Here is a 57,671-nt window from a genome sequence, read left to right as displayed (position 1 = left end):
TCCGTCGTGATGGTGAAGTCGTACCAGCCGTTCTGGTACGCCACCGCGTTGAAGTAGTCCTCGGTGGAGCCGCCCGCCGGCACGGTGTAGGTCCAGGGGCCGTCGAACCGGTAGTTGTTCGAGGTGATGGTGAACTTCACAGCGGACGAGGACGAGTTGGTCAGCTTGAACCAGATCGCCTGCTTGCCGGTACCGCTATCCACGGCGTAGCGCGCCGCCGCCTCGACGGACTTGCCCGCCTTGGTGGCGTCGCCGGTGAATCGCCGCAGGAAGCGGTTCGGCCCGGCCATGCTGATGTCGTACTTCCCGGCCCCGTACCCCGTGCCGATGTTGAAGTAGTCGGACGCCGTCCCGCCCGCGTCGACGGTGTACTGCCACGGCTCGGTGGAGCGGTATGCGTTGGGGTGGATGGAGAGGTGCGCGGCACTCTTCGCCGCGGTGCCCTGGTTGGCCATGGAGAACCAGGCCAGGATCTTGCCGCCGCTCCCGAACTCCAGCCGGTCGAGATTGCCGTTCGGCTGGTAGGGCAGGGCGCGGGCCGGACGCGTACCGGCCTCCTGCGTGGGCAGGGCGTTGTTCGTGGGGACCGGGTTGGGCAGTGGTCCGCAGGTGCTCTGGCCGATGACTTTCGCCGTGCCGGGCAGGGACGGCACTCCGTACACCGGATGGGCGAAGTCGAATACGCCGGTGAGGTCGCCGGTCACCTTGCGGCGCCAGGCGCTGATGTTGGGGCAGGCGGCCGGCTTGCCGATGGCGGAGGTCCACGTCTCCAGGAAGCGCAGTACCGAAGTGTGGTCGAAGACCTCGGAGCTGACCCAGCCGCCGCGGGTCCAGGGCGACATCACCAGCATGGGCACGCGGAAGCCCAGTCCGTACGGGACGCCGTTCAGGAACTCGCCCGCTGTCCCGGCGGGCGGCGCCGGCGGCGGGACGTGGTCGAAGAAGCCGTCGTTCTCGTCGTAGTTGAGGAAGAGAACGGTCGAGTCGAAGACCTCGGGGCTGGCGGCGAGCGCCCGGTACACGAGGTCGACGAAGTGCGCGCCGTCGCCGGGCGGGGCGTACGGGTGCTCGGAGAAGGCCTCGCTCGCCACCACCCAGGAGACCTGCGGCAGGGTCCCGGCCAGCGCGTCGGCCTTGATCGCGGCGGCGATGTCGTCCGGGGTCGATCCGGTGACGGCGGGCACCGAGGCCATACCGCGGTCATACAGGGCGCTGCCGGGCTTGGCCGTCTCGAACTGCTTGAAGTACGCGAGCCCGTTGTCGCCGTAGTTGTCCTTGGCGTTCTGGTAGACCTTCCAGGTCACTCCGGCGCGCTGCAGCGTCTCCGCGTACGTCTCCCAGGTGAGCCCCGACTCGTCGCCGCCGTCCGAGCTGGAGGCGTCGACCTTGCCGCTCCAGAGGTACGTGCGGTTGGGGCCGGTGGCGCTCAGCGTGGAGCAGAAGTACGCGTCGCAGATCGTGTAGTTGTCGGCCAGCCCGTAGTGGAACGGTATGTCGCCGCGGTCCAGATAGCCCAGCGTCCGTACATTGCCGACGCCCCAGACCCAGTTGTCCAGCCGGCCCTTGTTCCAGGCGGAGTGCTGAGAGGCCCAGCTGTGCGGCAGGTCGCCGTTGCACTGGGCGAGGGTCTCACCGTCCACGCCGCCGGCGTCGGGCGTGGCGCTCAGCTTCCACGGGTACTGGCGGCCGAAGCCGTTCGGCTGGTTGAAGACGCTGTTCCCGCCGGCGAGGGTGATACCGCTGCGGTCGGCGAAGCCGCGTACACCCCTGAGTCTGCCGAAGTAGTGGTCGAAGCTACGGTTCTCCTGCATCAGGACGACCACGTGCTTCACATCCGTGATGGTCCCGGTCGCCTCCGCGGCGCGGATCGTCCCGGTGGCCGCCCCTGCTGTCGACGGAAGGGCGGCCGCGGCCGCCACCCCCGCGCCCAACGTCACGAAACCCCTACGACTGATCGGTGTCATTCGCCCGCCCCGGTCACTGGAGTGCCCCTGTGGCACATCGAGCGCAAGGGTCCAGGCAAAGGCCTCAAGGGTCCACAGCCGTGCGGGAAGAGATCCGTGAACACCTGCTGAACCGCACATTCGAGCTGCGCCCCGTTACGGAAGGGGACGCGGCGGCTATGCCCTGACGAGCATCTTTCCGAGGTTCTCGCCCCGCAGCATGCCGATGAAGGCATCCACGATCCGCCGGAAACCGTCGATCACCGTGACGTCCGGCGAGAGATGCCCGCTCCGCAGATGCGGCACGAGGAACTCCTCGAACTCGCCCTGCACATCGGTGTGGCTGCGCACCAGCACGCCCTCCAGCCGCAGCGACTTGCCGACCACACGGAGGATGACGGAGCGGTGCTTTCGATGGGGAGCAGTGGTTTCGGGATGGCGGTCATGCCGGAGCTCTCCCTGACCGGAGCGCCTGCCGGCATTGAGATCACCGATCTCGGACCGGAGCGCCCGACGCGCTCCGTGGGCTATGTCACCACCCCTGAACTGGGCCGCACGTTCGCCGTCCGGGCTCTGATCCGGGAGCTCAGGGTCCTCTCCCGGTGAGCGCGTGATGCTCGTCCGGTGATCGCCGTCTCAGATAGTAGGAAGTCCGAGTAATTGTGGAGACAGAAGCGCCTACCTGTCCTAGCTTTGTAGAAGCCGAACGTCTCGCTCGATCCAGCGAATGGCGGCCCTGAGCCAGTGCCCCCCGCAGGCAACCCCTGTGGCACCGCTCACCGCCCCTTCCGGCGCCTCACAGATACATCACCGGCATTGCCGTGTGGCTTTCTGATCTGAAGGAGTCGATCATCATGCCCGCTGAGACCGCCCGCCGCGTCCGCCACTCGTCCCGTACGAGCGAGTCCGACCGCAAGAACGCCGCCGCCGCCCTGCAGCGTGCCCTCGACCGCAGGGACAACGGCGGCTCCACGGGTCACTGACCCGCCGTCCTCACCGCCCGTTTCGCTGACCGCGCCCGACCTCGAAGCGGTCGACGCGCCTGCCGCTCCCGGCGAGCGCGGAGACCCTCGGCTTCGGGGTCGTGTCGGCCTCCGCCTCGACCGTGAGGAGGGGGAAGCCGGTGCAGCGCACACACGAGCTCCGCACGCCGTGTCGGCCGATCCGTGGACGTCCATATGGTGGACGTCGAGTGTCATTGGATGGGACGCGGAGTAGGGTGCCGATATGTCTCGCAGCATCAATCTCGCAGTGATCCCCGGTGATGGCATCGGCCAGGAAGTCGTGGCTCAGGGCCTGAAGGTCCTCTCCGCCGTCCTCCCGCAGGACGTGAAGCTGGAGACCAAGGAGTACGACCTCGGCGCCCAGCGCTGGCACCGCACCGGAGAGACCCTCCCGGACGCGGAGCTCGACTCCCTCAAGAACCACGACGCGATCCTGCTCGGCGCGATCGGCGATCCGTCCGTGCCGTCCGGCGTGCTGGAACGCGGGCTGCTGCTCAAGCTGCGGTTCGCCTTCGACCACTACGTCAATCTGCGTCCGTCGAAGCTGTTCCCGAACACCGCGACCCCGCTGGCCGGCCGCCCTGACATCGACTTCGTGGTCGTCCGCGAGGGCACCGAAGGGCCGTACACCGGCAACGGCGGCTCCCTGCGCACCGGTACGCCCGCCGAGGTCGCCACCGAGGTCAGCCTCAACACGGCGTACGGCGTCGAGCGCGTCGTCCGTGACGCGTACGAGCGTGCCAATTCCCGCCCGCGCAAGAAGCTGACGCTGGTTCACAAGAACAACGTGCTCGTCTACGCCGGTCACCTGTGGAAGAACATCTTCGACAAGGTCGGCCAGGAGTACCCCGAGGTCACCACCGACTATCTGCACGTCGACGCCGCGACGATCTTCTTCGTCACCCAGCCGGAGCGCTTCGACGTCATCGTCACCGACAACCTTTTCGGTGACATTCTCACCGACCTCGCCGCTGCCGTGACCGGCGGTATCGGCCTGGCCGCGTCGGGCAACATCAACCCGACGGGCACCTTCCCGTCGATGTTCGAGCCCGTCCACGGCTCCGCGCCCGACATCGCGGGCACGGGCAAGGCCGACCCGACGGCCACGATCCTCTCCGTCGCCCTCCTGCTGCGTCACCTCGGCTTCGAGACCGAGGCGGCACGCATCGAGGAGGCCGTCTCCGCAGACCTCGCGGAGCGTGACGGTGCCACGGTCCGTACGACGGACGAGATCGGCGACGCGCTCGCGGTACGAGTAGCCGGCTGACCTGACGGTTCCATCGAAGCCGCCGGGTCGCGTCAGCACCCGGCGGCTTTTCCTGTGCGGCCTCCGGGTGTCACCATCAACCCTGGACCGCGTTCACCCTGTTTCTTGCACAGCTCCGCTCGGGCGATAATCGACCGTGGGCCGCGGCATGCGGGAGAGCTCGGACGTCCTAGCAGTCGCAGCGGCGTGAGCGCGGTCCGTCACAAACAACCGGTGAAGGAATCTGCACTCATGACGACGCCCACGATCGAGCTCAAGCCTTCCTCGTACTCGCTGTCCGATGCGGAGCGCGAGGCGATCCTGGCCAACCCCGGATTCGGCCGCCACTTCACCGATCACATGGTGACGATCAAGTGGACGGAGGGGCGGGGGTGGCACGACGCTCAGCTCGTCCCGTACGCGCCGCTGTCGATCGACCCGGCCAATATGACGCTGCACTACGCGCAGGAGATCTTCGAGGGCCTGAAGGCCTACCGCCGTCCCGACGGCTCGGTCGTCACCTTCCGCCCCGAGGCGAACGCCGAGCGCTTCCAGCGGTCCGCGGCCCGGCTGGCGATGCCGGAGCTGCCGGTCCAGACCTTCATCGAGGCGTGCGACGCGCTGGTCCAGCAGGACAAGGCGTGGGTCCCGGCGCACGGCGGCGAGTCCTCGCTGTATCTGCGCCCCTTCATGATCGCTACCGAGGTCGGCCTGGGCGTGCGGCCCGCCAACGAGTACCTCTTCATCGTCATCGCCTCGCCCGCGGGCGCCTATTTCCCCGGCGGCGTCAAGCCGGTCTCCATCTGGCTCTCCGAGGACCGCGTGCGCGCCGTTCCCGGAGGCATGGGCGACGCCAAGACGGGCGGCAACTACGCCGCCTCCCTGCTCGCCCAGGCCGAGGCCGCCGGGAAGGGCTGTGACCAGGTCGCCTACCTCGACGCCGTCGAGCACAAGTGGGTCGAGGAACTGGGCGGCATGAACCTGTACTTCGTCTACGGGGACAGGATCGTCACGCCCGAGCTCACCGGCTCGCTGCTCGCAGGCATCACCCGTGACTCGCTCCTCCAGCTCGCCAAGGACCTCGGCTGCACGTCCGAGGAGGGACGCGTCTCCATCGACCAGTGGAAGCGCGACACCGAGAACGGCACGCTCACCGAAGTCTTCGCCTGCGGTACGGCCGCGGTCATCACGCCGGTCGGCATGGTCAAGTCCGCGAGCGGCGAATGGAAGCAGTCCGGCGGCCAGCCGGGCGAGGTCACGCTGCGCCTGCGCGAGGCGCTCCTGGACATCCAGACGGGCAAGGCGGAGGACATCCACGGCTGGACCCACCAGGTGGGCTGACGCCGGCCGCAGCTGTACGGACGAAGGGCCCGCCCCGGATCACACCGGTGGCGGGCCTTTGTCGTTTCCGCGCCGTCCGTCAGGCGGCGACGTCGACCGAGGACGGCTGGGCCGCGCCGGCCGCGGCCGGGACCGGAGCCCGCCAAGTCAGCAGCGTGTACGTCAGGCCACCCACGATGCCGGAGAGGATGAAGCTGCAGTCCACTCGGCCCGTGAGGGCGAGCAGCGGGCCTTCGTAGACCGTCGTGGACACCGCCGTCAGGCCGACCGCCGCGCCCAGGGCCCAGGATGCCGTTGCCCTGACGTTCCAGCCCGCCCGGTACCAGTAGATGCCACCCCGGGCCCGGCGGTTGAAGACCTGCAGCGCGTCCGGGTCGTACTGGCCGCCGCAGCGCACGTATCCGATCAGCGTGATCACCGCCCAGGGGGTGCCGATGGCTGTCAGCAGCAGAACGAAGGACGTCATGGCCGACTGCACGTCCCATGCGAACGAGCCGATGAACACCAACGTGGTCGCGACGATGGCAGCCATCACGGTGGCCTTGGTACGGGTGGCCCTCGGCAGGATCGCGTCCAGGTCGAGGCCCATCGAGTACAGCATCAGGCCGGAGTTGCCGATGGAACCCGCCGATGCCGCGAGGAGCAGTAGCGGCAGGTACCAGAAGGGCGCGGTGTCGACGAGCGGTCCCGCGTACTCCAGCCCCGCGCGGGCGGCGAGCGCCGTGTACGTGCCGAACAGCTGCGGCACCAGCAGGCCCAGGAGGAGGCCCAGACAGCTCGCCCAGTACACCTTGCGGGTGCTGTGGCGCCGCGGCGAGATGTAGCGCGTGTAGTCACCGAGCAGGGTGATGAAGGCGACCGGTCCGCTCAGCCCGGCGGCGACGGCCGCGAGCAGCCAGGTGGGCCAGAAGGAGCCGAGCAGGTACGGGGTGTCGGGGGGCGCGGCCGTCGTGAAGTCGCCCGCGTAGGCGAAGACCCCGATCAGCAACAGGATCACCATGCCGATGGACAGCACCTTGCTGAGCCGGAGCAGCAGCCGGTAGCCGTAGATCGCGCCGACGACCGTACAGCCCGCGAGCAGCGTGTACATCAGGGCGCGGGTGGCCCCGTCGTGGGGCAGCCCGACCAGCCGGGACAGGGTGCCGACCATCACGTCGCCACCGATCCACAGCGTGAGGGCGGTGTACCCGAGCGAGAGCAGCAGGCCGACGACCGAGCCGACGAGTCGGCCGCGTACGCCGAACTGGGCGCCACTGGACGTGGAGAGGTTGGTCGCCGTGCGCAGGGAGATCAGCGCGAGTGGGGCCGTGACCAGGATGCCGGCCAGCGTGCCGATGACGATCGAGGTCACTGAAGGCCACAGACCGAGCCCGAAGGACGGCGGCAGCCAGCCGAAGACGATCACACCCAGGCAGAGGTTCGAGCCCAGCAGGATGGAGATGAGATCGCGTGGCGTGCTGGTGCGTTCCACGTCCGGGATGGTGTCGACGCCGCGCTGTTCTATCGGCATAAGGGTGCCCCTGAGACTCGGCTGTTTGAGTGGCGCTCAATCTGACGTAGGCGTTGGCCCTCCGTCAATGCTTCCGTGAAAAGAAACTCATGGTTAGAGTGACACTCAAACAAGGAGGTGTGGTGACGTGCGACTGACCCCGACCGAGCGCGACCGGCTGCTGCTCTTCGGCGCCGCCGAACTGGCGCGGGCGCGCCGGGCCCGTGGCCTGAGGCTCAATGTCCCCGAGGCGACCGCGCTCATCGCGGACACCGTCTGCGAGGCGGCGCGCGACGGCCGACGGCTCGCGGAGGCGATCGAGGCGGCCCGTGCCGTGCTGGGTCCCGACGATGTCCTGCCCGGTGTGGCGGATGTGGTCACCGAGGTGCATGTGGAGGCTGTCTTCGACGACGGTTCACGGCTGGCCGTGGTCTCCGCGCCCATCGGCGGCGGCGGACTCGGCGACGGTGCGCCCGGCGCCGTACTGCCCGCGCCGCCGCATACCGAGCCCGGGCCCGCACTCAGCCTCACCGTGCGCAACACGGCGGCCGTGCCGGTCAGCGTCACCTCGCACTTCCACTTCTTCGAGGCGAATCCCCGACTCGACTTCGATCGCGCTGCGGCGTACGGCATGCGGCTCTGCGTCCCCGCCGGGTCCTCCGTCCGCTTCGGCCCGGGCGGCGAGGCCGAGGTCGGCCTGCTGCCCATCGGCGGCGGCCGGATCGCGATCGGTTTCGCGGGCCTGGTCGACGGCCCGCTGGACGCGCCCGGCGCTAAGGAGGAGGCCCTGCGGCGCGCGGCGGCCTGCGGCTACCTGGGAGCGGACCGTTGAGCGCCGCCCCGCGCCGTACCCCGCGCCGCGAATCGGGTGGTGCCTCGCGCCTCGCGCCGTACGCCCACCACGAGTTGGAGGTCCGCTCATGACCGGCAGCGGCAGTGGTACCGGTACCGGCACGACCGGAATCGATCCGCGCGAGTACGCGGCCGTGCATGGCCCCCGCGCCGGGGACCGGGTCGTGCTCGGCGACTCCGGGCTCGTGGTCCGCGTCGAGTCGGACACGCAGAAGCCCGGCGACGAGTTCCTGGCCGGCTTCGGCAAGACCGCGCGCGACGGGCTGCACCTGAAAGCCGCCGCCGTACGCGAGACCTGCGATGTCGTCATCAGCAACGCGCTTGTCATCGACGCCGTGCAGGGCATCCGCAAGGCGTCGATCGGCATCCGCGAAGGCCGGATCCACGCCATCGGGCGGGCCGGGAATCCGGACACCCTCGACGGTGTCGACGTCGTCGTCGGTACGGGTACGAGCATCGTGCCGGGCGAGGGCATGATCGCCACCGCCGGAGCCGTCGACACCCACGTCCATCTGCTCTCGCCGCGCATCATGGAAGCCTCGCTCGCATCAGGTGTCACCACCGTCATCGGCCAGGAGTTCGGCCCGGTGTGGGGCGTCGGCGTCAACTCGCCCTGGGCACTGCGCCACGCCTTCAACGCCTTCGACGCCTGGCCGGTCAACATCGGCTTCCTGGCGCGCGGTTCGTCGTCCCACGACGCTCCTCTGGTGGAGGCGCTCGCCGAGGGCGGTGCCTCCGGTTTCAAGGTCCACGAGGACATGGGCGCACACACGCGGGCCCTGGACACCGCGCTGCGCGTCGCCGAGGAGTACGACGTCCAGGTCGCGCTGCACAGCGACGGTCTGAACGAATGCCTGTCGGTCGAGGACACGCTGCGCGTCCTGGACGGCCGTACGATCCACGCCTTCCACATCGAGGGCTGCGGCGGCGGACACGTACCGAACGTGCTCAGGATGGCGGGCGTACCGAACGTCATCGGCTCGTCCACCAACCCGACCCTGCCATTCGGCCGGGACGCGGTCGCCGAGCACTACGGGATGATCGTCTCCGTACACGACCTCAAGACCGATCTGCCCGGCGACGCCGCCATGGCGCGGGACCGGATCAGGGCCGGGACGATGGGCGCGGAGGACGTGCTGCACGACCTCGGCGCCATCGGGATCACCTCGTCGGACGCGCAGGGGATGGGGCGCGCCGGTGAGACCGTACGCCGCACCTTCGCCATGGCCGGGAAGATGAAGGCCGAACTCGGCCCGATGGAGGGCGACGGGGCGCACGACGACAACGCGCGTGTGCTGCGCTACATGGCGAAGCTGACCGTCAACCCGGCGATCGCACACGGCCTCGCGCACGAGATCGGCTCGATCGAGGTGGGCAAGCTCGCGGACATCGTGCTGTGGAAGCCGCAGTACTTCGGGGCGAAGCCGCAGCTCGTGCTGAAGTCGGGCTTCCCGGCGTACGGGGTGACGGGCGACCCCAATGCGGCGACCGACACATGCGAACCACTCGTCCTCGGACCGCAGTTCGGGGCGTACGGAGCGACCGCGGCTGACATCTCGGTCGCCTTTGTGGCGAAGGCCGCGACCGAACTGGGCTCCGACCTGATGCCGACGCGCCGCCGCCGGGTCGCGGTGCGCGGCACACGCGGTATCGGCCCGGCCGATCTGCGGCTCAACTCCCGGATCGGTGAGGTCGGGGTGGACGGCAGCAGTGGCCTGGTCACGCTCGACGGCGACCCGGTGCGGTCCGGGCCCGCCGAATCGATCTCCCTCAACCGCCTCTACTTCCTCTAGGAGTCCGACGACATGACGTTCCGTATGCCTCCCGAGTGGGCCCCGCACGAGCGCACCTGGATGGCCTGGCCGGGTCCCAATGCCACCTTCACCGGGGACTCTCTCGCCGAGTCCCGCCGGGCGTGGGCGTCCGTCGCCCGGGCCGTACGCCGCTTCGAGCCGGTCACCGTGGTCGTGGGCCCGGGGCAGGGGGAGGGCGCCCGCGCCCTGCTCGGCCCGGACATCGACCTCGTCGAGCGCGACCTGGACGACGCGTGGATGCGCGACATAGGCCCGACCTTCGTCACCGACGGGACCCGACTGGCCGCCGTGGACTGGGTGTTCAACGGCTGGGGCGCGCAGGAGTGGGCCAGCTGGGAGCACGACGCGAAGATCGCCCGTCATGTCGCGGACCTCGCCGGCGTGCCCGCGCACAGCTCACCGCTGGTCAATGAGGGCGGCGGCATCCATGTCGACGGCGAGGGAACGGTACTGCTCACCGAGACCGTGCAGCTCGGCCCCGAGCGCAACGCGGGCTGGACGAAGGAGGCTGTCGAGGCCGAGATCCATGCCAAGCTCGGCACGACCAGGGCGATCTGGCTCAAGCGCGGCCTGACCGCGGACTATCCGCCGCACGGCTTCGGCACGCTCGGCCATGTCGACATCGTCGCCGCCTTCGCCGGCCCGGGCGTGATAGTCGCCCACACCCAGCCGGACCCGGCCCATCCGGATCACGAGCTCTGCAAGGAGAACGTGGAGATGCTGAAGTCCCGGACGGACGCACGAGGCCGCCGCATCGAGGTCGTCGAGGTCCCGGCGCCCACCGTCGTACGGGACGAGGACGGGGCATGGGTCGACTACTCGTACATCAACCACTACATCTGCAACGGCGGCGTGGTGCTCTGCGCCTTCGACGACCCGCGCGACGAGGTCGCGGCGGGTATCTTCCGCCGCCTCTACCCCGGCCGTACGGTCACGCCGGTCGACGCCCGGACGATCTTCGCCGCCGGCGGCGGCATCCACTGCATCACACAGCAGCAGCCCAGGGTCTGATGTCCCCCGACCCTGTGCTCACGCCGGGACGAGGACGGCCGGATCGCCGTCGACGACGGGTGAGATCAGGTAGAACATACGGGTGAATGTGTTCCTCAGCGCGAGATGCGGCCGCGCTCCGAGCGCGCCGGTGGCCGCCGAATGACCCCCGCCCCGCGCCGCCGCAACATCGCGCCGCCACGAGAGTCCGTCCTCGTCGCCGCCATGGCCACCATCGCCGAGCGCGGCCTCGACGGGCTCACCATGGCCGGGCTCGGCCGTGAGGTGGGGATGAGCAGCGGGCATCTCCTCTACTACTTCCGTACCAAGGACGAGCTGCTCCTGCAGACCCTCGAGTGGAGCGAGGGCCGCCTCGGCACCGAGCGCAGTGCCCTGCTCTCCCAGCAGGCCACCGCCGCCGAACGCCTCGACGCATACGTCGATCTCTACATCCCCGACGGACCCCGCGACCCGCACTGGACGCTCTGGCTCGAGGTCTGGAACCGCTCGCAGAACGCCGAGGCCGACGCCCGTGCCCGGCAGGCAGCCATCGAGGGCGCCTGGCACCGGGACCTCGTCGCGCTGATCGCCGAAGGTATCTCGCGCGGCGAGTTCCATGCCGTCGACCCCGACCGGTTCGCCGCCCGGCTGCGCGCCCTCCTCGACGGTTTCAGCGTCCATGTCGCCGTCGGAATACCGGGCACAGGACGCCCCCAAGTCCTCGCCCACGTGCGGGAATTCCTCGACGAGACGCTGCTCGGGCCCGCCCGCTGACCGACGTCCGGGGAACGCAACGTACGCAAGTACTCCCGATCGTTGCCGCCTGCCGTCTTGTTGAGGTAGTGCCCCTCCGGCACGGTTTCACCTCATGGGACGAGAGCACTGGAAGAAGATCTGGGTCGGTTCCGCCGGCAACATGGTCGAGTGGTTCGACTGGTTCGTGTACGCGAGCTTCGCGACCTATTTCGCGGGGGCGTTCTTCCCCGAAGGGAACGACACCGCCAAGCTCATGAACACCGCCGGCATCTTCGCCGTCGGCTTCTTCATGCGACCGGTCGGCGGCTGGCTGCTCGGCCGGGTCGGTGACCGCAAGGGCCGCAAGGCGGCGCTGACCCTGACCGTCAGCCTGATGTCCGCATCCGCGATCCTCATCGCGGTCGCGCCCACCTACGGCGTCGCGGGCTACGGCGGCGCCGTGGTGCTGCTGATCGCCCGCCTCCTCCAGGGCCTCTCCGTCGGCGGAGAGTACGCGGCCAGCGCGACCTACCTCACCGAGGCCTCCGCCCCCGAGCACCGAGGCTTCGCCTCCAGCTTCCAGTACGTCTCGATGACCGCGGGCCAGATCGTCGGCCTCGGTCTGCAGATCATCCTGCAGCGCACCATGTCCGACGACGCCCTGCACAGCTGGGGCTGGCGCATCCCGTTCATCATCGGCGCACTGGGCGCGGCGATCGTCTTCTATCTGCGCCGCAACATGCTCGAGACCGATGTGTACGAGGAGTCCGGCGACGACACCCTCGCCGGGGACAAGGGCACCATCAAGGCACTGTGGGCGCACAAGCGCGAGGCGTTCCTGGTCATCGCCCTGACCATGGGCGGCACCGTCGCGTACTACACGTACACGACCTACCTCACCAAGTACCTCTCCAACTCGGCCGGGCTGCCCAAACAGACCGCGACGCTGGTGTCCTTCTGCGCGCTGATCGTCTTCGCCTGTCTGCAGCCGCTCGCCGGCAAGCTCTCCGACCGGATCGGCCGCCGTCCGCTGCTGATCACCTTCGCGGTCGGCTCGACCTTTTTGACCGTGCCGATCATGACGATGCTCAAGCACGCGGGCTCGTTCTGGCCGGCGCTGGGGCTTGCGCTGCTGGCCCTTGTGGTGATCACCGGCTACACGTCGATCAACGCGTGTGTGAAGGCCGAGCTGTTCCCGACGGGCATCCGCGCGCTGGGTGTCGCGCTGCCGTACGCCATCGCGAACGCGCTGTTCGGCGGCACGGCGGAGTATGTGGCCCTCTGGTTCAAGGACGCCGGCCGCGAGTCGGGCTTCTACTGGTACGTGGCGGGCTGCGCGGCGGTCTCGCTGGTGGTCTATCTGTCGATGCGCGAGACGCGTGACATCGACCTGAACCGGGTGACGGCGCCGTCACCCGCGCCCGACGAGGACGCGGTCACCCCGGCCCCGGCCCGGGTGGAGTGAGAGCGGGTCCCTTTCCCGGGGGCTCGGCCCCGGACCCCGTGCCCGCCGACGAGGCTCCTGTTGGGGCTCCGCCCCAAGCCCCGCTCCTCAAACGCCGGAGGGGCTGAGATGCCCCGCCGACGAGCCTGGGCTCCCCGCCCGGAGAAACCCGGCCTGTCCGGCGATTGAGACACCCTCGAAGGGCGGGAAACCCAGCCCGTCCGGCGATTGAGGACAGCCCCCTGCGCCCTGGCGGGCGTGGGGGACTCCCAAGGGCGTACGGCGCCAGGGGGCGGAGCCCCGGGGGAGGCTCGGGGCCCCGGGGCCGCTCCCCAGGACGAGCGGGTGCGGGCGCCCGCATGCTGAGACCCTCGTCCGCCCGCCGCACGGCGTATGGCAGACTGCGACCGTGCTTTCGTTCGCCATGATTATGGGCAGCAGGCGCGCCGGTCCTCAGTGATCGCCTCGTACCAACAACTACGACGCGACCACCGTGCCCCAGACCCGCGCGCAGACCTCTCGCACCCGCGAGGGGTTTTTTCGTTTTCCGGCCCCACCTCGGCCGGAAGCGGGCAGCGCGCGAAGATGGGGGCAAGTGGAGCCAGTAATTCCGGGAGCCACTCATCCGACAGGAGTCAACACAGCCATGACCACACAGGCCACGGACACGGAGACCGACGACAGCTTCCATGTCTTCGACACGACGCTGCGTGACGGCGCGCAGCGCGAAGGCATCAACCTCACCGTTGCGGACAAGCTGACCATCGCACGGCACCTGGACGACTTCGGCGTGGGGTTCATCGAGGGCGGCTGGCCCGGCGCCAATCCGCGGGACACGGAGTTCTTCTCCCGTGCCCAGCAGGAGATCACCTTCCGGCACGCACAGCTCGTCGCCTTCGGCGCCACCCGCAGGCCGGGTGCCAAGGCGTCCGAGGACCCGCAGGTCAGAGCACTTCTCGAGTCCGGTGCACCGGTGATCACGCTGGTCGCCAAATCGCACGACCGGCATGTGGAGCTGGCGCTGCGGACCACCCTCGAGGAGAACCTGGAGATGGTCCGCGACACCGTCTCCCACCTGTGCGAGCAGGGCCGCCGGGTGTTCGTGGACTGTGAGCACTTCTTCGACGGCTACCGCGCCAATCCGGAGTACGCCAAGTCCGTCGTCCGTTCGGCGGCCGAGGCCGGCGCCGACGTCGTCGTGCTGTGCGACACCAACGGCGGCATGCTGCCCGCCCAGATCCAGGCCGTCGTCGCCACCGTCCTCGCCGACACCGGCGCCCGGTTGGGCATCCACGCCCAGGACGACACCGGCTGCGCCGTCGCCAACACCCTGGCCGCCGTCGACGCCGGCGCCACCCACGTCCAGTGCACGGCCAACGGCTATGGCGAGCGTGTCGGCAACGCCAACCTCTTCCCGGTCGTCGCCGCCCTGGAGCTCAAGTACGCCAAGAAGGTGCTGCCCGAGGGCGCGCTGGCCGACATGACCCGGATCTCGCACGCGATCGCCGAGGTCGTCAACCTCACTCCCTCCACGCACCAGCCGTACGTCGGCGTCTCGGCCTTCGCCCACAAGGCCGGACTGCATGCCTCCGCCATCAAGGTCGACCCCGATCTGTACCAGCACATCGACCCCGAGCAGGTCGGCAACACCATGCGGATGCTCGTCTCCGACATGGCGGGCCGCGCCTCCATCGAGCTCAAGGGCAAGGAGCTCGGCATCGACCTCGGAGGTGACCGTGAGCTCGTCGGCCGGGTCGTCGAGCGGGTCAAGGAGCGCGAGCTCAGGGGCTACACCTACGAGGCCGCGGACGCCTCCTTCGAGCTGCTGCTGCGTACGGAGGCGGAGGGCCGGGCCCGCCGTTACTTCCGTACGGAGTCCTGGCGGGCCATCGTCGAGGACCGCCCCGACGGCACTCACGCCAACGAAGCCACCGTGAAGCTTTGGGCCAAGGGCGAGCGCATCGTCGCCACCGCCGAGGGCAACGGCCCGGTCAACGCACTCGACCGGGCGCTGCGCGTCGGCCTGGAGAAGATCTACCCGCAGCTCGCCAAGATGGAGCTGGTCGACTACAAGGTCCGCATCCTCGAAGGCCGCCACGGCACCGAGTCCACCACCCGCGTACTGATCACGACGGGCGACGGAAGCGGCGAATGGGCGACGGTCGGCGTCGCCGAGAACGTCATCGCCGCTTCCTGGCAGGCCCTGGAGGACGCGTACACCTACGGTCTGCTGCGCGCCGGCGTCGAACCGGCCGAGTAGCCCCCGCCCGTCAGGACCGGAGCCGCCACTTCTGGTTGGCGGCTCCGGTGCACGCCCAGATCTGCGTGCGGGCGCCGTTCGCCGAGGAGTTGTCGGAGACGTCGAGGCACTTGTCCGCCGGGACGTTCACCAGATCGCCGCTCGACGGTTCGTAGCGCCACTGCTGTGCGCCGGAGCCGTTGCACCCGTACAGCTGGACCTTCGCGCCGTTCGCGGTCGAGCCTGCGGTTACGTCCAGACACTTGCCGAGCGCCTGGACGGTGCCGTCCGCGCGGACCGTCCAGTGCTGCGCCGCGGAGGCGTTGCACTCCCAGAGCTGGACTGCCGTGCCGTCCGCGCCGGCGCCGCCCGCCACATCGAGGCATTTGCCCGCCAGGCCGGTCAGGCTGCCCGCCGCGTCCGGGCCGCCGGCCTGTGTGCCGGACCAGGTGAAGGTCGCGGATGTCCTGCCGGGCAGTGAGTACGTGGCGTGCCGGCCACCCCAGCCGATGGTGATCGTCTGCGCCGCCGCCCCGTCGTTGTACGCGATCAGCGCCTTCGAGCCGTCGGGGTTGCGCCAGGCCACGTTCGGCACCGCCGAGCTCGCCGTCGAGGCGATCCGTTGGGCGCCCGGCCGCACGAACTTCGTGAGGTGGCCCATCGTGTAGTACTCGATCATGTAGTCGACCTGGCCGTGCCGGCCGTCGCCGTTGTGCACCGTGATCAGTCCGTCGCAGACTCCGCAGCCGCCGTTGTGCGGGCCCCGGTTCTGGTCGACGGCGAGGGACCACTTCGTCACCGACCCGGCCCAGTTACGGGTGTAGTCGATGATGTTGGTCATGTCCTCCCGCTGCTGGTCGGCGATCCAGGTGCCGCCGGAGTGCTCGGTCTGGAAGGCGTCCAGCTGCGGATACCGGTTGTGCACCTCGGTCTGCTTGGAGACGTTCCCGCCGTAGCCGTGCCAGGCGATCCCGCCGAAGTTCGGGTGGCTGCGGACCGCCGCGTCATTCACTGTCGGGGCGGCGTACGCGTCGTAGGTGTCCCAGTTCCAGTCGTGCGCCAGGACCTTGGTGGGCAGGCCCGCCGCCTGGAGCTTCGGCAGCAGCTCGCTCTTGGTGAAGTAGGCGAGACCCGAGCCGTTCCAGCTCATCGAAGGGTAACTGTCGCAGCAGGTCGGCTCGTTCTGCGCGGTGACGTAGTCGACGGGGATGCCCTGGTCGCGGTAGGCCTGGAGATACTTCACGAAGTAGCCGGCGTAGGCGCCGTAGTGCTCGGCCTTCAGCCAGCCGCCGTTGAGCTGCCCGCTGTCCTTCATCCAGGCGGGCGCCGTCCACGGCGAGGCCATCGTGGTGAGCGCCGGATTGAGCTGCTTGGCCTGTTTCGTCAGCGGCAGTACGTCGGCCAGATCGTGCGCGATCGAGAACTTCGACAGTGACGGGTCGGTCTGGCCGGCCGACAGGTCGTCGTACGTGTAGCCGAAGCGGGCCAGGTCCGAGCCGCCCATCGGATTACGGACGAAGGAGAGCCCGATCCCCTCGGTCGGCGAGAAGAGCTTTTTCATCGTCGCGTCGCGGGTCGCCTGGGACAGCGCTCCGCTGCTCTTCATCAGCCAGGCCGCGGTGTCCGTGAACGAGGCGCCGCCACCGGTGAAGGTCTGGTAGCGGGTGTTCTCGTCGACGCTGATGCCGGTGCCGCTGCCGCCGTTGCCCGCCTGGAAGGTGACGGGTGACTGCTGCTCGAGGCCGCGGGTGACATGACGGCCGCCGGCGTCGTCCGTCGTGGTCAGCCAGATGTTCACCTGCTCGCCGGCGGCCTGCGCGGATCCGGTCGTCAGACCGGTGAGACCGGCGGCGGCCAGGGTCGATGCGAGCAGGATCCTGATCGTTCTGGTACGTCGTGCCATGGGCTGGGCCCTCTCCGGCAGTGGTGTGGGGGACGAGGCGTGAGTGAACTGCCGCCGCATACAGCCGTCAAGAGTTTGCGCATTCAGACCCTGAACACACAACACCCCACACCCGCAAGGAACTTGGGATCCGGCCGATCTCGGTGTGAAGTCTTGACGACAGGACCCGGTACGAGTTGACTCGCCGCGCACCACCGGTACCGGTTCCGGCACCGGTTCCAGACCTCGAGGCGGAGGCCCCGGAATGCCCGTCACGATCGCCGACGTCGCACGTGAGGCGGGTGTCAGCAAGACGACCGTGTCCCGCGTCCTGAACACCAGGGGCGAAGTCGACGCCGGCACGGCCGCCCGCGTTCGTGAAGTGATCGCAAGCCTCGGCTATGTGCCCAGCTCGGGCGCTGTCGGTCTGGCCCGCGGCAGCAGCCGTACGGTCGGCATGCTGACGCCCCCGCTCACCTGGCCCTGGATGGGCGAAGTCCTCCAGGGAGTCGTGGACACCGTCGAGGCCGCCGGGTACGGACTGCTGCTCTTCACCTGCAACCGTGGCGCCGAGTCCGTCGGGCACTTCACCGGTCGAGTCTCCGCCCGCGCCTTCGACGGCCTCCTGGTCGTCGAACCCGAGAACACCCTCGACACCATCACCGAGATGCACCGCAAGGGACTCCCGGTCGTCCTCATCGACGACCGCGGCCACCACCCCGAGTTCCCGTCCGTCGCCACCACCAACCGGGAAGGCGGTGCGTCGGCCGCCGGTCATCTGCTGGCGGCGGGCCGCAGCCGCCCCCTGATCGTCACCGGCCGCCGGCACTTCGGCTGCGTACAGGACCGGCTCAAGGGATTCCTCGAGGTCCTGCCGACCGAACTGATCGCGGAGGGGGACTTCACCGAGCTGTCGGGGCGGCTCGCGGTCGAGCGGCAACTCGCCACCGGCAGGCACTTCGACTCGGTCTTCGCGCACAACGACCTCAGCGCCGCGGGTGCGCTGCGGGCGCTGCGTGCCGCGGGCCGGAGCGTGCCGGACGACATCGCCGTCGTCGGCTTCGACGACATCCCCATGGCCCAGCACACCGAGCCCCCGCTGACCACCGTCCGCCAGCCCATGCGCGAGATGGGCGAGACGGCAGCGCGGATGCTGCTGGCCCATCTCGGCGGCACGGCCGCTCCCCATGAACCCGTCATCCTGCCCACCGAGTTGATCGTCCGCCGATCCGCGCCGTCGTCATGACGACGGGCCTATTGAGCCCGCCCGGCGATTGAGGACACGGCCGCAGGCCGTACAGGACCGCACACAACCGTGACCCGCACTGAAGGAGCCGCAATGCCACGCCTCAGAACCAGAGCCGGAAGCGGAACCAGAACCAGAGCCGGAAGCAGAGCCGGAACCGCGGTGCTCGCCGCGACCGCCGTACTCACCGGCCTCCTCGCCGCAGCCGTTCCGAGCGCCGCCGCCGACGACCCGGCCCCGGTCACCGTCGACGCTTTCGAGGGGGAGATCCCCTTCGCGGGCCCCCCGGCCGAAGGGATCTTCACCTGGGGCAGCGACGCCGACGACCAGCCCAGGCTGGAGTTCAAGGAGCGTGCCGACGCCCCCGAAGGCGCCAAGGTCCTCGAAGGAAGCTACGACATCAGCGGCTGGGGCGGACTCACCCACGACTTCGCCTTCGACAAGCCCGCCCACGACTGGACCGCGCACAAGGGCATCCGCTTCTGGTGGTACGGACAGAACACCGCCCCGCTGCCGCCCGGCTCCGGCAAGCGCATCAACTTCGAGCTGAAGGACGGCGGCGCCAACGGCGAGGCCTCCGAGCTGTGGACCACGTCCTTCACCGACGACTGGGAGGGCTGGCATCTCGTCGAGATCCCCTTCGCCGACTTCGTCTACCGCGCCGACTACCAGCCGGTCGGCGGCATCGACCACATTCTCGGCCTCAACGCCATGTGGGGATACGCGCTCACCCTGCCCACCGGCGCGCCCGGCACGTTCGCCATGGACGGCGTGGAGCTGTACGGCAAGGCCGACCCGGCGCTCAAGGCGAACGTCGTCACCGACGCCGCCGTGTACCCGGTCGACGAGGGCGGCACCGCACAGGTGAAGATCTCCGTCGCCACCACCGGATCGGGCCCGGTCGACGAGCCCGTGACCGTGGCGTACACGACCGAGGGCGGCACCGCCGAAGCCGGCACGGACTACACACCGGTCTCCGGCACCGTCACCTTCCCGGCCGGTTCTGCCTCCGGCACGTCCCGGACTGTCGCCGTCACCACGAAGAAGGACCGCACGGCCGAGTCCGCCGAGACGGTCCCGCTGAAGCTCACCGTCACCGGCGCCAAGCCCCCGGCCGAGACCCCGCAGGTCGTCGTGGACGCCCACGGCCTGCCGTATCTCGACAAGCGCCTCCCCGTGAAGAAGCGCGTCGCCGACCTCCTCTCCCGGATGTCCCTCGCGGAGAAGGCCGGCCAGATGACCCAGGCCGAGCGCAACGCCCTCAAGTCGCAGGGCGACATCGCCGGTTACGGTCTCGGCTCACTGCTCTCCGGCGGCGGCTCGGTGCCCACCCCCAACGCACCCGGGGCATGGGCGAAGATGGTCGACGCGTACCAACTGCGCGCCCAGGCGACGCGGTTCCAGATACCGCTGATCTACGGCGTGGACGCGGTGCACGGCCACAACAACGTCATCGGGTCGACGATCATGCCGCACAACATCGGCATCGGGGCCGGCCGTGACCCGTCCGTCGCCGAGAAGACCGGCGCGGTGACAGCGGAGGAAGTACGCGCCACCGGCATTCCGTGGGACTTCGCGCCCTGCCTCTGCGTCACCCGCGACGAGCGCTGGGGCCGTTCCTACGAGGCCTTCGGCGAGGACCCCGCTCTGGTCACCGCCATGGAGACGGTGATCAAGGGGATGCAGGGCGCACCGTCCGGCAAGGACCTCGACCGCAATGACAAGGTGCTGGCCACCGCCAAGCACTTCGTCGGCGACGGCGGTACGGAATTCGGCTCGTCATCCACCGGCTCGTACACGATCGACCAGGGCATCACCAAGGTCACCCGGCAGGAGCTGGAAGCAGTACACCTCGCGCCGTTCGCGGAGGCGGTGAAGCGCGGCACCGGCACGGTCATGCCCTCGTACTCCTCGCTGGACATCCTCGGCGACGACCAGGGCCCGGTGAAGATGCACGCCAGTGCGGAAATGATCAACGGTGTCCTGAAGAACCGCATGGGCTTCAAGGGCTTCGTCATCAGCGACTGGCAGGCGATCGACCAGATTCCGGGCGACTACCCGAGCGACGTCCGTACGTCCATCAATGCCGGACTCGACATGATCATGGTGCCGACGAACTACCCGGACTTCCATCGGACCCTGCAGGACGAGGTCAACGCGGGCCGTATCCCCGAGGCCCGGATCAATGACGCCGTGTCCCGGATCCTGACCCAGAAGTTCACACTGGGCCTCTTCGAAAAGCCGTACGCGGACACCTCCAACCTGTCGCAGATCGGCTCGGCACAGCACCGCGCCGTGGCGCGCGAGGCCGCCGCCAAGTCCCAGGTCCTGCTGAGGAACGACGGCGCGGTGCTGCCGCTGAAGCCGACCCAGAAGGTGTACGTCGCCGGGTCCAACGCCGACGACCTCGGCAACCAGGCCGGCGGCTGGACCATCACCTGGCAGGGCTCCTCCGGAAAGATCACCACGGGTACGACCATCCTGGAGGGCATGAGGAAGGCCGCCCCCGACGCGGTCACCTACTCCAAGGACGCCTCCGCGCCCACCGGCGGTCATGACGTCGGCGTGGTCGTGGTCGGCGAGACCCCGTACGCCGAGGGCATCGGCGATGTCGGCAACGGCCACGACCTGGAGCTGAGCGCCGCCGACAAGGCCGCCGTCGACAAGGTCTGTGCCGCGATGAAGTGCGCGGTGCTGATCGTCTCCGGCCGCCCCCAGCTCATCGGCGACCGCCTCGCCGACATCGATGCCCTCGTCGCCTCCTGGCTGCCGGGCACGGAGGGCGACGGCGTCGCCGACGTCCTCTACGGAAAGAAGCCCTTCACCGGACAGCTCCCGGTCACCTGGCCGAAGTCCCAGGCGCAGCTGCCGATCAATGTCGGGGACAACGCGTACGACCCCCAGTACCCGTACGGCTGGGGTCTGACCACGCTCAGGAAGCCGCCGACGGGTGGCGAAGTCACCCTCAAGGCCCTCGCCGTCGCGGCGAGAATCCTTCAGGCGGCGGGCCGGGCGGACTCGCCGGAAGCCAGGGCGCTCGTCTCGCAGGCCCGGCTGATCGCCCAGCAGAAGATCGGTCAGCAGGTGACGGCGGCGGTCGCGAAGCCGTTCGCGGAGGCGGACCACCTCCTGCTGACGGGCGACCTGACGGAGGCGGTGGCGAAGCTGACGCTGGCGTACAGGCTGAGTTAGTCCCCGGCCCCGGGGTACGGCCTTCGGGTGTGTCCTCGATCGCCGGCGAAAATCAAGCCCCGCCGGCGATTGAGGCGCGGGGGCCCGGGGGCGGAGCCCCGGTTCCCCGCGCCTCGGCGCTTGTCCGGATTCGCACCTGTTCAGGTAGCGTCGGAAGTATGAAGACCAGGCTGTTCACCGCAGTGTCCGGTCTGTTGCTCGCGTTCTCGGCGACCGCCCTCGTGGCGGCCCCGGCAGCGCAGGCGGCCACCGGCCCCGAAACCGTGGCCGCGGCGCTGAAGAAGAGCCCGGTGTACGTGGACCCGCGCGCCACCGGCCAGCTGTCCAAGGCCGACGCGAACGCCCTCGCCAAGAAAATCAAGGACGCGGACAAACCGGTCTTCGTGGCGGTCCTGCCGAACAACGCGGAGTTCCCGCCGGACTCGGTCCTGCGGAACATCCGTACCGAGACCGGCATCACCGGCCTGTATGCGATCCGCCTCGGCAACGGCTTCAACGCCGGCGCGGACCGCAGTGTCATGTCCCACCAGGCCGTCCAGAACCTGGTCACGGCGGTCAAGACGCCCCCGGGCGCCGACGCGGTCACGCAGCTGAACAACTTCGTCGACCAGGCCCTGCCCCAGGCGCGCGGCAGCGCCCCCTCCTCCTGGGGTGCGGGCCCTGACCAGGGCTCGAACATCGGTTCCCTGGTCACTCTCGGCGTGGTCCTGGCCGCCGGCGGCGCGGGCGCCTACACGATCATCCACCGCAACCGCCGGAAGAAGGCCGAGGAGGAGCGGGCCGCCCTCGACAAGCTCCGCGTGGTCGTCGACGAGGACATCACGGCCTTCGGCGAGGAGCTGGACCGGCTCGACTTCCATCCCTCTGAGAAGGGCGCGACCGATGCCATGCGCGCCGACTACGAGCGCGCACTCGACTCGTACGACAAGGCGAAGTCGCTGATGGGAGCCGCCGGGCATCCCCGTGACGTACGCGAAGTCACCCAGGCCCTGGAGGACGGCCGCTACTCGCTGGCGGTCCTGGACGCACGCCGCACGGGTGTTGCCGTGCCGGAGCGCCGGCCGCCGTGCTTCTTCGACCCGCGCCACGGCCCTTCGGTCGCCGACGTCTCCTGGTCGCCGGCCGGCGCAGCGATCCGTGAGGTCCCGGTGTGTGCCGCCGACGCCACCCGTCTCGAGGACGGCGAGGACCCGATGGCCCGCACGGTCGAGACGGGTTCCGGCCGCCGTCCGTACTGGGAGGCGGGACCGGCGTACGGCCCCTGGGCCGGCGGCTACTTCGGCGGCGGCCTGCTGCCCGGCCTGCTGGTGGGCACGCTGCTCGGCAGCATGCTCTCCACGCCGGCCTACGCGGCCGACTACGGCGGCGGAGACTTCAGCGGCGGCGACTACTCGGGTGCCGACTTCAACTCCTCCGACTTCGGCGGCGGAGACTTCAGCGGCGGAGGCGGCTTCGACGGTGGTGGCGGGTTCGACGGGGGCGGCGGCTTCTAGCGGCTCAGCGGCAGCGGTGCCCGCAGGGAAGTGCCGGTGCCATGCTGGAAGCGAGCCACGGAGGTCGCGATGGGGTTCTACGCAGAGCGAATCGTGCCGCGGATCGTCGACGTCGCCTGTGGCACGAAGACGGTCCAGCCGCTGCGACGCCGGGTCTGCGAGGGCCTGGCGGGCGAAGTGATCGAGATCGGATTCGGTTCGGGGCACAACGTCCCCTTCTACCCGGCGGCCGTCACCGGCGTGACCGCGGTCGAACCTTCGGATGTCGGCTGGCAACTTGCCGGCGACCGCGTCAGGGCGGCCACCGTCCCGGTGCAGCGCGCCGGTCTGGACGGCCAGGCACTGCCTTTCGAGAACGACACTTTTGACGCCGCGCTCTCCACCTGGACGCTCTGTACCATCCCGGATGCAGCGGCGGCGCTGCGTGAGGTGCGCCGCGTCCTCAAGCCCGGAGGGACTCTGCATTTCCTTGAGCACGGGCTTGCCCCGGCAGAGGACGAAAACGTGCGCCGCTGGCAAAGGCGGCTCGAGCCACTGAACAAGCGGATCTTCGGCGGGTGCCATCTCACCAGGCCGACCGTCGACATGCTGGCGACCGCGGGATTCACGATCACCGACCTCGATGTCTTCTACGAGAAGGGCGCACCGAAGCCCATGGGCGCCGACTCCCTCGGCACCGCCCTGTCTCCCTAGCCGGCGCTCGGTACCGAAGGCGGCCCAGCGGAACCGTGGGCCGGCCGGTCCGGCGTGCGCTTCCCGTCCGTCGGCATGATGTGCAGCCCCCGAAAAGGGAGTTCGGCGCAGCGCCGGAGGCGCCGGATCTGCACGCGCTGCACGGTGTGCGCCGGGTCGCGGCTTCCGGCTGTACCTGTTCCCGCGTGCGGACGGCGTCCCGAGTCGGCCCTTACGGCGGGCCCGTGTCGAATTCATTACGTAAAGTTGCGAATCGCTACACTGGGTAATTGAACATGATCGTCTTTCTGTGTTTGCTTCATGCCCATGCGCAACAGAACGAGGCTCAGAGCCTTCGCGGCCGCCGCCCTCACCGCTGCCATGGTGATGGCCGGACCCATGTACGCTTCCGCCCGGTCCGCCCGGGCGTCCGACGAGCGTGCCGCCCCCGCCCCGCTGTACCGCTCGGCGAAAGCCGTGCCCGGTCATTACATCGTGACCCTCAGCAAGGCCGTCGACACGGAGTCGGTGATGGGGCAGGTCGGCGTGCAGCCGACCTTCACCTACAAGTCGGCGATGCGGGGATTCGCCGCCGCGCTGAGTCCGCAGCAGCTCGATTGGGTGCGGGCGACCCCCGGGGTCATGGCTGTCGAGGAGGATGCCACGGTCTCGGTGCAGGGATCCGGGGACGGCGACACCCGGGCAGCGGCCTCGTTGGCACGGGCCTCGCTGGCACCGGCCGCGTCCTGGGGTCTGGACCGTATCGATCAGCACAACCTGCCGCTCGACAAGAGTTTCACCGCGAAAACCGGCGGACAGGGCGCCACCGCGTACATCCTCGACACCGGCATCGACTACACCCACACCGAGTTCGGCGGGCGCGCCGTATTCGGCTACGACGCCGTCGGGGACGGGTGGAAGGGGCGCGACTGCCATGGCCACGGGACCCATGTCGCGGGCACGGTCGCGGGCAAGACGTACGGCGTGGCACGCCAGGCCTCCCTCGTCGGCGTCCGGGTCCTCAACTGCCTGGGCATGGGCAGTTGGTCGGCTGTGATCGCCGGACTGGACTGGGTGGCGGCCAACGCCAAGCATCCGGCCGTCCTCAACGCCTCCCTCGGCGGCGAGAAGTCGGTCGCGGTGAACAACGCCATCACCGCCCTCTCGGACAGCGGTGTCCTGCCGGTCGTCGCCGCCGGCAACGATTCGGCGGACGCCTGTGACGCCTCACCCGCGTCCGCGGACCGTGTGGTGACAGTCGGTGCGACCGACCGCAATGACGAAGAGGCCGACTTCTCCAACTTCGGCGAGTGCCTGTCGCTCTACGCGCCCGGTGTCAGCATCGTCTCGGCGAGATTCTTCGGCGGCAGCTCGACAAAGAGCGGCACGTCCATGGCCTCTCCCCATGTCGCCGGTGTCGCGGCGCTCTACGCGGCGCAGCATCCGACGGCGCTCCCGCAGGAGGTCGCCATCTGGCTCGAGGACGGGGCCACCAAGGACGTTCTCGTCAACGTCAGTCAAGGCTCGCCCAATCGGCTCCTGTACACCAACGGCCTCTGAGGCGAAGCGGACATGACCGAGCGCCCGCCCGGCCGTGGGGACGGCAGGGCGGGCGCGCTCGTGGGGCAGGCCGGTCGGGTCTACGGGATCAGGCCTGCGGCGCGGCCTTGATCGCGGAGATGTCGAAGTTCAGCCTGACCTTGTCGCTGACCATCACGCCACCGGTCTCCAGCGCCGCGTTCCAGGTCAGGCCCCAGTCGGAGCGGAGAATCTCGGCGCTGCCCTCGAAGCCGACGCGCTCATTGCCGTACACATCGGTGGCGGAGCCGTTGAACTCCAGGTCGATGGCGAGCGGGCGCGTGACGTCCTTGATCGTCAGGTCGCCGGTGATGCGGTACGAGTCGCCGCCGAGCTGCTCCGCGTGCGTCGACCGGAACGTCATCAGCGGGTACTTCTCGGCCTCGAAGAAGTCGCCGCTGCGCAGGTGGCCGTCGCGGTCGGCGATCCCGGTGTCGACGCTGGAGATCTTGACGTCGATCTCGGCGGTGGAGTGGTGGGGGTCGGTGCCGTTCAGCTGCAGGCTGCCGGAGAAGTCGCCGAATGAGCCGCGGACATTGGTGACCATGGCGTGGCGCACGGTGAAGCCGATGCTGCTGTGGGCGGGGTCGATGCTGTACTCGCCGGTCAGGGCGGCGAGCGCCGGGTCCACCGTGGTGGTGGCGGTCGCGGTGGTGGTGGTGGTGGTGTCGGTCTTGCGGTTGAAGAGACCCATGACGCACTCCTTGGGGGACGTGGTGGCGTGTTGTTTAAGGTTCAACAGCACCGACCGTAGACCTATTCCGTTCAAAGTTCAACATCTTCGGCATCCTCTCGAGGGGTTCATTTCGAAGGACGCGGACGCCCTCTGGCGGACGCGCGTAGAACTCGGGCACCATCTCCCTGCGCCACCTGCACAGCCGTCCCACCGGAAAACACGGTCCTCAACGGTCGCCAGCAGGAGGGATCCCCCGCCATGAAAGTCCGCTCTGCTCTGAGCACGCTCGCGCTCGTCTCTGGTGCGCTCTTCGCGCCCGGATTCGGTGTCATCAGCGGCGCTACCGACGCGAACGCCGCCACCAAGATCAGTCATGCCACGGCGAGCTCGATGTTCCGCTCGTCCGGGATCACCTGGTCCTCGTCCGGCGGCTGCTCCGACCGCAACAATCCGACATGTACGTCGTTCGAGCAGCTCAACCTCGACACCGCCAAGGGAGCACAGACCCTCAAGAGCGCCACCGGCTGTGCGCTCAACATCACCGGCGGCACCGAGACCGGGCACGCGGGTGGCACGTACTCGCACTGGAACGGCTACAAGCTCGACTACGCCAAGTCCGCATGCGTCACCAACTACATCAAGAACACCTTCAGCTACATCGGCGCGCGTCCCGGTGACGGCGCCCCGCAGTGGAAGTCCGGCTCCGGGAACGTCTACGCGGACGAGGGCAGCCACTGGGACGTCATCTATTACAACTGCGGCGGCTGCTGAGCCGGTGCGGGCGGGTGTCCGGCCGTTTCCCCCATGCCGGCCGGACACCCGTGCGTGTCAGGACCCGACGGTCAGCGTGAAGCGCCGCGGGTTGCCGTCGTACGCCGCACCGGAGACGTCCGGCCGGCCGTCCGGGCGGACGTCGTCGTACGGGAAGGCGTAGCCGATCGGGGTGTTGGCGTGCAGCACGCGTGACCAGTGGTTGGTGGCAGGATCCCGGTAGTAGTCGGCCGAGGTCGCGCTGTTCGGCTGGTCGGGGTGGGTCAGCAGGGTCGTCCGGTTGAAGCCGGCGGCGAACCTGGCCAGCAGGCCCTTCTTGTCGTCGGGGTCGCCGGGGTTGTTGGCGAACGGGCCGTGGTTGCAGGTGAAGATGTCCTTCGAGGTCGGCCTGGCGAAGGTGTGGCCGCCGGTGAAGGTCATGACGTCGCCGTTGACGCGCCCGGTGCGGATGCCCCGCCCGCCCTGCAGGTCGATCCGCAGATCGGTCGAGCGGTATTTCTGCCAGACCTGATTGATGTAGGTGTCGAAGACGTTCCGGAAGGGCATCTCCGCGGGGCGGTCGAAGTACGGGGCCATCAGATTCTGCGGTGAGATCACCCGCAGCATCTGGCCGCCGGAGCCGCGGATGACCAGCTTGTCCCAGGGCTGTCCGTCACGGCCCGCCTGGGCGACCAGTCCGTCGGCGATCTTCTGCAGCGCGCCGTTCGGGAGAGCCGCGACCCTGTGGGTGGCGTCGCCGGTCAGCGTGAGACCGATCGGGAGTGCGGTCACCAGGTCGACATAGCTGATGTTCGCGTACAGCTGCGACGGGTTGAAGGTGAACTCCGCGAAGGACCAGGTGCGGCCGTAGTTGGCGTCGGCGGGGGTCGCGAAGGCGGGCTCGACCAGGGCGGGGCCGGGGTTGACGAAGAAGTTGAGCTTGTTGTCGCGTACGAAGTAGACGCGGGCGCCGAACATCTGCGGCAGCGTCAGCACCACCGGGCCCGCGCCGGCCGGGCGCAGCGGGATGGCGCAGTCGACGGGGAGCGGGGTCTGCGGCGCGGACGGGGACTCGGGGTAGTAGACGCCGCCGCCCGGACGGAGCAGCACCCAGCGTCCGGTGCCCTGCTCATGGCCGGTGACGTACGCGTTGACCGAGCCGGGCAACGACTTGTTCTCCAGGGCCAGTTCGCAGCTGGGGGCGGCGGCCTCGGCGTGCCTGCTGAGAGCGCTTCCCCAGGCGGGGTAGGTGAGTGCTGTCGCGGCAGCTGCGGTGCCGGAAAGGAACGTTCTGCGGGATATCACGGCATGAACTCCTGGGATCGTGGGGGGTGTCCACCACTCTTGCCACGGCTGGGGCGGGCGTCAATAGGGGTGACTGAGAGCGCTCTCATTATCTTGGCCGATTCATAAGTTGACGGCTCCGTAGGCGACTTGGACTAACGCACCGGGGTTGTTGGACTACTGGCGGCCTCGGCGCACGACGTCGTTGACGGTGGTGAGAGCGGAGGACTACGCAGTCCCCATGCCACGAAGACTCCGTACGGCGTGCGCGTTCGTCGCCGTCTCATCCGTCGTGTTCGCCCTGGCCGGGCCCGCATCCCCGGCCGTCGCCGTTCCCGCGGCGGCGACGGCCGCAGCCGAGCGCGAAGCCCCCGTCGTCATAGGCTCCGCCCAGCTCTCGGTCGCCGTCGCCGAGGACTTCCCGAGGGTTCTCTCGTACACCGACCGTGCCAGTGGGGCCGGGCTTCTCGGGAGTACGGCCCCGGTGACGGCGGTCACCCTCAACGGCAAGGCGTACGGAGTGCGGTCGAAGGGCGAGCCCACCGTCACGGCGTCGAGCGCCGCGTACACCCTCACCTTCGCCGACCTGCCCGGTGTCGAGATCGAGGCGACACTCTCCGTCTCCGGCCGGACCACTGCCTTCAAGATCACCGCGGTCCGTGACACCGAGGCCTTCCGTGTCGGCACCATCGACATCCCCGGCCATGACCTGGTCTCGGTCGGCAGTTCGGACACCGGCGCCGAGACCGCCTTCACCCGGCTCGACCCGGACTCGACGAAGACCGCCGACGTCTTCGGCAGGGTGACGACCGGGACGGCGGCGGACGCCGCACCGGTCGGAGCCTCGTACGCGCTGGTCAATACGGGAGCGCTGGCCGCGGCCGTCGAGTCCAACTCCAGCTACGACAAACCGAGCGGCGCCACCGGCGGCGACGACGCCCGTTTCTGGCACCAGGCCCGCAAGGCCGCGGACGGCAGCACCCGCGTCGGCGTCTGGTCCGGGCAGTGGACCTACCGGGGGAGTGGAGCCGCGCGCCCGGAGAGCGGCGGGAACCTCCCCTGGGCGAAGGTTGTCGTCACACCCGACGCCAACGGCGACAACACGGTCGACTGGCAGGACGGCGCGGTCGCCTTCCGCGAGATCGGGGTCAAGGCGCCGGGCAGCGGACAGACGCCCGACCGGGTGATCACGCATATCCCGTTCAACTTCGCCAGCCAGGCCACGCACCCCTTCCTGCGGACCCTCGACGACGTCAAACGGATCTCGCTCGCCACGGACGGGCTGGGGCAGCTGGCGGTGCTCAAGGGGTACGGATCCGAGGGCCACGACTCGGCGCACCCGGACTACGGCGGCAACTACAACAAGCGCGCCGGCGGCCTCACGGACCTCAATACCCTGCTGAGGGGAGGCAGGAAGTGGGGCGCGTCCTTCGGCGTGCATGTGAACGCCACCGAGTCGTACCCCGAGGCGCACCACTTCACCGAGAACCTCGTCGACAAGACCAGGCCCGGCTGGAACTGGCTGAACCAGAGCTACTACATCGACCAGCGCCGTGACATCAACAGCGGTGATCTGGCGCGCCGATTCCAGCAGTTGAGGGACGAGACCGACCGCAATCTCTCCTTCCTCTACATCGACGTCTACTACACGCACGGCTGGATCGCCGACAGGACGATGCAGGCCGTGCAGGCGCAGGGCTGGACGGTCGGCACCGAGTGGGCCGACAAGTTCGAGCGGGCCTCGCTCTGGTCGCACTGGGCCAATGACCTGGACTACGGCGGAGCCACCAACAAGGGCCTCAACTCGCAGATCATCCGGTTCATCCGCAACGGGGAGAAGGACGTGTGGAACAACAATCCGGTCCTCGGCCAGACGGCCCTCCAGGACTTCGAGGGCTGGACCGGCGAGACCGATTGGAACGCCTTCTACGGCAATGTCTGGCAGCGCGATCTGCCGGCCAAGTACCTCCAGCAGGAGCAGATCACCCGCTGGAACGGCAATGACCTGGTCTTCACGGGCGGCGTGCGCGGCACGGTCGAGGACGGCCGCCGCACGTTCTACGACCACGGCCGCAAGGTCCTGGACGGCGACCGCTATCTGCTGCCGTGGGACGGCGGCAAGAAGCTGTACCACTACAACAAGGCCGGTGGCAGCAGTAGTTGGACCGTGACCGGTGCGTCGTCGTACACCGTGTACAAGCTGACCGACAACGGGCGCGTGAAGACCGGCACCGTGCGGCCCGTGGACGGCCGGATCACGCTGGCCGCGGCTGCCGGACAGCCGTACGTCCTCTACCCGGGCCGCGCGCCCGCCCCGCGGGATCCGCTGTGGGGCCAGGGCGGCCCGGTCGCCGACCCCGGCTTCAACGACGCCCGGACGGCCGCCTGGACCAAGCGGGGTACGGTCGCCCGCCACACCGACGGCCAGGGCCGCAACAGCGGCCTGCTGGGCGGCAGCGGCACGGCCTCCGTCTCCCAGCGGCTGACCGGACTCACGCCGGGCGCCCGCTACACCGCGTCTGCCCGGATCGAGGTCCAGCCGGGCAGGGTACGCCGTACGACCCTGTCCGCCGGTGGCGCGTCCGTCGTGGTGGAACGCTCGACCGCGAAGGACCAGGTCGCCGCCTCCGACCGGCACGGCACCTACTTCCAGCGCGCCAAGGTGAACTTCACCGCGCCGCGCGGGTCCGCCGCCACACTCACGATCGAAGCGGCGGGCGGCAGTACGGCCACTGTCGGCGTCGACGACGTACGGGTGGTCAGAAACGCTCCGGCGGTCAGACCGGGCACGGTCGTGTACGAGGATTTCGAGGCCGTCGACCAGGGCTGGGGCCCCTTCCTCAAGGGCGACGCGGGCGGGGTCACCGACCCGCGCACCCACATCGCGCAGAAGCACGCCCCGTACACCCAGGCGGGCTGGAACGGAAAGCTCGTCGACGATGTGCTGAGCGGCGAAGAGTCCCTCAAGTCCCACGAGGAGAACGCCGGTCTCGTCTACCGCACCGCGCCCTGGACCGTGCCGACGGAGAACGGGCACAGCTACCGGGTGGAGTACGACTACCAGTCGAGCCACGCGGCCGCGTACGAGTGGGTCACCGGCTACGACCGGATCGGTGCGGACGGGGTCCCGGCCTCCGTCGAGACCCGCCGCACGCCGATCGGACGGCAGGGGGCACCTCCCGGCGGTGGCCCGGGGAGTACCACCGGCCATTTCACCGAGACCGTCACGGCGGGCTGCGGTGACACCTGGACCGGTCTGCGCAAGCGCGACGACGCCCCGGACGGTGCGGACTTCGTCCTCGACGGCTTCACCGTGACCGACCTCGGTCCGGCCGCCGAGCCGGCGGCGTGCGGGACGCTCGCCGTGAACCCGAGGGCAAGCGCTTTCCGCACGTTCCTGCCATGCCCATTGAAAGCAAGAAGAAGCGCGTGCTAGACCAACACGCAACCGGTCTACGTCACTTCGGTTCCGGAGGCCCCCGTGCCGCTGCCGTCCGCATGGTCCCGCCGACTGTTCATCGCCACCGCCGGAGCAAGCGCTCTTGGCCTGCTCTCCCCGGGACGTGCGACGGCCGACGACGAGTACGAGACCCTGCGGCTGCGCTGGCTGGAGATCAGCCTCGGCACCGGCTACGACCCGACCGCCGAGCCGTACGCCTCCCGCCTCGCCGAAACGGGAGGGCTCGCCGCGGGATTCCGCGCCTCCATGGCCCCCACCGACACCTCGCTGTGGCCCGGCTACCCCTTCGACCCGCCCTCCGGCATCACCCAGAGCTACAGCCGCCTCTGGACCATGGCCCAGGCGTACGCACAGCGGGGCACCGGCCTCACCGGCGACGCCGGGCTCCTCGCCGACATCATCCGCGGGCTCGACCATCTCGCCACCACGATCTACAACCCCTCCACCACCCGCTACGGCAACTGGTGGGAGTGGCAGATAGGCAGCCCCCGCCTCCTCATGGACATCGTGGCCGTCCTTCACGACCGACTCACCGAGACCCGGCGGACGCAGGCCTTCGCCGCCGTCGACCACTTCATCCCCGACGCCGTGCTCGGCGACTACAGCGGCACATCCACCGGAGCCAACCGCGTCGACCTCTGCCGCTCCGTCACCCTGCGCGGCGTCCTCGGCAGGGACTCCGGGAGGATCACGCTGGCCCGCGACGCCCTCTCGCCCGTCTTCCCGTACGTCACCAGGGGCGACGGCCTCTACGCCGACGGCTCGTTCGTCCAGCACACCTGGGTCGCCTACTCCGGGACGTACGGACAGGTCATGCTCGACGGACTCGGCCGCCTCTTCGCGCTGCTCGCGGGCTCTGCCTGGGACGTCACCGACCCGAACCGGCAGATCATCCTGGACAGTGTCGAGCACGCGTACGCGCCGCTGATCTACAACGGGCTGATGATGGACAGCGTCAACGGCCGCGCCATCAGCCGGGGTTACCTCAAGAGCGACGAGCGCAAGATCATGCGCAGCGACCACTTCCACGGGCAGGGGCTGATCGCCGCCATCGCGCTCCTCGCGGGCGGGGCCTCCGCCGCCGAGCGGGACCGCTGGCACGCCCGGATCAAGGGCTGGATCGAACGGGACACCACCACGCCGATCCTCAGCGGCCGGCAGTTCGGCGTCGCCGACCTCTCCAGGCTCCACGCGGTCGCCGCCGCACCCGTGCCCGCCGCGCCCGAGCCGGTCGGCCACCAGCTCTTCGCCTCGATGGACCGGGCCGTGCACCGCAGGCCCGGCTGGGCCGCGAACATCTCCATGGCCTCGCAGCGGATCGCGCACTACGAGTGCGGCAACGGCGAGAATCCGCGCGGCTGGCACACCGGCGCCGGAATGCTCTACTGGTGGCCGGGTGAGGGCCGAGGCGGGCGGTCCGATCAGTACACGGACTGGTTCTGGCCCACCGTCGATCCCTACCGGCTGCCCGGGACGACTGTGTCGACCAAGCGACTTGCCGACCGGGCGGGCGGCGAATGGGGCGAGCCCAAGCCCGCCGCGACCTGGGTGGGCGGCGCGAGCGACGGCGAGTTCGCGGCTGTCGGCCAGTATCTGCTCGGCCTCGGCTCCACCCTGCAGGCCCGTAAGTCCTGGTTCTGCGTCGCCGACGCGGTCCTCTGCCTCGGCGCGGGTATTTCGAGCACCGACGGCGTCCCCGTCGAGACGGTGGTGGACAACCGCAACCTCGGCGCCGGGGGAACGAACGACTTCACGGCCGGGCGCGGCTGGGCACACCTCGAAGGCCACGGCGGCTGGATCTTCCCGGACGGTACGGAGCCGCTGCGCACCCTGCGCGAGGTCCGGACCGGCGCCTGGAGCGACATCAACACCACCAGCTCCACCGAGCGGGCCACCCGCCGCTACCAGACCCTCTGGCTCGACCACGGCACCGACCCGGCGAACGCGTCGTACGTGTATCTGCTGATGCCCGGAGCGAGCCGCCACACCCTCGCCGCCCGCGCCAGGGACGAGCACTGGCTGGAAGTCCTCGCCAACACCAGGGCCTGCCAGGCTGTGTCCGTCCGGTCCCTGGGACTGACCGCGGCGAACTTCTGGCAGCCCGGTACGGTGGGCCCGCTCACCTCAACGGCCCAGGCGAGTGCCCTCGTACGGAGTAATCGTCGCACCGCGACCCTCCACATCAGCGAGCCGCCGCGTACCGGAGAGCCCGTGGAGATCACCTGGCACCATCCGGTGCGTAAGGTGACCAGCAAGGACGCCTCTGTCGAGGTGCTCGCCACCGGCCGGTCGCTGCGGCTGCGAATCGCCGGTGGCACCGCTGGAGCCACCCAGCACTGTGAGGTGGCTCTCAGATGAACGGCTTGTTGAACCCCCACAAAGCTTGGGGGTCCTGAGCTGGTAGTTGGGCTACAGCACGGAATGGTTCTGTTCAAGCCCAACAGGAGATGGCTCCGGAGACTGTGCGGAGTCGACGGCAGGGTTTTCTTGGTCGGATCCGTAGGGTCGATGCATGACCGTTTTGGACGAGACCTCCAGCGAGCCCAGCGACGCGCGTGGGCGTGTGGCGGAGCTGCACGATCTGCGCGAGCAGGCCCGGCGCGGGCCGAGTGAGCGTGCGACCCAGGCGCAGCATGCCAAGGGCAAGCTGACCGCTCGTGAGCGGATCGCGTTGTTGCTGGACGAGGGTTCGTTCCGGGAGGTCGAGCAGCTGCGGCGGCACCGGGCGAGTGGTTTCGGCCTGGAGGCGAAGAAGCCGTACACCGATGGTGTCATCACCGGGTGGGGCACGGTCGAGGGCCGGACGGTGTTTGTCTACGCGCACGATTTCCGGATCTTCGGCGGGGCGCTGGGGGAGGCCCACGCCACGAAGATCCACAAGATCATGGACATGGCGATCTCGGCGGGTGCGCCGCTGGTGTCGCTGAACGACGGCGCGGGCGCCCGTATCCAGGAGGGCGTCTCGGCGCTGGCCGGTTACGGCGGCATCTTCCAGCGCAACACCCGCGCCTCCGGTGTCATCCCGCAGATCAGCGTGATGCTCGGCCCGTGCGCGGGCGGCGCCGCCTACAGCCCCGCCCTGACGGACTTCGTGTTCATGGTCCGTGAGACCTCGCAGATGTTCATCACCGGCCCCGACGTCGTCAAGGCCGTCACCGGCGAGGAGATCACCCAGAACGGCCTCGGCGGCGCGGACGTGCACGCCGAGACCTCCGGCGTCGCGCACTTCGCCTACGACGACGAGGAGACCTGCATCGCCGAGGTCCGCTACCTGCTGGCGATGCTCCCCTCCAACAACCGCGAGAACCCGCCCACCGCCCACGCCGAGGACCCCGCCGACCGCCGGTCCGACGCCCTGCTGGACCTGGTCCCGGCGGACGGAAACCGCCCCTACGACATGCACAAGGTGATCGAGGAACTCGTCGACGACGGCGACTACCTCGAGATCCACGAACGCTGGGCCCGCAACATCATCTGCGCCCTGGCCCGTCTCAACGGCCAGGTGGTCGGCATCGTGGCCAACCAGCCGCAGTCCCTGGCCGGTGTCCTGGACATCGAGGCCTCGGAGAAGGCCGCCCGCTTCGTGCAGATGTGCGATGCTTTCAATATCCCGATCATCACCCTGCTGGACGTCCCCGGCTTCCTGCCCGGGGTCGACCAGGAGCACGGTGGAATCATCCGGCACGGCGCGAAGCTGCTCTACGCGTACTGCAACGCGACGGTGCCGAGGATCTCGCTGATCCTGCGCAAGGCCTACGGCGGTGCCTACATCGTCATGGACTCCCAGTCCATCGGCGCCGACCTCACCTACGCCTGGCCGACCAACGAGATCGCGGTGATGGGCGCCGAAGGTGCCGCCAATGTCATCTTCCGCAGGCAGATCGCCGAGGCCGAGGACCCCGAGGCCATGCGGGTGCGCATGGTCAAGGAGTACAAGGCCGAACTCATGCACCCGTACTACGCCGCGGAGCGCGGCCTGGTCGACGACGTCATCGACCCGTCCGAGACGCGCGAGGTGCTGATCGCATCCCTCGCCATGCTCCGCACCAAACACGCCGACCTGCCGTCCCGCAAGCACGGCAACCCCCCGCAGTAAGAACGAACCGGACGCGGGTGGCGTCGGTCGAGCCATTACCGACCGCCAGGTGTCCCTCCGCAACAAGGAGACATGTGATGGTCAAACAGGAGCGCGCGGCCCGCACTCGGCGGACGCTGATCCGGGCGGCTGCCGAGGTATTCGCGAGGGAGGGGTTCGCGCCGGCTTCGCTGACGACGATCAGCAGGCAGGCCGGGGTGAGCAACGGCGCCCTGCACTTCCACTTCACGAGCAAGAACGCGCTCGCTCAGGCGGTCGAGGAGGAAGCCGGCGAGGCGATACGCCTTCTCATCAGGGACGTTCCGGACCGCGGGCGGAGCAGTGCCCTGCAGAATCTGGTCGATGCCACGCACGGTCTGATGAACCAGCTGGCGAACGATGTCGTCGTACGGGCGGGGTTCGAGCTGTACGGCGATGTGGCGCGCGAGGGCAGCTTCAATTTGAGGCAGCAGTGGCAGCAGTGGGTCGAGGAGACGCTGAAGACCGCTGAACAGGAGGACGTGCTCGCCGACGACGTGTCGCCGCAGGGCGCGGCACACGCCATCGTGGCGGCGACGGTGGGTTTCGAGGTGCTGGGAAGCACGGACAAGTCATGGCTCTCGAAGCAGAGCATCACCTGCTTCTGGGAGCTGATGCTGCCTCGGCTGGCGGCAGGACCGGCCCTCGGCGAGGTGGACTCGGCCGGCTCCGCCCGCACCGTCAACACGGATGAGGAACCGTCCAAGGATGTTTTTTTGCGAGAAAAAACAGACCAACCCGTCTGATTCAAGCGGTGTCCATGGAAGGGGCGAGCTCACCTGGTGGCCCCTCCGGTGCCACTTGAGGGCGGGTGAGGGATCCACTCCCTCCTTCTCTGCGTGCCACTGACCCCCTTGTTGACGCCCGTTTCTCCCCTCCCTGTGGGCCGTTACGTCCTGCCGTAGTCGCCGCAGGATGCAGCGGGGATCGCTGGGAAGCTGGAGTCTCATCCCCTCGCGATCTGGTCGTGAGGGATTACAAACAGCCCGACCGGTCTGGTATTGACAAACCGCGCGCCCTGTTTTTTACTCGTACCTGTACCGAGAACCACACCCGTCGGGGACCTCGGACGACAGCGACTCATACACCGAACAGGGGAGACGGCGTGGATATCGATGTGCTGGGCGCGTTGGCCGTCAGGGAGAACGGAATCTCGGTCACTCCGACCGCACCGAAGCCCCGGCAGGTACTGGCCCTGCTGGCGCTGCACGCCGATCAGGTCGTCCCTGTGGCCTCCCTGACCGAGGAGTTGTGGGGAGAGAACCCGCCACGCAGCGCACGCACCACCCTCCAGACCTATGTGCTGCAGCTGCGCGAACTGATCTCGACGGCGCTGAGGAGCGCCCCGGCCGACGACAGGCCGCGCAGCGCCAAGGACGTGCTGATCACCTCGCCCGGCGGCTACCTCCTCAACAGCGGCGGCGGCTCCAGTGACGTCCGGGAGTTCGAACGGCTGGCAGGCCTGGGCTACCGGGCGATGGACGCGGGTGACTTTCCCGGCGCGGCGCGGCAGTTGCGCGATTCCCTCGCGCTGTGGAGCGGCTCCGCATTTGCTGACGTACAGGCAGGACCGCAGCTGGACATGGAGATCAGGCGGCTGGAGGAGACCAGGCTGTGCGCGCTCGACCAGCGCATCGAGGCCGACCTGAGGCTGGGCAGGCACCGTGAGCTGCTCGGCGAACTGACCGTGCTGGTCAGCCGCTACCGCACACACGAGAACCTGCACGGCCAGTTCATGCTGGCCCTGCACCGCTCGGGACGTCGCAGCGAGGCTCTCCACGTCTACCAGCGGCTGCGCGCCGCTCTGGTCCGGGAGTTGGGCCTGGAGCCCTCCGCCGCACTGCGGCGGTTGCAGCGTTCGATCCTCATGGCCGGCCCCGAGCAGACCCTGGACGCGACCGGTGCCGGCAATGAGCGTCTGACCCGCGTGGGCTGACCGTGACGGCGGCGGTGGGCAGCGTTTCGGTACGGAGAGGGGAGAACCCGAGATGCAGGCGAGATCGGAGCGGACACGCCGGAGACTGGTCCATGCCGGGGCGGAGATGTTCAACCGCAACGGCTACGCCAACGCGACGCTGGGGCAGATAGCAGGCGCCGCGGGGATGACGAAGGGGGCGCTGTATTTCCACTTCGCCTCCAAGGACGGACTGGCCGACGCCGTCCAGCAGCAGGCCCGCGCGATGCTGGCCGGCTTCGTGGGCGAGCTCGGTCGCGCGGGTGTGCCGCCCGTGCAGGCGCTTATCGACATGACGCACTGGCTGGCCCGGGTCCTCCACGAGGATCCGGTGATCCGCGCCAGCTTCCGGATCACCAACGAGTGCACCGGGAGGCAGCCACCGGTCACCGATTTCCACCAGGAGTGGATCTCGGCGGTGTGGCAGCTGCTGGACCAGGCCCGCACCGCGGGCGAACTCAGGGACCATGCATGCCCGGAGCCGGCGCAGACGCTGGTCGCCGCGGCCGTGTGCGGGATCGAGGTCCTGGCGGGCACCGGCATGCCGTACGCCGAACTACGCCGCCGTGTGGGTGCGTTGTGGGAGTTGCTGCTCTCGCCCCTGGTCCCGGCCGGGAACGAGCAGCGGTACCGCACGCACCTCCCCGCCGCCGGCGAACAGCCGCAGGCCGCGGACGCCGGTCCGCCGCCGTTCGGGTACCCGAGCGAAATGCCGGCCGGACCAGTGCACGGGGCGGCTGCGGCTCCCTCCCGCGGCGCTGCGGGCATACGGCAGGCACGCCCGCGGACCGGCGCGGACATCCTCACCCCACCGCAGGTGGCGATGGACGCGGGCCGACGCCCTTCGACCATTCCGTTGCCGGCGGGCGGGGACGGAAACCTTGGAGCGACCCATGACCGGTGATCTCCGGACTTCGCCCGGGACCGCGCAGCTCGCACCGCCCGCGGACACCCTGACCGCCCTCGTTGGTGCGCTGGCCGAGGTGCTGCGGCTGAAACCCGAGAGGATCGATCCGTATCAGACGTTCCGGTCGATGGGGTTCGACTCGATCCTCACCGTGGAGTTCGTGGCGACGGTGAATGCCATGTACGGGACCAGGATCGAGCCCTCGGCGCTCTTCGACCATCCGACGCCGCCTGCCTTCGCCCGCCATGTGACGCGTGAGCTGGATGCCGCGCCCGGCGCGGCGGTTTCCCGGCCGCCGGCGCCGCACGCGCAGGTGCGCGACCTGGACGCCGACGTCACCCCGCCCTCCACCGCGGGCGAGGTCCTCGACGACCTGAGGGGCGAGCTCGGCTCGATCCTGTGCTGCGACCCCTGGGACATCGACACCTCGGTACCCCTCCCGCTGCTCGGCATCGACTCCATCCTCGGCGCGGAGTTCGCGGCGGTCATCAACCGTAAGTACGGCACGCACGAGCGAGCCGTCACCCTGTACAACCACCCGCATCTGGAGGCGGTGGCCGGCCACGTCGCCGCGCATGTCGCGGCTGTCGCCCGGCCGGCCGCCTTCCCCCGGCCCGCCGCCGCGATGGGGCTGGAGGCGCTGCTCGACGCCGTGGAAGAGGACCGTATGTCCGTCGACGAAGCGCTCACCCTGCTCCCCCGCGCGTCCGAACTGGAGAAACCTCGTTGAACGAACGGGAGATCCTGACCCGGTTCAAGGCGGGCACCCTGAACCGCGGGCAGGCCACACAGCTGCTCGCCGACCTGGCGGCGAGGGAGACCGTAGCCCCCGCGGGCGAGAGGGGAACCCCGCCCAACGGTAAGGCAGTTGGTGGGACAGTCGATGCGGAAGATCCGAACGCCCCGATGGCGCCTGTCGCTCCAGCCGCTCCGTCGCCCGGCGCCGTATCCGCCGGCGAGGACCGGATCGCGGTCGTCGGGATCGCCGGTCGCTATCCGCACGCCCCCGATCTGGACGCCTTCTGGAGCAACGTACGCGAAGGCCGGGACACCTCATCCGCCGCACCGGTCGGCAGACCCTGCGGATCACCGCTACACGCGGACGAGCGAGGTCATTTCCTCCACAGCGCCGCCGAGTTCGACGCCGCGTTCTTCGGACTGGACGAGCACGAGGCTGCCCTGACGGACCCTCAGGAGCGGCTGTTCGTCGAGACGGCGTGGGAGGCGCTGGAGGACGGCGGATGCACCGGCACCCGGCTGGACGCCCTGACCGGGCCGCACGGCGAGCCGCGCCACGTCGGGGTCTTCGTCGGGGTCAGTGCCGCCGACTACGGCCTGCTCGCCGCCGAGTTGTGGGCGGAGGGGCACCGCGAGATGCCGAGGAGCGGCCACTGGAGCCTGCCCGGCCGTCTCGCCGGACTGCTCGGCCTGCGCGGCCCCGGGCAGGCCGTGGACACCGCGGACTCCTCCGCTCTCGTCGCCCTGCACCTGGCCGTCGGCGCACTGCGTCGCGGGGAGTGCACGGCTGCCCTGGCCGGCGGGGTCGAGTTGCTGCTGCACCCCTCCCGCGGGCGGGCCGGGGCCGGGGAAGGCGTGGGAGTCGTGCTGCTCAAGCCGCTGGCCCGCGCGCTGGCCGACGGCGACCGGATACACGCCGTGGTGTGCGAATCCTGGACCGGCCACTCCTTTGCCGGACCTCCCGGACGGGACCGCGCGGCCACTGGATGCGCTCTGCACGAGAGCCGGCACTCCGCGGCCCGCTCGGTGGGCGAGGCAGGGGCCGCCACCGGATTCGCCGCCCTCACCAGGGCCGTCCTGCAGATGCGGTACGGCACGACGGCGCCCGGACCGGATGGGGCGGGGCCGCTGCCCTGGCCGCGGTCGCAGGACGGGGAGGGGCGTGAACTGCCGCGCAGGGCCGAGGTCGAGGTATCCGGGGCGGGCGTACTCGACGCCGGTGCGGTCATCGAGGAGTTCCTGCCCCCGGAACACAACGGGCAGCAGGGCGAGCCCGCTGCCCGCCCGGCCGGCCCGGCTCTCGCGTGGGACGACACCGTGGAACGGGACGAGCTGGTGCTGTTGTCCGCCCCGACGCCGCGCCATCTCGCCGCCACCGCCGCGCGGCTGGCCGACTGGCTGAGCGGCGGATACACCGAGCCCGACTGCGGCAGCGAGGGCGTGACCGTCGATCTCGCGTCGGTCGCGCGGACCCTGCGGGCCGGCCGGGCCGCGCTGCCCTGCCGGATCGCGCTCACCGTCCGGGACCTCCCGGGGCTCGTCGCCGTACTGGAGGATTTCGTACGCGACCCGGCCGCGGCCACAGCGACGGCGGCCACCGACGGACCCCTGCGCTTCGCCGACCTGCGCACGAGCCGGGCCGATCCGCTGGGTCTGGGCGCGGCGCCCGAGACCCGGGACTACCTGGCCGCTCTGTGGCGCGGCGGACGCGTCGAGCAACTGGCGCAACTGTGGCTGTCCGGTGTGGAGGTGGACTGGGCCGCGCTGGAGAACCGGCCGGAGGGGAAGGCTCTCGTGGTGTCGCTGCCCGCGTCGGCGTTCCTGCGCAGGCCGCTGTGGCTCGGGCACAAGGACAGGACGCGGGAGAAGACGGCGGAGCGGGGCCGGTGACCACCTCCGCACCTGCCGGTGAGCTCACGAGGCCGAGAGCCTCGGAACTCCGGCCCGTCAAGCTGTGGTTCTGCTCCAACAACGACCTGGCGCCCGGTATCGCCGCCACCTTGGCCACCCAGTGGTTCGACGAGCACGAGCAGGAGATCGCCGGACGGTTCCTCTTCGAGCGCGACCGGCGCCAGTACGTGGTCGCCCATGCGCTTGTACGGCGTGTGCTGGCGCTGGAAGCCGGTATTCCCGAGGCCGAGGCGGTCATCTGGCGCTCCTCGCGCGGGCGGCCGTTTCTGCAGAAGCCCGCGGGTGGACTGCCGCGCGGCGGTGCGGAGCTGGACTTCAACCTCTCCCACTCGCACAGCCACAACCTCCTGGGTGTGGTGCGAAGGCATCGGGTCGGGGTGGACGTGGAACGGCTCGACCGTGCTGAGCGGGGCCTCGAAGCGATCGTGGAGACCTTCGCTCCCGAGGAGCGTGACTGGCTGGCCGAGGCCGCCCCCGGCCGCGCCAGGGACCGCAGGGTGTTGCGGCTGTGGACGCTGAAGGAGGCGTACTCCAAGGCGCGCGGACTGGGTCTGGGGCTGCCTTTCGACACGTTCTCCTTCACCCTGGCCGAGGACCGCGGGGTTCTCGATTTCCGGCCGCCCGCGGACCAGGCGCACACGGCGCGGGGGTGGCGGTTCATGGAGCTGGAGCCGGTTGTGGACGTGCTGGCGGCCGTGGCCGTGCAGGCCGGCGGGTCCGAGGCGCCGGTCCTGCAGCTGCACCACGGCTTTCCCTGGGGGCGGGGTTCCCCGCGCCTGCTCGCGTTGCCGGAGCCCGTAGGCGCGGGAGGCCCGGCGGGCGGCTCGAGTGTGGCTCCGCCTGGGTATTAGTGAGGTTTTTCTGTCGCCGTGCAGAGTGCCGGGGAGGGCAGGACGGTCGGCAAGCGGCCCGACAGCGGGGGGTGTGCGGGTGGAGCTGGTGCGGCGCGGTGGTGAGCTCGCCCGGTTGGAGGAGCTGCTGGTGGCCTCCCGGCGAGGAGATGGCAGCGCCGTACTCGTCTCGGGGAGTCCCGGTACCGGCAAGAGCGCACTGCTGAGGGATTTCACCGGGCGTGCCGAAGCGGCCGGTGCTCTGGTGCTGAACGCCTGCGCGACGCCAGCCGAGTCGGACCTCGCGCTGGGTGTGGCGGGGCAGTTGCTCAGCGGCGTAGGGGCGGGGGCGGGGTGGTCGGGTCCATTTGACGACGGTGGTGACGGCGGCGCCTTCGGTCGGAGCGGCGGTGACGTTCCGGCCGTCTTCCACCGGGCGCTTTGTGAAGTGGCCGCTACGGTGCCCCTCGTCGTCGCTGTCGATGATGTGCAGTACATGGACGAGCTGTCGGCGCGCTGTCTGCTGTATCTGTGCGGCCGCTTCGGTACTTCCCCGATCCTGCTGGCCATGGGTGGGCTTCCGCCCTCCCGGTCCGGGCCGGCGCAGCCACTGGCCGAACTGCTGCGACACCCACGGTGTCTGACGGTGGACCTGCCGGTCTTCGGCGAGGATGCCGTCGCCGACTTTCTGTGTGCGCCCGCGGCCGGCGGTATGGACCCCGGCGCGGCGCTGCGTCTCGCTCCCGCCTGGCATCGCGTCACCGGCGGCAATCCCCGGCTGCTGCGCGGCTTGCTCGACGACCACCGGGACTGCGCGCCGCTGCGGCCGGCCGGACCGGTCACCGGCACGGCGTTCAGACGGGCCGTGACCGGCTGCCTGCGTCCGGCGGAGGCCGGTGAGCAGGCTGTGGCGCGCGGCCTGGCCGTTCTCGGCGATGCGGCCACAGTCACTCTGCTCGCACGGCTGCTCGGCCTGCACGAACGTGAGGTTGCCGCAGTGCTGGACTCCCTCGGGGCTACCGGCCTGCTGGCGGCGGGCAGATGGCGTCATGAGGCGGCACGCGCCGCGGTGCTGGAGAATCTGCCCGCTGAGGAGCATGCCCGGCTGCATTCCCGCGCGGCACGACTGCTGCTCGAGGACGGCGCCGATCCTCGTACGGTGGCCCGCCATGTGCTCGCCGCGGGCGCGGCGGGAATCGGATCCGGGGCTGTGCCGGAGGGCGCCGGACAGGGCGCCGGGACAGCTGCGGGGGCCGGGGAACCGTGGGCCGTCGCGGTGTTGGCAGAGGCCGCGGAGCTGGCGATGCGGACCGGTGAGGCCCGCCTGGCGGCCCGATTCCTGCGTACGGCCCATCCGGCGTGCACCGATGAACGGCGGCGGGCAGAGCTGCTGGAGGCGCTCGCGCGTGCCGAGTGGGAGAGCGATCCCGCTGCTGTGACCAGGCATCTGCCCGCTCTCGAAGGGGCGCTGCGCAGCCGGGCGTTCGACACGGGCAGGGCCGCGGGGCCGATCGGGCTGCTGCTGTGGCACGGCCGTCCGGACGAGGCGGCCCGGGTGCTGTCCGCACTCGGCTCCGCCGGGCCGGTAAGGGAGCTGAGGTCCTGGCTCGGGCAGGTGTACCCGCAGTCCGCACGTGCGGGAGGCGGGGATCCCGGCGCGGCTGCGGAGCGCGTGCTGGAGGGGATCGCGCTCGACCAGGCTCCGCCGACCATCGCCGCGGCTTCGCTGTCGGCGCTGGTGCACGCGGGGGAGACGCAGCGTGCTGTCCACTGGTGCACGATGCTGCTCGACGCGGGGGCGGCCCCTACGACTCCGGTACGGCGCGCGGTCGTTGCCGCGGCCGCCTCGGTGGTCCATGGCAGGACGGGCCGGTACGAGGAGGCGGCGGAGTACGCGGGGCGGGCGCTGGCGCTGCTGTCGCCCGAGGCCTGGGGGGTCGGTATCGGGATGCCGCTGTCGGCGGCGGTGTCCGCGGCGGTCTGTCTGGGCCGGTACGAGGAAGCGGCCCGGCAGTTGCGGGTGCCGGTGCCGGAGGCGATGTTCCGTACCCGCGCCGGGCTGCACTATCTGCTGGCCAGGGGCCGGTACCAGCTGGCGGTCGGCCGGCTGTGTGCCGCGCTCGGCGACTTTCACGCCTGCCGGGATCTGCTCGCGCGCTGGCGCCTGGATCTGGGCGGGGCCGTCGACTGGCGGGCTCCCGCCGCGCAGGCCGAGCGGGAACTGGGGCGCGGGTTCGCGGTGCAGGGCGCGCCGGAGGGTCCGGTCGCCGCGCTCAGCCGGGCCGAGTTCCGGGTCGCCGCGCTGGTGGCGCAGGGGTGCACCAACCGGGCCATCGCGGCCCGGCTGTATGTCACCACCAGCACTGTGGAGCAGCATCTGACCAACTCGTACCGCAAGTTGAGCGTGCGGTCGCGGGCGGATCTGGCCGCACTCGTCACGGCCGGATCCGTCTGACCGTCCGGTCGGGCTGGTCGGCTGGGTGGTCCCGGTCGGGCTGGGTGGTCCGGTCGCGGGTCGCTCGGGCAGGCCCGGTCGGGTGATCAGCTCGCGGCTGCCGCGGTGCGAAATCCCCGGCCGTTCTTGCGCCCGAGGGCGCCGCCGGCGACGAACTGCGCCAGGGCCGCCGCCGGTTCGTACTCGGGGGTCTGGAACTGCTCGTACAGCCGGTTCTGGATGGCGAGCGACACATCGAGGCCGATGGTGTCGAGCAGGGCGAAAGGCCCCATGGGGTAACCGAATCCGTGCCGGACAGCGGCGTCGGTCTCCTCGATGTCCGTGTCGTGCCGCTCCAGCAGGGCCAAGGCGGCGCCGAGATAGGGGAAGAGCAGGCTGTTGACGATGAAGCCGGTGCGGTCGGGGCACTGCACCGTGGTCCTGCCCAGTCCGCGGCAGAACGCGCGGGCCGTTGCGATGGTGGCGGGGCGCGCCGCCCGGGTGCTTACCAGTTCCACGAGCTTCATCACCGGGGCCGGGTTGAAGAAGTGGAGGCCGACGACGTCGGCGGGACGGCCGGAGGCCTCGGCGCAGGTCGAGACGGACAGGCTGGAGGTGGTTGTCGCCAGTACCGTGCCGGGCGCGCACACCTCGCCGAGCGCGGTGAACATGGCGCGCTTGACGTCCCGTTCCTCGGCGACAGCCTCGATCACCAGGTCGCAGTCGGCGAGCGCGGCCATGGAGTCGGTGCCCTGGACGCGTGCGAGGGCGGAGGCCTTGTCCACGGCGCTGACCTTGCCCCGGCGCACGCCTCGGGTCAGCGACTCGGCGATGGCCTCGACGGCCGCTGCGGCCTTGTCCGTGCTGCGGGCCACCAGCACCGTGGGGTGTCCGCCCACGGCGGTGACTTCGGCGATGCCGCGTGCCATGGCGCCCGATCCCAGTACGCCGACACGGTGTACGGGCCTGGCCCGTGTGTCGTCTTCTTCGGTGGCCGGGCCGGTGAGGGCGGCGCCCGTGTCGTCGTAGGTGTAGAAGCCTTCCCCGGTTTTGTGGCCGAGTTGCCCGGCGGCGACCATGCGGCTGAGCAGCGGGGCGGGTTCGAAGGCACAGTCGCCGGTCTGCCGCCACAGGGCGAGGAGGGCGGAGTGCGCGGTGTCGAGCCCGATGCGGTCGAGGGTCTCCAGCGGGCCGGACGGCATGGCGCAACCCAACCGCATGGCGGTGTCGATGGCGGTGTGCGTGGCGTATTTCTCGTCGCAGAGCATGACGGCGCGGTTGAGCAGGCCGAGGACCAGGGCGGTGGCGTCGGCGGTCGGGCGGGCGCCGACCGTGACAGCCGTCAGCCCCAGGGACTCCACGAGGTGGTCCGTCGCGGCGGCGACCGCCGGTGAGGTCAGCGCGGTGCGTACCGGCTCGACCGGGCCACCGGGGAGCGGTGGGGTGAACAGCCGCAGCCCCGCGATGTCGGCGGGACGGCCGGTGGAGATGGCCAGGCGTGCGACCGGCAGGGAGGCGGTCGTGGTCAGGACGGGGGTGCCGGGCGGACAGGCCGTGACGATGGTGTGCAGTACGCCGGCCTTGGCCGCGAGGTCCTCCGGCACGGCCTCGATGACCAGACCCGCCTCATGGAGCGGTGCGAAATCTGTGGTGAAGGTGATGTCGGGGCGGCCGGACCCGTCGGCGACGGCCTTGAGCCGTTTGCCCACGCGGGCGAGGACGTCGAGGTCGGTGTCGACGGCGACGATCCGGTGGCCTGAGGTGTGCAGCAGCCGAAGCAGGGCCTCACCGACCGAGCCCAGGCCGACGATTGCTGTGACGGGGGGTGCGCTGTGTGCGGTCATGACGTGTGAGCCTCGTCTTCACGGAAGCGGTTGATGGCGTCGAGGTGCTTCTCGCGCAGCTCCTCGTTGCGCACACCCAGGCCCTCGCGGGGTGCCAGCGCGAGCACGCCGACCTTGCCCTGGTGGAGGTTGCGGTGGACCTCGTACGCGGCCTGGCCGGTCTCCTCCAGCGGGTAGACCTTCGACAGCGTCGGGTGGATCCTGCCCTTGGCGACCAGGCGGTTGGCCTCCCACGCCTCGCGGTAGTTGGCGAAGTGCGAGCCGATGATCCGCTTCAGCGACATCCACAGGTAGCGGTTGTCGTACTCGTGGTTGTAGCCGGAGGTGGAGGCGCAGGTGACGATGGTGCCGCCCTTGCGGGTGACGTACACGCTGGCGCCGAAGGTCTCGCGGCCCGGGTGCTCGAAGACGATGTCCACGTCCTCGCCGCCGGTCAGCTCGCGGATGCGCTTGCCGAAGCGCTTCCACTCGCGCGGGTCCTGGTTGTGCTCGTCCTTCCAGAACTTGTAGCCCTCGGCGTTGCGGTCGATGATCGCCTCGGCGCCCATCGCGCGGCAGATGTCCGCCTTCTGCGCGCTGGAGACCACACAGATCGGGTTGGCGCCGCCCGCGAGCGCCAACTGGGTGGCGTATGAGCCGAGGCCGCCGCTGGCGCCCCAGATCAGCACGTTGTCGCCCTGCTTCATGCCCGCGCCGTTGCGCGAGACGAGCTGACGGTACGCGGTGGAGTTGACCAGACCCGGAGCCGCTGCCTCCTCCCAGGTCAGATGCTCGGCCTTGGGCATCAGCTGGTTGGACTTGACGAGCGCGAGCTGCGCCAGGCCGCCGAAGTTCGTCTCGAAGCCCCAGATGCGCTGCTCGGGGTCGAGCATCGTGTCGTTGTGGCCGTCGGAGGACTCCAGCTCCACCGACAGACAGTGCGCGACGACCCGGTCGCCCGGTTTCCATCGGTTGACGCCGGGGCCGGTGCGCAGCACGACACCCGCCAGGTCGGAACCGATGACGTGGTACGGCTGGTCGTGCCGGGCCGCGTCGGCGGAGCGTCTCGCATAGCGCTCCAGGAACCCGAAGGTCGGCAGCGGCTCGAAGATCGAGCTCCAGACGGTGTTGTAGTTGACGGAGCTCGCCATGACGGCGACCAGGGCCTCGCCGGCGTTCGGCAGGGGCACCGGAACGTCCTGGAGGTGCAGTGACTTGCGCGGGTCCTTGTCGGCCGAGGCCATGCCCTCGAACATGCCGACGTCTTCCCTGCGGACCACGCCTGCCCGGTAGCTCTGCGGGAGCCGCAGGTTGGAGAAGTCCCGGGGCGTCGCGTCCTCGCAGAGAACGGCACCGATGATCTCGTCCACGTTGATTGCCTCCGGGAGTCGGGAATAGCGCCTTCTGAACGGTAGGAAGACCGCGGAGCGCCGGGGCACCCCAGACAGGCCCCAGGTACCGGCCCGGCCCGGCCTAGGGGGGTGTTAGGGGAAGCCGGGAACGGCGCCGGATCCGCACTGTGGCCTCAAGGCCTCGCTCGGAAAGGGCTGGGGCGTGTCCGGCAGGTCCCGCCCGGCGCGCTCCGGGCGTGAGGGCACGGCTGCCGGTGAACGCCCTAGGAGAACTGATGACGCCCCATCCCGGCGACAGCCCCTGGTTCAGGAACTACGGTCCGGCTCCCGACGCGTGCGTACGTCTTGTCTGCCTGCCGCACGCCGGAGGCTCGGCCAGCTTCTACTTCCCCCTCGCTCGTGCCCTCTCGCCGAAGATCGAGGTGCTGGCCGTCCAGTACCCCGGTCGGCAGGACCGGCACGCCGAGCCGTGCGTCCAGAACATCGAGGACATGGCGGACCGGATCGCCGAGGCACTGGGGCCGTGGACGGACCGTCCGTACGCGCTGTTCGGTCACAGCATGGGTGCCATGGTCGGGTTCGAGGTGGCGCGCCGGATGGAGGCATCGGGCGAGGGGCCCCTCGAGCTGTTCGTCTCGGGCCGCCAGGCTCCTTCGCGGGACCGGGGCGAGCAGTGGCACCCCAGGACCGACGAGGAGGTCGTTGCCGAGATCAGGGCGCTGGAAGGCACCGGCGAGAGTCTTCTCGACGACCCGGAGGTGCTGCGCATGATCCTTCCCGCGCTGCGCGCCGACTACGGGGCGGTGCAGCGATACCGCTACCGGCCGGGCCCCGCGCTGGAATGCCCCGTCACCGCGATCACCGGCGACCGTGACCCCAAGGCCACGGTCGACGCGGTCCGTGCCTGGCAGGACCACACCCTGGGCGGCTTTCGCCTGCGGGTCCTGCCCGGCGGCCATTTCTATCTGGTCGGCGAACAGGACGAGGTACTGCGTACGGTACGCGACCGGCTGGCGGGGACTCCGGTGGCCGCGCGATGACGGTGTACTCGCCGGCCGTGGGCGGCATCGGGATCCTGGGCACCGGGTCGTATCTGCCCGAACAGGTCATGTCCAACGAGGTGGTCGGGGCCCGCGCCGGGGTGAGCGCCGAGTGGATCGAGCGCAAGACCGGCATCGTCGAACGGCGCTATGCGGCCGGTCACGAGGCGGCGTCCGACCTGGCAGTCGAGGCCGCCGTCCGGGCACTGGACGACTCCGGCACCGACGCGGCCGACATCGCCTGGATCGTCGTCGCCACATCCACCCCCGACCATCCCCAGCCGGCCACTGCCGCGTTCGTCCAGCACCGGCTGGGCGCGCACGGTGCGGCCGCGTTCGACGTGAACGCCGTGTGCAGCGGCTTCATCGCCGCGCTGCACACCGGAGCCGGGCTGCTGGCCGTGCCCGGGAGTGATGGCGGACGGCGCCGCGTCCTGGTCATCGGCAGCGAGGTCTACTCCCGCATCATCGACCCGGCCGATCGCAGGACGGCGCCGCTGTTCGGCGACGGGGCGGGGGCCGTGGTGCTCGGTTCCGTCACCGAGGGACGCGGACTGGTGGGCACCGCCATGCGCACCGACGGGCATCTGCACGCGCTGATCGGGGTGACGGCGGGCGGGAGCAGGAAGCCCGCCTCGGCCAAGACCGTCGACCGCGGCGACCACTTCTTCCGTATGCAGGGCCGGGAGGTGCGGGACTTCGTCGTCCGGGAACTGCCGGACGTGGTGGCGGGCACGCTCGCCGCTTTCGGGGTACCGGCGGACGAGGTCGACCACTTCGTACCGCACCAGGCCAACGGGGAGATGCTCCGGGGCGTGCTCGGCGGGCTCGGGCTGACCTCGGCGCGGACGCACCTGCCGGTGGACCGGCACGGCAACACCGGCGCCGCCTCGATTCCCCTGGCGCTCGACCACGCGTGCCGCCAGGGTGCCGTGGCCGATGACGAGACGGTACTGCTGGCCGGGTTCGGCGGCGGGATGACGACGGGGGCGGTCCTGCTGCGCTGGGGGCGCTGAGCCTGTCACAGCGCCGACAGGACGTCCTGTCGGTCCATTCGGCGGCGCGTCGCAGCGATTGCGCAGCGAGGGGCCGGTCACGGTGTGCCGGGCAGGCCGGCAACCAGGGCGTCGAAGCGCCGTGCCAGTGCCTGCTGTTCGCCGGTGAGTTCCACGATCCGCCGTTGCAGCCTGGCGATCTCGCCGCTGAGGCCGGGTGAGGGAGGGGGCGTCAGTTCGAGGGGCGGAGGGGACAGCGCGGCCAGGCCGGGGTGGTGGTTCAAGATCGCCTCCATCCTTCCGCGCAGCGCCGGGCCGGGCTCGACGCCGATGGCCTTGACCAGGCGGTGGCGCGCCCTTTCGTAGACGCCCAGCGCCTCGGCCTGCCGGCCGCACCGGTAGAGGGCGACCATCAGCAGGTCGTAGAACCGCTCGTGCAGCGGGTGATCGGCAGTCAGCTTCTCCAGCTCGCCGGTGATCTCGCCGTGCTGCGCGCTGCGCAGACTCGCCTCGTAGAGCGTCTCCAGCGTGGTCAGCCGGTTCTCCTCCAGGCGGTCGGCCTCCGCCGTGCAGAGCGGTCCGTATCTGCTGTCCTGGAGCGCGGGGCCGCGCCACAGGGACAGGGCCCGGCGCAGCAGTTCAGTGGCGTGACCGGGGTCCGTGGCGATCGCCGCGCGGCCTTGCGCGGACAGCCGGTGGAAGTGCTGCACGTCCGTGGTGGCCGGGCCCAGGCTCAGCAGATAGCCCGACGGCCAGGTGGTGATCCACTCATGGTCCGGCGCGCCGGGGCCGCCCCTGGAGGGCAGCAGCTTGCGCAACCGGCCCACATGGGCCTGGAGCGCGTTCGCGGCGTTCGACGGGGTCTGCTCGCCCCACAGTTCCTCGATGAGCCGGTCGGTGGAGATCATCTGATCGGCCAGTACGACGAAGATGGAGAGCAGGGCACGCTGCTTGGAGCCGGGCGGCACGATGTGCGCACCGCTGTGGCCTTCGTGTATCTCCACCGGGCCCAGGAGGCGGAACTCCGTTTTTCCGTCGCCCTCGTCCTTCGTGTCCTTCGCGTCGTACCCGGCAGCGGCCGGGGCCGCCGGGCCGACGCCGGTGACGGTCACCGCGGTACCGCGCGCCGGGACACGGCGAGAGCGGAGCGGATGTCCTGGGTGATTCGGTCGGTCAGCGGGGCGGGATCGGGCTGGAAGTAGAAGTGTCCGCCATCGAACAGGTGCAGACCCAGGAACCGTTCGGTGCGCTCTGCCCAGCCGGCGAGGCGCTCGGGCTCCGCCACCGTGTCCCGGGTGCCTCCGAAGACCGACAGCGGTACGGGCAGCGGTGCCGGGTCGGGCGCGGGCCGCCAGTTCTCCACGAGCCGCAGGTCGGTGCGGATGGCGGGCTCGAACAGCTCCCACAGCTCGGGGTCGTCGAGTACGAACGAGGGAGTGCCGCCCATCGCGGCCAGTTCGCGGCGCAGGCCGGCATCGGACAGCAGATGACGTCGGGAGCCGTCGCCGCCGGGGCGGGGCGTGCTGCGTGCCGACAGGCCGAGCCAGAAGGGCGGCGTGCGGCCCTGCGCGAGCAGCCGACGGGTGAGTTCGTACGCGACGAGGCCGCCCATGCTGTGGCCGAACAGGGCGTAGGGGCCGTTCAGTTCGGGTCCGAGCTCGTCGAGGAAGTGGTCCACCAGCGCGTCGGCGTCCCCGATGGGGGGCCGGTCGGCCAGCATCCCGCGGCCGGGGGCGTCCACCAGCCGTAGCTCCCAGTCGGCCGGGAAGCGGCCGGGCCAGTCGCGGTACAGCAGATGGGAACCACCGGCGTGGTGGAACACGAACAGGCGCACTTCCATAGTCACTCCGTCGACGGTCGGTTCGGTCGGATTCCGGACAGTAACGCGTGTCGCACCGCTCCGACTGGTATTGCGAGCCCGGCTCAAGTGTTCGCACAAGCGTTCTTGAGTAGGTGTCACGCCTTGCGGAAGCCCGCAATTGGAAGCTCACTCGACCGCCGCTCGAGAACTCGCGGGCGGTGGTGCCGGGGCGGTTAGCGTGCAGAGCGCCGACGGCTATGAGCCATCGACGGAACTCGACAAGGTACGGAGGAAACCGTGGAGATTCAGGTTCTTGGCCCGTTGAGTGCCGACGTCAAAGGGGTATCGATCGTTCCGACCGCGGGCAAGCCACGGCAGATTCTTGCCTTGCTCGCCTTTTATCCGGGCCGGGTCATGCCCGTGCCCACCCTCATGGAGGAGATATGGGGCACCAACCTGCCCCAGAGCGCCATGACTACGCTGCAGACCTACATCCTGCAGCTGCGCCGACGTCTGGGCACCGCGATGGGTCCGGACGCGCCCGGAACGGCGAAGGAGGTCCTCGTCACCCGGCACGGCGGCTACCTGCTGCAGATTCCGCCGGAGAGTGTCGACGTGTACCACTACGAGAAGCTGGTGGCGGCGGGCCAGAGCGCCTTCGACGAAGCCGAGGACGAGAAGGCCGCGGGACTGTTCCGGGACGCGCTCGCCAAGTGGAACGGCTCCGCGCTCGTGGACGTACGGGTCGGGCCGATCCTGGAGATCGAGGTCATGCGGCTGGAGGAGAGCAGGCTCGGCACGGTGGAGCGGCGCATCGACGCCGAACTCCGTCTGGGCAGGCACACCGAACTGCTCGCCGAGCTGACCGAACTGATAGCCCGTCACCCGCAGCACGAGGGGCTCCACTCCCAGGCGATGGTGGCGCTCTACCGGTCGGGCCGCCAGGCCACGGCGCTGGACGTCTACCGCAAGCTGCGGGCGCGGCTGATCGAGGAGCTGGGCGTCGAGCCCTCGCCGCAGTTGCAGCGGCTGCACCAGGCGATGCTCGCGGTCGACCCGGCGCTGGACGTCATGTGCGGACCGCGCCGTACCTCCACCTTCGACCTGTACGCGGCCTGAGGCCTGCCGCCGGGCCGCCGGGCCGCCGGGCCGACAGGTCTGCGCGTCGCCCGGCGCGTGCGCGGCGTGCGCTCTTCGAGCGGATCTCGAGGCGTGTCGCCGACGCTCATGACCCGTGCACCTGTGCGGTCATTACGTGTGTACCTGTGCACCTCTGCGGCCGTGCACCTGTCGAGGAAGGACGCCAGCCATGTCCGAAGACCAGCCGGTGCGGATCCACTGCTTCGCGCATGCCGGAGCGGGAGTCTCTTCCTTCTACGGCTGGACGGAGTCGCTGGGCCCGGACGTCCGGGCCCAGCCGATGCTGCTGCCCGGCAGGGAAGGCAGGCGGGGTGAGCCCCGGGTGACCGGCCGTGAGGCGCTGCTGGCCGACCTGGCGGGGCTGTTCGCCGATCCGGAGCCCGGACCGTACGTGCTGTACGGGCACAGCCTGGGCGCGATGATCGCCTACACGTTGACCCGTGCGCTGCACGAGGCCGGACTGCCCGGCCCCGCTCTTCTCGCCGTCGGTGCCTGTCCGCCGCCCGACGCCGCATCCGGTCTTTCCGACGCCTGCGCGGCGCCGGACGAAGAGCTTCTGCGTCTGCTCGACGAGGTGGACGGTGTGCCCGAGGGGGCAGCCCCCGGCGGCTTCTGGTACCGGGCCGTCATGCCGGTTCTCCGCGACGACCTCGCCCTGGCCAGTTCCCTGCGGACCGCGGCCCGCAAGCCGGTCGTCGGCGGGCCGCTGTCCGTGCCGCTGCTGGTGGTGTCCGGCGCGGACGACCCGCTGGCGCAGCCCGAGACCATGGCGGGCTGGCGGCGCTGGACCGAAGGACGGGTGGTGACCCGCACTGTGCCCGGCGGTCACTTCTTCGTACGCGACCGTGAACTGCCCCGGCTGCTCGGACGGGCCTGCCGTGTCGTACGGCGTGCCACGGCAGGCTTGGTGCCGGCCGGCGTACAGACCTGATCACCAGGCGGACGGCGGACCTGACACGGATCGCAGCGTGCCACCGCAGAAGGAGAGGCCCCTGCGTGGACCGGCTCGAACTCACCGAACTGACCGGCCTGCTGTGTGAATGCGCGGTCCAGGCCGAGGGGCTCGGCCTGGACCGCGACGTCCGCGCTGCTTCAGGCCGTCGGTATCGTTGAGCGCGGCGCCGGGCACGACGACGGCCCGGGATAGACCTGGTGGCCTTACCCGCCGTGCGCGGCGTGGACGAGCCGCACACCGATGGCCCGGTCGGCGCGCAGGGCAGCAGCCAGGCGCCGAGGGACGCCGCCGCGCGGCACCCGGCGCGGGAGGACTGCGACACGATCAGTGAGCGGCTGCGTCTGTACGGGAAGCAGCGCAGGACCGCCGCGGTCACGGCGCACCGGAAACGACGGATACAGGCCAGGGAACTGCCGGGGGAGGGCGGACCGGCGGCCACGTTCACCTGCGCCCCGGCGGCCGCGCTGGTCACCCGTACCGCGCTCGAGGCTCGCATCACCGGCCGTATCGCACACGGCGTGGTGCCCGTCGCGCTCCCTGTCGAGACGGCCTGTTGGCCATATGCCCGCGCCGCCGGTGTCGGCGTGCACGTCCGCGGGGAACTGACACCACCCCGGCGTAGGTCCGGCCGACGGCGACCGGTCGGATATCCCGGCGTTCTTCGGTGAGTGAGCCGCATTCCACGGCGGGGCTGCTCGACGTCCCGTGGGCCGCCCAAGGAGTTCGCCGCCGCACTCACCCACGAGGGCCGACCGTGCCTCACCCGGTGGTCCTCACGGTCCGCGGCCAGGAGGCGATCGCTACCGCTCCGGCCGCCCCCACGCACCACGTCTGAGCGCCGAATCGGTGCGTCGCCGCCCCTCGCCTCCGCGGGGCCTCGGGTAGACCTGGGCGCAGCGGCGTGCGGTGTCGTCCGGCTGCGGAGCGATGCCGGGTAAGCGGATCCGGTGCCTCAGCTGCCGGCCGTTCCCAGCCTGGTGCCCCGGTTGCCTCCGACGCTCGCAGCCAGGTCCGCGCGGTCGTACCTGGCGTTGCGGGGTCGGCACGCCGACGACGGAGTCCTCGGTGAAGGTCCTGCCCAGCCCCCGGCGTCGAAGAGCTGCGTCTGGTGGGCGCAGTACTGCTGGACGCCCCGCACACGACGCGCCGACGCCCGGCGCCCGACGGTGCGGCCGGTACGGCTGAGCGATTCCCTCGTCCTGGGGCCGGTTCTCCCTGTCCATCGGATGCGGACAGTCTCTGCGGCCGAGATCGAGCGCTCTTCGACGATTCCTCAAGTGCCCTGGCCGACGCTGGGGATCGCTGCTGCGGCGGACCGCAGCAGCCGGACCGAGCGCCGGAGGAGAGTCACGTGTCGAGCTTCACGTACCCGGACCTTCCGCTGGACGGACTGCTGCGCACGGCAGCCGTACGCGACCCGGACGGCACCGCCGTACGCCGCGCGGACGCGTCGGTCGGCTTCGCGGAACTCGACGACCTCGCCGACCGCGTCGCCGCCTACCTGGAGCGGGAGACCGGCCGTTGCGGCGCCCGGATCGGTGTGGCGAACGTGCTCGACCCGGTCTTCGCCGCCACGTACTACGGCGCCGGCCGCAGTGGCAACACCGCCGTGCTGATCAATCCGCTGATCAAGGAGGACGGGCTGCGGTACGTCCTGGCCACGGCCGACGTCGAGGTGGCGTTCGTCCCCACACCGACGGCCGAGCTGCTCGTCAAGCTGAAGGGCGCGCTGCCCAGGCTGCGTACGGTCGTGGTGACCGACGCCTTGGACGGTGTGGTCCCGGCCGACGCGCTCGCGCTGCACAGCGTCCTCGATCCGGTGGCGACGCCCCGCGGCGGGCGCACCGACCCGGACTCCGTCGCCTGTATCCAGTTCACCACCGGCAGCACAGGACGCCCCCGGGGTGTCCTGCTGACGCATCGCAATCTCGTCGCGAACGCCCGGCAGACCGCCCTCGCGCACCGGCTGTCCGCGGAATCGGTCACCTTGAACCACCTGCCGCTCTACCACCTCATGCATCTCAACTCTGCGGTGTACGCCGGTGCGTGCCAGGTGCTGTGCCAGGACGCCGATCCCATCGCCTCCCTCGCCCTGGCCGCCGAGGTGGGCGCCACCCACTACTACGGGCTGCCCGCGCGGCTGCACCGGCTCGCGGCCGACGAGCGCCTGGGCACCGCGCTGCCGGGCGGATCCCGGCTCACGGCGGTGCTGTCGGGCGGCTCCGCGCTGCGGGCCGATGCCGCGTGCACGCTGCGCGAGCGGCTCGGGGTGCCCGTCATCCAGGGCTACGGCATGGCCGAGTGCTCGCCCCTCACGCACTGTCAGCAGCCGGAGAGCTACCGGCCCGGAGCCGTCGGAACCACCGTGCCCGGGACCGAGTGCCGCCTCGTGGAGCCGCGGACCCGTGAGCAGGTCGACGTCTGGTCCACCGGCGAGGTCCAGGTCAGAGGACCCCAGGTGATGGCGGGGTACCTCGGCGAGGACCGGCCGGCCCGGCTCGACGCGGACGGCTGGTTCTCCACGGGCGACATCGGCTATCTCGACGACCAGGGCGAGCTGCATCTGACGGACCGGCTCGTCGATGTGTTCAAGTACGACAACGAAATCGTCTCGCCGAGCCGGGTGGAGCGGGTCATCATCGACGACCCCCGGGTCGCCGACTGCATCGTCGTCGACTGGCCCGACCCGGAGCACGGTGCACTGGTGTGGGCCGGCGTCGTACTGCGGGACCCGCAGCCCTGCGGTCCTTACGCCCTCGGCGCCCCCGGCGGGCTCGACGTCCTCGACTCGATCACCGCGCTGGCCAACGAGCGGCTCGCGCACTTCGAGCGGATCCGTCTGGTCGAAGCGCTCGACGAGATCCCTCGCACCCCCACCGGTAAGCAGGAACGGCGCGACCTGAGACGGCAGTTGAAGGAGCGCGCCGCCGAGCGGACCGGTGTGTGACCCGCCGCGGGACACCCCCCGCGGGAGACGCCCCGACCCCAAGGAGCAATTCCATGGCGACCTTCGTCAACGACCTGACCGTGCACGGCCGCCCGCCGGGCGGCCCGGACCCGGGCATCGAGAGGGTCGGGGCAAGCGCGTGACGCGCCCCCAGGTGATCGTCGCCGGAGCGGGGCCCGTGGGTCTGACCGCGGCCCATGAACTGGCCCGTCGTGGCCTGCGGGTGCGCCTGATCGACGCGGCCACCGGCCCCGCCCGCACCAGCCGTGCCGTGGCCACGCACCCGCGCACCCTGGAGACATACGACCAGATGGGCATCGTGGACCGGGTCGTGGAGCTCGGCCGCAAGAACCGCGCGTTCACCATGTACGCCCGGGGGCGCCGGCTGGTGCGGCTGGAGGCCGACTACTCGACGATGCCCACCCGCTATCCGTACACCCTGATCATCGAGCAGACCGCCACCGAGGCGGTGCTGCGCGAGGCGGTGGCCCGGCTCGGCGTCGAGGTCGAATGGGGCGTGCGGCTCACGGACTTCACGCAGAGCCACGCCGGGGTACGGGTACGGCTGGAGAAGACGGACGGCACCGAGGAGAGACTCGACACCTCGTGGCTCGTGGGCTGCGACGGAGGGCACAGCACCGTACGCAAGAGGCTGGCGCTGCCGCTGATCGGGGAGTCCAGCGAGACCTGGATGCTCGCCGACGCCCCCGTACACACCGAACTCCCGCCGGACAGCATCTACTGGGCACACACCGGCGGGCAGGCGCTGATGATGGTGCCGTACGCCCGCGAGGGCCACTGGCGGCTGCTGGACACCGTGCCCGCCGGTTGGGCAGGCGACCCGCGGTCCGTCCAGGAGCGGCTGTCCGCCAAGCTGTCCGCCGGCCTCGGCCACGACGTGCGGGTCGGTGAGGCCGAGTGGACCTCGGTGTTCACCTTCCAGCAGCGTATGGTGCCGCGGATGCACGACGGCCGGGTCTTCGTGGCCGGGGACGCCGCGCATGTGCACAGCCCCGCCTCGGGCCAGGGCATGAACACCGGTATTCAGGAGGCCTACAACCTCGCCTGGAAGCTCGCCATGGTCGAGCAGGGCCACGCCGGGAAGGAGCTGCTCACCACCTACGGCGAGGAGCGCGTCCCGGTCGGCCGCCGGCTGCTCGGGGCGACCCGGACCGCCACGTCGCTGGTGCAACTGAAGAACCTGCTGGCGCCGCTGGCCCTGCCGGTCGTCTTCGGTGTCGTCCGCCGCGTGCCCGCCCTGCGCAGGGCCATCCAGCGCAAGGTGCTCGGCGGGATGTCGGGGCTGCGCATCGGATACACCAGGAGCTCCCTGACCACCGGAACCGCTCAGACCACCGCAGGCACCGCCGCCTCCCCGTTGCCGGGCGACCGCGTCACCG

General features: G+C 70.3%; 41 protein-coding genes and 2 pseudogenes (1 of these 43 running past the window's edge). 33 read left to right on the top strand and 10 right to left on the bottom strand.

The window, feature by feature from the left end; all coding sequences use genetic code 11:
- On the bottom strand, positions 1-1,964 hold the 5' portion of the coding sequence (locus ACWDZ6_RS25385) for a phosphocholine-specific phospholipase C (RefSeq protein ID WP_451504669.1). 70 nt of this gene lie to the left of the window's left edge; only the first 1,964 of its 2,034 coding nucleotides appear in the window; its start codon is at positions 1,962-1,964; its stop codon lies off the left edge, out of view.
- 156 nt (positions 1,965-2,120) lie between these two features.
- Positions 2,121-2,330: a hypothetical protein gene (locus ACWDZ6_RS25380; RefSeq protein ID WP_451504699.1), complete on the bottom strand. Its 210-nt coding sequence runs from the start codon at positions 2,328-2,330 to the stop codon at positions 2,121-2,123.
- A 3-nt stretch (positions 2,331-2,333) separates the two neighbouring features.
- Between ACWDZ6_RS25380 and ACWDZ6_RS25375 the strand changes: the two are divergent.
- The 4 genes and pseudogenes from ACWDZ6_RS25375 to ACWDZ6_RS25360 all read left to right on the top strand — a co-directional run.
- Positions 2,334-2,549 (top strand): annotated as a pseudogene (locus ACWDZ6_RS25375) (LysR family transcriptional regulator); the annotation flags it as partial.
- Between the two features lie 248 nt (positions 2,550-2,797).
- On the top strand, positions 2,798-2,926 hold the full coding sequence (locus ACWDZ6_RS25370; RefSeq protein WP_326652808.1) for a hypothetical protein: 129 nt from the start codon (positions 2,798-2,800) through the stop codon (positions 2,924-2,926).
- Between the two features lie 244 nt (positions 2,927-3,170).
- Positions 3,171-4,214: a 3-isopropylmalate dehydrogenase gene (locus ACWDZ6_RS25365; RefSeq protein ID WP_451504668.1), complete on the top strand. Its 1,044-nt coding sequence runs from the start codon at positions 3,171-3,173 to the stop codon at positions 4,212-4,214.
- A gap of 231 nt (positions 4,215-4,445) precedes the next feature.
- Entirely contained in the window at positions 4,446-5,534 is a 1,089-nt protein-coding gene (locus tag ACWDZ6_RS25360; RefSeq protein WP_451504667.1) for a branched-chain amino acid aminotransferase, read from the top strand.
- Positions 5,535-5,613: 79 nt separating this feature from the next.
- Here ACWDZ6_RS25360 and ACWDZ6_RS25355 read toward each other — a convergent pair whose 3' ends face one another.
- On the bottom strand, positions 5,614-7,044 hold the full coding sequence (locus ACWDZ6_RS25355) for a cytosine permease (RefSeq protein ID WP_451504666.1): 1,431 nt from the start codon (positions 7,042-7,044) through the stop codon (positions 5,614-5,616).
- 127 nt (positions 7,045-7,171) lie between these two features.
- On the opposite strand from ACWDZ6_RS25355, the gene ureA reads away from it, so the two are divergent.
- The 6 genes from ureA to cimA all read left to right on the top strand — a co-directional run bounded on the left by ureA (position 7,172) and on the right by cimA (position 15,118).
- A complete protein-coding gene (ureA, locus tag ACWDZ6_RS25350) occupies positions 7,172-7,855 on the top strand; it encodes an urease subunit gamma (RefSeq protein WP_366733435.1) in 684 nt (227 codons plus the stop codon).
- A gap of 88 nt (positions 7,856-7,943) precedes the next feature.
- Positions 7,944-9,668, top strand: a complete 1,725-nt coding sequence (locus ACWDZ6_RS25345; RefSeq protein WP_451504665.1) for an urease subunit alpha — start codon at positions 7,944-7,946, stop codon at positions 9,666-9,668.
- A gap of 12 nt (positions 9,669-9,680) precedes the next feature.
- The gene (locus ACWDZ6_RS25340) at positions 9,681-10,700 is read left to right on the top strand and encodes an agmatine deiminase family protein (RefSeq protein ID WP_451504664.1); all 1,020 of its coding nucleotides are present in this window, start codon (positions 9,681-9,683) and stop codon (positions 10,698-10,700) included.
- A gap of 141 nt (positions 10,701-10,841) precedes the next feature.
- On the top strand, positions 10,842-11,453 hold the full coding sequence (locus ACWDZ6_RS25335) for a TetR/AcrR family transcriptional regulator (RefSeq protein ID WP_451504663.1): 612 nt from the start codon (positions 10,842-10,844) through the stop codon (positions 11,451-11,453).
- Positions 11,454-11,547: 94 nt separating this feature from the next.
- Positions 11,548-12,879 (top strand): MFS transporter, encoded by a 1,332-nt coding sequence (locus ACWDZ6_RS25330; protein ID WP_451504662.1) that lies wholly within the window; start codon positions 11,548-11,550, stop codon positions 12,877-12,879.
- A 625-nt stretch (positions 12,880-13,504) separates the two neighbouring features.
- Positions 13,505-15,118: a citramalate synthase gene (cimA, locus tag ACWDZ6_RS25325; RefSeq protein WP_451504661.1), complete on the top strand. Its 1,614-nt coding sequence runs from the start codon at positions 13,505-13,507 to the stop codon at positions 15,116-15,118.
- Between the two features lie 10 nt (positions 15,119-15,128).
- Here cimA and ACWDZ6_RS25320 read toward each other — a convergent pair whose 3' ends face one another.
- Positions 15,129-17,000, bottom strand: a complete 1,872-nt coding sequence (locus ACWDZ6_RS25320) for a ricin-type beta-trefoil lectin domain protein (protein WP_451504660.1) — start codon at positions 16,998-17,000, stop codon at positions 15,129-15,131.
- A gap of 244 nt (positions 17,001-17,244) precedes the next feature.
- On the opposite strand from ACWDZ6_RS25320, the gene ACWDZ6_RS25315 reads away from it, so the two are divergent.
- The 5 genes from ACWDZ6_RS25315 (at position 17,245) to ACWDZ6_RS25295 (ending at position 25,142) form a co-directional block, all read left to right on the top strand.
- Positions 17,245-18,225, top strand: a complete 981-nt coding sequence (locus ACWDZ6_RS25315) for a LacI family DNA-binding transcriptional regulator (RefSeq protein WP_451504659.1) — start codon at positions 17,245-17,247, stop codon at positions 18,223-18,225.
- Positions 18,226-18,318: 93 nt separating this feature from the next.
- Positions 18,319-21,417, top strand: a complete 3,099-nt coding sequence (locus ACWDZ6_RS25310) for a glycoside hydrolase family 3 protein (RefSeq protein WP_451504658.1) — start codon at positions 18,319-18,321, stop codon at positions 21,415-21,417.
- A gap of 158 nt (positions 21,418-21,575) precedes the next feature.
- Positions 21,576-22,910, top strand: coding sequence for a hypothetical protein (locus tag ACWDZ6_RS25305; RefSeq protein WP_451504657.1), 1,335 nt, complete (start codon positions 21,576-21,578; stop codon positions 22,908-22,910).
- 69 nt (positions 22,911-22,979) lie between these two features.
- On the top strand, positions 22,980-23,603 hold the full coding sequence (locus tag ACWDZ6_RS25300; RefSeq protein WP_451504656.1) for a class I SAM-dependent methyltransferase: 624 nt from the start codon (positions 22,980-22,982) through the stop codon (positions 23,601-23,603).
- A gap of 306 nt (positions 23,604-23,909) precedes the next feature.
- Complete coding sequence (locus ACWDZ6_RS25295; protein ID WP_451504655.1) at positions 23,910-25,142, top strand: S8 family peptidase; 1,233 nt, start codon at positions 23,910-23,912, stop codon at positions 25,140-25,142.
- Positions 25,143-25,230: 88 nt separating this feature from the next.
- Here the strand turns inward: ACWDZ6_RS25295 and ACWDZ6_RS25290 are convergent, their stop codons facing one another.
- Positions 25,231-25,854, bottom strand: a complete 624-nt coding sequence (locus tag ACWDZ6_RS25290) for a YceI family protein (RefSeq protein ID WP_451504654.1) — start codon at positions 25,852-25,854, stop codon at positions 25,231-25,233.
- Between the two features lie 240 nt (positions 25,855-26,094).
- On the opposite strand from ACWDZ6_RS25290, the gene ACWDZ6_RS25285 reads away from it, so the two are divergent.
- On the top strand, positions 26,095-26,607 hold the full coding sequence (locus ACWDZ6_RS25285) for a hypothetical protein (RefSeq protein ID WP_451504653.1): 513 nt from the start codon (positions 26,095-26,097) through the stop codon (positions 26,605-26,607).
- A gap of 57 nt (positions 26,608-26,664) precedes the next feature.
- Here ACWDZ6_RS25285 and ACWDZ6_RS25280 read toward each other — a convergent pair whose 3' ends face one another.
- Positions 26,665-27,891, bottom strand: coding sequence for a glycoside hydrolase family 64 protein (locus ACWDZ6_RS25280; protein ID WP_451504652.1), 1,227 nt, complete (start codon positions 27,889-27,891; stop codon positions 26,665-26,667).
- 220 nt (positions 27,892-28,111) lie between these two features.
- On the opposite strand from ACWDZ6_RS25280, the pseudogene ACWDZ6_RS25275 reads away from it, so the two are divergent.
- The 10 genes and pseudogenes from ACWDZ6_RS25275 to ACWDZ6_RS25230 form a co-directional block, all read left to right on the top strand.
- Positions 28,112-31,255 (top strand): annotated as a pseudogene (locus ACWDZ6_RS25275) (endo-alpha-N-acetylgalactosaminidase family protein); the annotation flags it as partial.
- Positions 31,256-31,381: 126 nt separating this feature from the next.
- Positions 31,382-33,688 (top strand): polysaccharide lyase 8 family protein, encoded by a 2,307-nt coding sequence (locus ACWDZ6_RS25270; protein ID WP_451504698.1) that lies wholly within the window; start codon positions 31,382-31,384, stop codon positions 33,686-33,688.
- A 154-nt stretch (positions 33,689-33,842) separates the two neighbouring features.
- A complete protein-coding gene (locus ACWDZ6_RS25265; protein ID WP_451504651.1) occupies positions 33,843-35,426 on the top strand; it encodes an acyl-CoA carboxylase subunit beta in 1,584 nt (527 codons plus the stop codon).
- A gap of 77 nt (positions 35,427-35,503) precedes the next feature.
- Positions 35,504-36,190, top strand: coding sequence for a ScbR family autoregulator-binding transcription factor (locus tag ACWDZ6_RS25260; RefSeq protein WP_451504650.1), 687 nt, complete (start codon positions 35,504-35,506; stop codon positions 36,188-36,190).
- Between the two features lie 359 nt (positions 36,191-36,549).
- Positions 36,550-37,380 carry an AfsR/SARP family transcriptional regulator gene (locus ACWDZ6_RS25255; RefSeq protein WP_451504649.1) on the top strand — a complete coding sequence of 277 codons (831 nt, stop codon included), beginning with the start codon at positions 36,550-36,552 and terminating at the stop codon, positions 37,378-37,380.
- A gap of 52 nt (positions 37,381-37,432) precedes the next feature.
- Positions 37,433-38,302 carry a ScbR family autoregulator-binding transcription factor gene (locus ACWDZ6_RS25250; protein ID WP_451504648.1) on the top strand — a complete coding sequence of 290 codons (870 nt, stop codon included), beginning with the start codon at positions 37,433-37,435 and terminating at the stop codon, positions 38,300-38,302.
- Positions 38,292-39,035 carry a phosphopantetheine-binding protein gene (locus ACWDZ6_RS25245; RefSeq protein WP_451504647.1) on the top strand — a complete coding sequence of 248 codons (744 nt, stop codon included), beginning with the start codon at positions 38,292-38,294 and terminating at the stop codon, positions 39,033-39,035. Before ACWDZ6_RS25250 ends, ACWDZ6_RS25245 begins: the two co-directional genes overlap by 11 nt.
- Positions 39,032-40,933 (top strand): beta-ketoacyl [acyl carrier protein] synthase domain-containing protein, encoded by a 1,902-nt coding sequence (locus tag ACWDZ6_RS25240; RefSeq protein ID WP_451504646.1) that lies wholly within the window; start codon positions 39,032-39,034, stop codon positions 40,931-40,933. The genes ACWDZ6_RS25245 and ACWDZ6_RS25240 overlap by 4 nt, the downstream gene beginning before the upstream one ends.
- Positions 40,930-41,805, top strand: coding sequence for a 4'-phosphopantetheinyl transferase family protein (locus ACWDZ6_RS25235; protein ID WP_451504645.1), 876 nt, complete (start codon positions 40,930-40,932; stop codon positions 41,803-41,805). The genes ACWDZ6_RS25240 and ACWDZ6_RS25235 overlap by 4 nt, the downstream gene beginning before the upstream one ends.
- Positions 41,806-41,884: 79 nt before the next feature.
- On the top strand, positions 41,885-44,239 hold the full coding sequence (locus tag ACWDZ6_RS25230) for an AAA family ATPase (RefSeq protein ID WP_451504644.1): 2,355 nt from the start codon (positions 41,885-41,887) through the stop codon (positions 44,237-44,239).
- A gap of 86 nt (positions 44,240-44,325) precedes the next feature.
- Here ACWDZ6_RS25230 and ACWDZ6_RS25225 read toward each other — a convergent pair whose 3' ends face one another.
- Positions 44,326-46,062 carry a 3-hydroxyacyl-CoA dehydrogenase family protein gene (locus ACWDZ6_RS25225; protein WP_451504643.1) on the bottom strand — a complete coding sequence of 579 codons (1,737 nt, stop codon included), beginning with the start codon at positions 46,060-46,062 and terminating at the stop codon, positions 44,326-44,328.
- A complete protein-coding gene (gene ccrA, locus ACWDZ6_RS25220; protein WP_451504642.1) occupies positions 46,059-47,411 on the bottom strand; it encodes a crotonyl-CoA carboxylase/reductase in 1,353 nt (450 codons plus the stop codon). Before ccrA ends, ACWDZ6_RS25225 begins: the two co-directional genes overlap by 4 nt.
- A 257-nt stretch (positions 47,412-47,668) precedes the next feature.
- On the opposite strand from ccrA, the gene ACWDZ6_RS25215 reads away from it, so the two are divergent.
- Together ACWDZ6_RS25215 and ACWDZ6_RS25210 are read left to right on the top strand one after the other, a co-directional pair.
- Entirely contained in the window at positions 47,669-48,433 is a 765-nt protein-coding gene (locus tag ACWDZ6_RS25215; RefSeq protein WP_451504641.1) for a thioesterase II family protein, read from the top strand.
- The gene (locus ACWDZ6_RS25210) at positions 48,430-49,449 is read left to right on the top strand and encodes a 3-oxoacyl-ACP synthase III family protein (protein WP_451504640.1); all 1,020 of its coding nucleotides are present in this window, start codon (positions 48,430-48,432) and stop codon (positions 49,447-49,449) included. The genes ACWDZ6_RS25215 and ACWDZ6_RS25210 overlap by 4 nt, the downstream gene beginning before the upstream one ends.
- A gap of 77 nt (positions 49,450-49,526) precedes the next feature.
- Here the strand turns inward: ACWDZ6_RS25210 and ACWDZ6_RS25205 are convergent, their stop codons facing one another.
- Together ACWDZ6_RS25205 and ACWDZ6_RS25200 are read right to left on the bottom strand one after the other, a co-directional pair.
- Positions 49,527-50,540 (bottom strand): AfsR/SARP family transcriptional regulator, encoded by a 1,014-nt coding sequence (locus tag ACWDZ6_RS25205; RefSeq protein ID WP_451504639.1) that lies wholly within the window; start codon positions 50,538-50,540, stop codon positions 49,527-49,529.
- Positions 50,537-51,268, bottom strand: coding sequence for a thioesterase II family protein (locus tag ACWDZ6_RS25200; RefSeq protein WP_451504638.1), 732 nt, complete (start codon positions 51,266-51,268; stop codon positions 50,537-50,539). Before ACWDZ6_RS25200 ends, ACWDZ6_RS25205 begins: the two co-directional genes overlap by 4 nt.
- A gap of 258 nt (positions 51,269-51,526) precedes the next feature.
- Between ACWDZ6_RS25200 and ACWDZ6_RS25195 the strand changes: the two genes are divergently transcribed.
- The 5 genes from ACWDZ6_RS25195 to ACWDZ6_RS25175 form a co-directional block, all read left to right on the top strand.
- Entirely contained in the window at positions 51,527-52,348 is an 822-nt protein-coding gene (locus tag ACWDZ6_RS25195; protein ID WP_326654659.1) for an AfsR/SARP family transcriptional regulator, read from the top strand.
- Between the two features lie 190 nt (positions 52,349-52,538).
- On the top strand, positions 52,539-53,300 hold the full coding sequence (locus ACWDZ6_RS25190; RefSeq protein WP_366735767.1) for a thioesterase II family protein: 762 nt from the start codon (positions 52,539-52,541) through the stop codon (positions 53,298-53,300).
- Positions 53,301-53,521: 221 nt separating this feature from the next.
- On the top strand, positions 53,522-53,992 hold the full coding sequence (locus ACWDZ6_RS25185; protein ID WP_451504637.1) for a hypothetical protein: 471 nt from the start codon (positions 53,522-53,524) through the stop codon (positions 53,990-53,992).
- Between the two features lie 683 nt (positions 53,993-54,675).
- The gene (locus tag ACWDZ6_RS25180; RefSeq protein WP_451504636.1) at positions 54,676-56,271 is read left to right on the top strand and encodes an AMP-binding protein; all 1,596 of its coding nucleotides are present in this window, start codon (positions 54,676-54,678) and stop codon (positions 56,269-56,271) included.
- 139 nt (positions 56,272-56,410) lie between these two features.
- Positions 56,411-57,671, top strand: a 1,261-nt coding sequence (locus ACWDZ6_RS25175; protein ID WP_451504635.1) for an FAD-dependent oxidoreductase, incomplete at its 3' end; no start/stop codon positions are given.

This window comes from Streptomyces sp. NPDC002926 (assembly GCF_053591755.1).
Note: the sequence above shows the minus strand (reverse complement) of the source record. Positions and strands in the feature narration are given on the sequence as shown.

Excerpts from the sequence above, each read along its gene's own strand:
- ACWDZ6_RS25370 (WP_326652808.1), top strand. The coding sequence starts at position 2,798 with ATGCCCGCTGAGACCGCCCGCCGCGTCCGCCACTCGTCCCGTACGAGC.
- ACWDZ6_RS25365 (WP_451504668.1), top strand. The coding sequence starts at position 3,171 with ATGTCTCGCAGCATCAATCTCGCAGTGATCCCCGGTGATGGCATCGGC.
- ACWDZ6_RS25360 (WP_451504667.1), top strand. The coding sequence starts at position 4,446 with ATGACGACGCCCACGATCGAGCTCAAGCCTTCCTCGTACTCGCTGTCC.
- ACWDZ6_RS25355 (WP_451504666.1), bottom strand. The coding sequence starts at position 7,044 with ATGCCGATAGAACAGCGCGGCGTCGACACCATCCCGGACGTGGAACGC.
- ACWDZ6_RS25345 (WP_451504665.1), top strand. The coding sequence starts at position 7,944 with ATGACCGGCAGCGGCAGTGGTACCGGTACCGGCACGACCGGAATCGAT.
- ACWDZ6_RS25340 (WP_451504664.1), top strand. The coding sequence starts at position 9,681 with ATGACGTTCCGTATGCCTCCCGAGTGGGCCCCGCACGAGCGCACCTGG.
- ACWDZ6_RS25335 (WP_451504663.1), top strand. The coding sequence starts at position 10,842 with ATGACCCCCGCCCCGCGCCGCCGCAACATCGCGCCGCCACGAGAGTCC.
- ACWDZ6_RS25330 (WP_451504662.1), top strand. The coding sequence starts at position 11,548 with ATGGGACGAGAGCACTGGAAGAAGATCTGGGTCGGTTCCGCCGGCAAC.
- cimA (WP_451504661.1), top strand. The coding sequence starts at position 13,505 with ATGACCACACAGGCCACGGACACGGAGACCGACGACAGCTTCCATGTC.
- ACWDZ6_RS25320 (WP_451504660.1), bottom strand. The coding sequence starts at position 17,000 with ATGGCACGACGTACCAGAACGATCAGGATCCTGCTCGCATCGACCCTG.
- ACWDZ6_RS25315 (WP_451504659.1), top strand. The coding sequence starts at position 17,245 with ATGCCCGTCACGATCGCCGACGTCGCACGTGAGGCGGGTGTCAGCAAG.
- ACWDZ6_RS25310 (WP_451504658.1), top strand. The coding sequence starts at position 18,319 with ATGCCACGCCTCAGAACCAGAGCCGGAAGCGGAACCAGAACCAGAGCC.
- ACWDZ6_RS25305 (WP_451504657.1), top strand. The coding sequence starts at position 21,576 with ATGAAGACCAGGCTGTTCACCGCAGTGTCCGGTCTGTTGCTCGCGTTC.
- ACWDZ6_RS25300 (WP_451504656.1), top strand. The coding sequence starts at position 22,980 with ATGGGGTTCTACGCAGAGCGAATCGTGCCGCGGATCGTCGACGTCGCC.
- ACWDZ6_RS25295 (WP_451504655.1), top strand. The coding sequence starts at position 23,910 with ATGCGCAACAGAACGAGGCTCAGAGCCTTCGCGGCCGCCGCCCTCACC.
- ACWDZ6_RS25290 (WP_451504654.1), bottom strand. The coding sequence starts at position 25,854 with ATGGGTCTCTTCAACCGCAAGACCGACACCACCACCACCACCACCGCG.
- ACWDZ6_RS25285 (WP_451504653.1), top strand. The coding sequence starts at position 26,095 with ATGAAAGTCCGCTCTGCTCTGAGCACGCTCGCGCTCGTCTCTGGTGCG.
- ACWDZ6_RS25265 (WP_451504651.1), top strand. The coding sequence starts at position 33,843 with ATGACCGTTTTGGACGAGACCTCCAGCGAGCCCAGCGACGCGCGTGGG.
- ACWDZ6_RS25260 (WP_451504650.1), top strand. The coding sequence starts at position 35,504 with ATGGTCAAACAGGAGCGCGCGGCCCGCACTCGGCGGACGCTGATCCGG.
- ACWDZ6_RS25250 (WP_451504648.1), top strand. The coding sequence starts at position 37,433 with ATGCAGGCGAGATCGGAGCGGACACGCCGGAGACTGGTCCATGCCGGG.
- ACWDZ6_RS25245 (WP_451504647.1), top strand. The coding sequence starts at position 38,292 with ATGACCGGTGATCTCCGGACTTCGCCCGGGACCGCGCAGCTCGCACCG.
- ACWDZ6_RS25225 (WP_451504643.1), bottom strand. The coding sequence starts at position 46,062 with ATGACCGCACACAGCGCACCCCCCGTCACAGCAATCGTCGGCCTGGGC.
- ACWDZ6_RS25215 (WP_451504641.1), top strand. The coding sequence starts at position 47,669 with ATGACGCCCCATCCCGGCGACAGCCCCTGGTTCAGGAACTACGGTCCG.
- ACWDZ6_RS25210 (WP_451504640.1), top strand. The coding sequence starts at position 48,430 with ATGACGGTGTACTCGCCGGCCGTGGGCGGCATCGGGATCCTGGGCACC.
- ACWDZ6_RS25200 (WP_451504638.1), bottom strand. The coding sequence starts at position 51,268 with ATGGAAGTGCGCCTGTTCGTGTTCCACCACGCCGGTGGTTCCCATCTG.
- ACWDZ6_RS25190 (WP_366735767.1), top strand. The coding sequence starts at position 52,539 with ATGTCCGAAGACCAGCCGGTGCGGATCCACTGCTTCGCGCATGCCGGA.